This is a genomic window from Sinorhizobium kostiense (assembly GCF_017874595.1).
Lineage (GTDB): Bacteria > Pseudomonadota > Alphaproteobacteria > Rhizobiales > Rhizobiaceae > Sinorhizobium > Sinorhizobium kostiense.
In genome coordinates this window covers 114,195-170,734 of sequence record NZ_JAGILA010000011.1, presented here as the reverse complement: position 1 = coordinate 170,734, position 56,540 = coordinate 114,195, and the positions used below count along the sequence as shown (strand labels likewise).

Here is a 56,540-nt window from a genome sequence, read left to right as displayed (position 1 = left end):
CACCGGCTTCGCCTTTGTCGCCATCGTGCTTTTCATGGCCTATTGCGTGCTGCGTTTTCGCCATCGGCCCGGCAACACCGCGGACTATGAGCCCGAAAATCGAAGGCTGGAAAGCTGGCTCGCGACGGGCACCACGCTCGGCGTAGCGGCGATGCTGACCCCTGGCCTGTTCGTCTGGAACCAGTTCATCACCGTTCCCGACGGGGCTGCCGAAGTGGAGGTTGTGGGGCAGCAATGGCTGTGGAACTTCCGGCTTCCCGGCGCCGATGGGAAATTGGGCACGACGGATGCGCGCGATGTCAAGCCGGAAAACCCGCTAGGCCTCAACCGAAACGATGCCGCCAGCCTCGACGATCTCATTATCGAGGGCGGCGAGCTGCACCTGCCAATCGGCAAGCCGGTCAAGGTTCTGCTCAGATCCGTCGACGTGCTGCATGACTTCTACGTGCCGGAATTCCGCGCCAAGATGGACATGGTCCCCGGCATGGTCACCTATTTGTGGCTGACCCCGACACGGACCGGCACTTTCGAGATCCTCTGCGCAGAGCTCTGTGGTGTCGGCCACCCGCAAATGCGCGGCACCGTCGTGGTCGACACCGAAGAAGACTATCAGGCCTGGCTGGCCGAGCAGCAGACCTTTTCGCAATTGAGCGCATCATCCGAGACGCGATCGCCGGTTACGGCGATGGCCGCGGCGACGGCGCAACACAAGGCGCCGTGAATTAGCACCTGGGAGGAGACACGATGGTCGACGTCCGGTCTGGTATTGGCGAGGCGCTTCCGCCTCCCGAAGTCGAGGATGTTGAGCTCTACCATCCGCACAGCTGGTGGACGCGCTATGTCTTCAGCCAGGACGCGAAGATCATCGCGATCCAATACGCGACGACGGCGATCGCCATCGGCATGGTGGCGCTGGTGCTCTCCTGGTTGATGCGTCTGCAGCTTGGCTTTCCCGATACGTTCCAACTGGTGGATGCGGAGGCCTATTACCAGTACATCACGATGCATGGGATGATCATGGTGATCTACCTGCTGACGGCGCTCTTCCTGGGAGGCTTCGGTAACTACCTCATCCCGCTGATGGTCGGCGCGCGCGACATGGTGTTCCCTTATGCCAATATGCTGAGCTACTGGATCTACCTGCTCGCCGTGCTGGTGCTCGTTGCAAGCTTCTTCGCGCCTGGTGGGCCGACCGGCGCCGGCTGGACGCTGTACCCGCCTCAGGCCGTTCTCTCCGGCACCCCGGGAGGCCGGGACTGGGGCATCATCCTGATGCTTTCCTCGCTGATCATCTTCATCATCGGCTTCACAATGGGCGGGCTCAACTATGTCGTTACCGTGCTTCAGGGTCGCGCCCGAGGCATGACGTTGATGCGCATGCCGCTCACCGTCTGGGGCATTTTCACAGCAACCGTGATGGCATTGCTCGCCTTCCCCGCCCTCTTCGTCGCTTGCGTGATGATGCTCTTCGACCGGCTGCTCGGCACCAGCTTCTTCATGCCGGCGATCGTCGAAATGGGCGAGCAGCTGCAACATGGAGGCGGCAGCCCCATCCTGTTCCAGCACTTGTTCTGGTTCTTCGGACACCCGGAGGTCTATATCGTCGCGCTGCCGGCCTTCGGCATCGTCTCCGATCTCATCAGTACGCACGCGCGCAAGAACATCTTCGGCTACCGGATGATGGTCTGGGCGATCGTCATCATCGGCGGCCTCTCCTTCATCGTCTGGGCGCACCATATGTATGTGAGCGGGATGAACCCGTATTTCGGTTTCTTCTTCGCCACGACGACGCTGATTATCGCGGTGCCGACGGCAATCAAGGTCTATAACTGGGTGCTGACGCTCTGGCGCGGCGACATCCACCTGACCTTGCCGATGCTTTTCGCGCTCGCCTTCATCGTCACCTTCGTCAATGGCGGTCTCACGGGGCTCTTCCTCGGCAACGTCGTGGTCGACGTGCCGCTCTCCGACACCATGTTCGTCGTCGCGCATTTCCATATGGTGATGGGAGTTGCGCCGATCCTCGTCATATTCGGCGCGATCTACCACTGGTATCCGAAGATCACCGGGCGCATGCTCAACGAAACGCTTGGCCAGATCCATTTCTGGGTCACCTTCGTTGGCGCTTACGCGATCTTCTTCCCGATGCACTATGTCGGCCTTGCTGGCGTTCCGCGGCGCTATCACGAGCTCGGCGAGGCAGCATTCGTGCCTGAATCGATCAACGATCTCAACGCTTTCATCAGCATCATGGCGCTGATCGTCGGTGCCGCTCAGATCCTGTTCCTCTTCAACCTCGTCTGGAGCCTGCGCCATGGCCGCGAGGCGGGCGGCAATCCCTGGCGGGCAACGACGCTCGAATGGCAGACGCCCGAGACACCGCCGCCGCACGGCAATTGGGGCAAGGAGCTGCCGGTCGTCTATCGCTGGGCCTATGATTACAGCGTCCCCGGAGCGCCCGAGGACTTCATTCCGCAGAACCATCCGACCCCCGGCGGCGCGAGCCACGAGGCCGCCCCATGAGCGTGATGATGGTTTTCCTGGCGGCGATCGCCGCCATCATCATCTGGTGGCTTGCCCAGCAGCGTCTGGCATCGAGGCCCTGGCTCGAGGTCGGGCATGCACACGACCACCGGCGCAGTCAGCCGCTGCCGGCGGAGAAGGTCGGGCTCGGCGTCTTCCTCGCCGTCGTCGGCTCGCTGTTCGCCCTCTCGATCAGCGCCTATTTCATGCGCATGGCCTCGTCCGACTGGGGCGCGCTACCGCTGCCTGGATTGCTCTGGGTCAATACCGGGGTCCTCGCGCTCGCGAGCCTCGCCCTGCACCGGACAAGGATCGAGGCCGAGCGGCAGCACGATGATGCCGCCCGAACCGCTCTCCTGATGGCGCTGGCGGCGGGACTTGCCTTTCTCGTGGGACAGCTCTTTGCCTGGCGGACGCTTGTCGGCTCCGGCTATGTCCTGGCCAACAACCCCGCCAACAGCTTCTTTTACATGCTGACCGGCCTGCATGGCCTACATATTATCGGTGGCCTCGCCGCACTCGGTCGAACGATAGCCCGCGTCCGGCTCGGTGCGCTCGATCGCCGGGCGCGCCTCCTTATCGAACTGTGCGCCATCTACTGGCACTTCATGCTGGTGGTGTGGCTGGTCCTCTTTGTCCTCTTATCCGGCTGGGCGAACGAGGTCATCGATTTCTGCCGCCAGTTGCTGACGTAAGGGACCCACTGACATGTCTGCTCCACTGAAGACCCACCCAGCAGAATCGCTGCCTCGCCCCGCCGGTATGGCGGGTCTTGCGGCAGACTGGGCATCGGACCAGCAAACCTTCAAGAAAGTCTCCTGGGGAAAGGCCATGATGTGGATCTTTCTCTTGAGCGATACCTTCGTCTTCGGCTGTTTCCTGCTTGCTTACATGGTGGCGCGGATGTCGACCACCGTTCCCTGGCCGAATCCCAGCGAGGTCTTTGCGCTGGAGATCGCTGGAACACACATGCCGCTGATCCTTATCGCCATCATGACCTTCGTGCTGATTTCCTCGAGCGGCACCATGGCGATGGCCGTCAACTACGGCTACCGTCGCGACCGGAAGATGACCGCGGTACTGATGCTTGTCACCGCCCTCTTCGGCGCCACCTTCGTCGGTATGCAGGCGTTCGAGTGGTCGAAGCTGATTGCCGAGGGCGTGCGGCCCTGGGGCAATCCCTGGGGCGCGGCCCAGTTCGGCTCCTCCTTCTTCATGATCACCGGTTTTCACGGCACCCACGTTACTTTCGGCGTGATCTTCCTGCTGATCATCGCACGCAAGGTCTGGCGCGGAGATTTCGAGACGGAACGGCGCGGCTTCTTCACCAGCCGCAAGGGTCGATATGAAATCGTCGAGATCACGGGCCTTTACTGGCACTTCGTCGATCTGGTCTGGGTCTTCATCTTCGCATTCTTCTACCTGTGGTGAGGAGGGCATCATGGCGCACACGGAGACACATGCGGAACAGCAACAGCATCCGATCAAGCTCTATCTCCTTGTCTGGGGGCTGCTGTTCGTTCTCAGCTTTTTCTCCTATCTGATCGATTACTTCGGGCTGCAGGGCTTTTTGCGCTGGTCGCTGATCCTGATCTTCATGATGCTCAAGGCCGGCCTTATCGTCGCCGTGTTCATGCATATGGCCTGGGAGCGCCTTGCGCTGACCTATGCGATCCTGCTGCCGCCCCTCCTGGTGTTGGTCTTCGTAGCCTTGATGGTCTCGGAATCGAACTACGTCTTGCTCACCCGCCTCGCCTTTTTCGGATCCAGCCCCTGATCCTAGGTTCTGAGCCTGGACACAGATGGCGAAAAACAAGCGAAGCTCACCCCGGGGCCGCCGACTTCGGCAATCGATGGATGGTGTCGTTTCGAAAAGAGATGCTGGACCGCGGCCGTGGGCTGACGCTCCGGATCGTGATCTATGGCTAGATCCAGCCAAGCCTGGCTCGCAACTGAGACATCAGCCTCAGACCGCTGGTGTTCAGGCTTCGGCGAGCTTGTTTTCCTCGCGCGCGGCTTGCCAGACTTCTCGCGCCGCATCGGCGTTCATCGCGGCAATGCCCAGCCCGACGATGAGATCGGGCCAGACCGAGTGCCACAGGAACGCCGTGACCAGCCCGGCGCAGATGATCGCCACATTGGCCACTACGTCGTTGCGCGCGGAAAGAAAGGCTGCACGAGTGAGACTGCCGCTTTCGTGCCGGAACGCCGCGAGCAGAAAGGCGCAAGTGAGATTTGTCGCGAGCGCCCCGGCTCCAGCGAGCGAAAGGGAGAACGGTTCTGGCGGAACCGGGTTGGCGAAGCGGTCGTAGGCCGTCCACAAAGTTGCCAGTCCCGGGACAAGCAAGACGATGGCGAGGGCCATGCCGACACGTGCACGATTTCTCGGCGAAAAGCCAAGCGCGAGGAGGATCAACAGATTGATAGAGGCGTCCTCGAGGAAATCGATGCTGTCGGCGAAGAGCGCGACCGAGCCGATGGCAAGCGCCACGGCAAATTCCACCCCGAAATAGCCAAGGTTGAGCAGCAGCACGAGCGCGACGATCTTGCGCAGTGGAGTATCTAAATAACGGGCGAGCACGCCTAGCCTTCCTCCATGGCGGTTCGACGGGTGGTTACAATTACAGCGTCGACCCAGCCATTGCCAGAAGCGTGATTGCCTCCAGGACGCCATTTACGGGCGAGACGCACGCAAAAGCAGGGTTCTGGAACAACTCCTTCCTCGGTTGCATTATCCCGGCGGCTCGTATTCGTCGCAAGGCGACGCACTTGGCGCGGTTAGTGTCCGTCGGGAGTGTAGATGGCAACTCGTTTGCGTGGGATTTCGACTGAAAGTGCTAGGCACGACCGCCGACCGCAAGGCAGCGTGGGCGCCGCAGGCAAGCGAATTGCTGGGGCGCCGTGACATGGCGGAAACCTCGTCTCCCCCGAGATCCGCAAAGCCCCAGGCCTTGCACTTCATGAGAAAGCTGCGTGCGGGGCTGGTGACCGGCGCGGCCGATGACGATCCGAGCGGCATTGCCACTTACAGCCAGGTCGGCGCACAATTCGGTTTCACTCTCGGCTGGACGATGCTCCTCACCTACCCGCTGATGGTGGCAGTCCAGGGCTTGAGCGCGGGCATAGGCGCCGTCACCGGCCAGGGCATCGCTCAAAACCTGCGCCGGCACTATCCGCTGTGGGTGGCGAGGGCGGCAGTATCGATGCTGTTCGCCGCAAACTTCATCAACATCGGCGCCAATCTCGCGGCGATGGGGGCCGCCCTTTACCTCCTGATAGACGGCCCGCAGGTCTTCTATGCGGTGCTGTTTGCGATCCTCTGCGCCTGTCTCCAAGTGTTCGTGCCATACCGGCCCTATGCCCGCCTGCTCAAGTGGCTGACGCTTTCGCTTTTTGCCTATGTCGCCGTCGTTCTTGCCGTCGGGGTCCCCTGGTCGGCGGCATTGCGGGGCATCTTCGTTCCGCAGTTCGCCTTCGACGGGCGGCATGCCATGGCCCTGCTAGCAATCTTCGGCACCACCATCAGCCCCTACCTGTTCTTCTGGCAGGCCGGACAGGAGATCGAGGAGCTCCGCCGTCGCCAGCAGGCGAGACTGAAGGCCGAGCCGGAGGCAGCCGCACCGGAACTTGCCCGCATCCGCCTCGACACGCTGGTTGGAATGGGCTTCTCCAATCTCGTCGCATTGTTCATCATCATGGCGACGGCCGCGACGCTTCACGAAAAGGGCGTGACGCATATCGAGACGTCGGCGCAAGCAGCAGAGGCTCTCCGCCCAATCGCCGGCGAGTTCGCTTTCGTCCTGTTTTCCGCCGGAATTATCGGCACGGGAATGTTGGCAGTCCCCGTCCTGGCCGGATCGGCCGCCTATGCCGTCGCCGAACTCTTCCAGTGGCCGCAGGGATTGGACCGCCCGCCCCAAAAAGCCAAGGCATTCTACGGGACCATAGCCGCAGCGACGCTCGGCAGCGTCGCTGTGTTCCTCGCGGGTCTCGACCCCTTCCTGATGCTTTACTGGAGTGCGGTCATCAACGGCATGCTCGCCGCCCCACTGATCGCAGTCATTACTGTAATGGCCGTCAACCCGCGCATCATGGGGCGACTGACTGCACCGTGGTGGATGGCCGCCCTCGGTGGCCTTACCGCGATCGTAATGGCGCTTGGAACAGTCGCAATGTTCCTTCTCTGAGACGTGCCGCATGTCGACCCATTGCGGTCAAATAATGCTCGCTCAAGCAGACTCGACTTTTGAGAGCGGCGTGAAGGCGGGTCCCTGCAGCGCTTCACCATCCACCGAAAAGTGGGATCCATGGCAGGGACAATCCCAGCACCGTTCGAAGCGATTCCAGCGCACGATGCACCCCATGTGGGTACAGCTCGCACTGCATAATTTGAGATCGCCATCGTCGGTGCGATAGGCGGCAGTCATCTTGCCGTTGAGCTTGATCAATGCCCCCTCGCCGGGGCGAATTTCCTCCAGCGAGGATACTTCGCCGCCCCGCAGGTGGGCGGCCCAATGCCTCGCCGCGTCCACATTCTCCTTCACGAACTCGACTGCGCCGCGCAGCATGAGGCGATCGGGATCATAGACGTCGGCCCAGGGGGTGGAACCTTCATTGATCAGGTCACGGATCAGCAATGCTCCCGCCACTCCGGTTGTTAGGCCTTCCCCGCTGTCGCCGGTGGTCAGGTAGACTCGCTCGTATCCCGGGCTCTTCCCGATGAACGGCACGTAGTCCGACGGCTCGAACACCTGGCCCGACCACCTGTGGGCTGTCCGGCCAAGCTCCGGAAAGCGTTCGCGCGCCCACGCCTCCAGCCGCGCGAGGCGCTCGTCCATATCGGCCGCCTCGCCGGTCTTGTGATCTTCACCGCCAACGATGAGCACATCCTCGACATCTCCTGGCTGGAGACGGACATAGTGGTAGCTCGGCTCCAAGGTGTCCCAGATGAGCGCGTCGGGAGCCGCCCCCTTGGGAATTGGACCGGCAATTACATAGGTACGATAGGGAGCCTGTTTGGTGTGAATAGGAATACGCAGGTGAAATGGCGAATTGGTCGCCACCACCACCCGAGCGGCCGTGATCGTGCCGCGCCCGGTTTCGGCATGCACCTGGTCGTTCTTCTCTTCCAGACCGACGATCGGGGTCTCAGCAAAGAGGTTGGCGCCCCGGCGATGCAGGCTGCTGACGAGCCCGTCGAGATACTTCAGCGGGTGAAAGCGGCCCTGTCGCGGAAAGCGCAGCGCCGGCCCGGAGCTCCAGAAGCCCGGGCCGGTGTCGACCCATTCCGCATCCGCGAAGCCTGCGGCCCGCGCTGCGTCCAGCTCCTTGCGCAGATATTCGATGTCCTTCTCTTCCGCCGGAACGAAGTAGCCGTCCACACGCGCAAAATCACAGTCGATCGATTCCTGTCCGCAAATTTCCTCGATGCGGTCGACTGCCGCGCGCTGGCTCTCATAATATTGCCGGCAAGCTTCCTCTCCGCGCAACGAACGCAGCTCCTCGAAAAAATCATCGAGCTCGAAAGCCAGATGAGCGCTGGTGCGTGCGGTCATGCCGCCGCCAAACGCTCCCCGGTCCACCACCGCCACCTTATGGCCCGAGCACACCAGCTCGTAGGCACAGGAAAGGCCGGCAATGCCGGCGCCGATCACCAACACGTCGGTTGTGAAATCTCCTGATAGACCCGGACTGTCGTATGTGATCGGATGCTCCATCCAAAGGGAGCGGCTATGTTCGTTCGCAGCATTCATGGCAACCTCGGCGGCTCTGATCTCTCAACGCGATTCCGCCGCCGGGGTTCCTCGGGACGGCCCCTCGGAACATAGCGTCCTTGCAGCGATTGGGGTGCAAGTCTGGAGATGACAGAAAACGGCACAGCTGGAGGAGCTCATGGTGAACCGCTGGAAGGAAACGGCAGGGGCGGCGATGACCAGCGGCACGATCGCGAGCATCGCCAGGACTGTTGCACTGGCGCTGCTCGCCAGATCAGAAAGAAAGAGCATATTCCAGCCGACCAATGCCACCAGCCACTGGCTTCATGGGGCGGGTGCCGGCCGGGTCAGGGTCGCGGATGTGAGACATACGCTGCTCGGCTATTGCACACATCATCTGTCGGCGATTTTCTGGGCCCTGCCGTTCGAAGCATGGCTGGGAGCCGGGCGCTCCAAGGATGCCGCCACGGCACTGCGGAAGGCGGCGCTCACCGCAGCATTGGCGGCTCTGATCGACTACCGCTGGGTGCCGAAGCGGCTGACGCCCGGCTGGGAGACGGTCCTGTCGAAGCGGTCGGTCGGTGCAACCTTCGCCGTGATGGCGATCGGCCTGGCGATGGGCGGGATGATGTCTGAGAAAAGGCAGCGCCCGGGATTCCGTCGCCAGCGGAGATAGAGCAGATCCATGGAGCCTCCGGTCTCGAAAGCTCCGGATTCCTCGCTGATGCGGCGGCGCTCAAGGGCGTTCGCGATGTTGATCGCCCTGGCAGTCGGAATCGTCGTCTGTTACCTGCTGGCCGCCCCGTTCTTGCCTGCGCTCACCTGGGCGCTGGTGCTCGCCACCCTGTTCCATCCGCTTCACCGGCGGATTTCCAAGGATCTTCGCTACAGGGAAGTCGCCGCCGCCGTGGCCGTGGCAATCGCCGTTCTCATTGTCGCCCTGCCGGTGAGCCTGCTCGCGGAGCGACTGGTCAACGAGGCGGCCAAGGGCGCGCAGATCATCGCCGACGCGCTAAGGACAGGCAGCTGGCGCGAAGCTCTCGCCGACTATCCCCGCGTTGCGCAGGCGTTTCTGTGGATCGAGACGCAGCTGGACATTGCCGGCGTCGCAGGCAACGCGGCGACAATGCTCACCAACTTCAGCGCGTCCTTCGTGCGAGGCTCGCTGACGCAAGTCGTCGACGTCATCCTGACCTTCTATTTCCTGTTCTATTTTCTCCGAGACGGACGCGAAGCGCTGATGGCGCTGAAGCATTTCTCCCCCCTTTCGTCGGAAGAGATGGACAAGCTGTTCGCCCGGGTCAAAGACACCGTACACGCCATTGTCTTCGGAACTTTCGCTGTCGCCGCCCTGCAGGGGACATTGGGTGGTCTCATGTTCTGGTTTCTCGGCTTGCCGTCGCCGCTGCTCTGGGGGGTTGCCATGGGGGTGCTCGCCGTGGTGCCGGTGCTTGGCGCCTTCATCGTCTGGATCCCAGGCGCCTTATGGCTCGCCTTGAGCGGCGAGTGGGTAAAGGCACTGATTCTTATTGGCTGGGGCGCCGGCGTGGTCGCGACAGTCGACAACCTGCTTTATCCGATGCTGGTCGGAGAACGCCTGAAGCTGCACACGTTGCTTGCGTTCATGAGCATGATCGGCGGCATCATCGTTTTCGGCCCGTCGGGCCTGGTCATCGGTCCCGTCGTCTTGACGGTCACCTTGCTGCTCTTCGAATTCTGGCGCGACCACGTCAGGGTGATCGGCCGATAGCTGTTCTTAAATTTATTGCGGCGGGAGAGAAATCCTGATCACCGCCTGAAAATGTGGATCGCACCTCCGGCGTCGTCGGATACGAGGACGGAACCGTCCGGCGCTTCCTTGACGTCAACAGGTCGACCGACGCGCCCGATAAAAGTCGTCGCCGATACCGGGCGATTGCCTCGGAATCGTACCCGCACGACCTGATAGCCGACCGGGACCGACCTGTCCCAACTGCCGTGCTGGGCCACCAGCGCGTCGCCGCCGAGGCTGCGGAAGAAATGGATTCCCAGTGCTGCGACATGGGCCTGGAAGTTGAAGACGGGCGGAATCTGCCGAGCGGGCGGCGGCGCGTCCTCGAAGCCTCTGAGCCGGACCTGGCCTCCGAAATAGGGAAATCCGTAAAAGCCGCCCGGCCGAAGCTGGTTCAGCTCGTCCGGTGGGATATCGTCGCCCATCCGGTCGGCGCCGTTGTCGGTGAAGAACATGGTGCGGCCACGCCAGTCGAAGCCCACCGAATTGCGCACGCCCCACGCGACTCGCCGAAGGTCCGAGCCGTTCTGGTTCATGCTGACAATTGTGCCTTGGAGCCCCCGTGGCAAGCAGATGTTGCAGGGCGACCCAAAGGAGACATAGACCCGGTTATCGGGGCCGATGCCGATATAGCGCAGGCTATGGCCGCCCGAATCCGGCAAGTCCCGGCGAATGTCGCGTCTGCCGCTCACAGCGCCCCCGCGTCCGATATCGAACGCGGTTACTCTGTCTCTCGAGGCGACGAACAAACGACCACGCGAACATGCAACACCATTCGGCGCAGAGAATCCGGAAGCAACCCGCCGGGCCCTCCCGCCGGCCAATGGCACGGCATAAACCGAGGAGCCCTTGGTTCCGACGAACAATATGTCGCCGCAAACCGCCATCTCGCGCGCGGCGGGAACGCGGGCGAGCAACTCGGCCCGGGCCGGCCCAACGGAAAAGCCGAAGGCGAGCGTCGCGGCAAGCCCGAGAAATCCGCTTCGGACGGAGAGGAGTCCGGCTCTGGGAGAAAAGTCGCCCATCGGCATCCTCCGAGCACAAGCTGATATGCAGGAGGGAATTGGAGCGGCTTGTCCTCGTTTCAAGCCTGAGTCCGGATCTCACGGCGAAGTGATCTCCCGTTGCATGTCTCCTTGGATCGACTTCGATTCAAGGGCAAAGACATGCAGCGCTTCAAAGTGCTACAGCGAGCTTTGCGCGTCTGATAAGACGCGCGGTGCTGTAGAGGCTAAATGGAAAGGCGACGCCGAGGCCGCGTCGCCCTCACGAAGTTCAGCGGGGGTCTTACTCCTCCGCTGGCCCGTAGAGACCGAGCTCTTCGAAGAGCGCCCGCTGCCGGTCGGCGCTCTCGACCAGAAGGTCGGTATAGCGATCGATGACTCGGCCGCGATGGTCCGGATCGGAAACGGCGGAGAGCGCGCCCACGATCGCCGCCACCTTTTCCGAGGTCTGCCGCAGTTGCTCCAGAAGCTCCGGCTTGCCGGCCACCCGGGCGACCGCGCGCTTCGTCACTTTGCCGATGCCAACGGGCGTGCGGCTGCCAGCCTCGACGTAACCCTCCGGCAGGTCGCCCTTGAGATTGGTGACCGACTTGAAGCGGATGACGTCGAAGATCTGGTCGACCGCCTGCTTCGCACCGGTCACGCGCGAGGGGTGATCGGTATCGGCGGCTGCATGCGGCAGCAGCTCCAGCTTGCCTTTGTGGCGCTCTTCGAGCGGCAGGTAAGGGAGCATCGGCCCGCTGAGCTTGCCGGTCGCAGCGTCCTTGAAGAGGTCGGCGTCGATTGCCGCATGTGCGATGTTGCCGGACGACAGCGCCTCGTCGAGCGCTCTGGCATCGACAACCTCACCGCGGTCGTAGTTAACCAGCATGGCGCCGTCGTTCATGGCGCCGAGCACTTGTCCATCGACGGTTCCGGCGTTGGAATAGATGCCGGTCGCCGCGTCCAGGCGGCCGAGCCCGATATGCACGGAGAGTACGTCGGCGCCGGTTGCCGCTGCAATCGGAGTTGCGGCATATTCGAAGCCTTCCGCCTCGATCCAGCGCCTGTGATGCTCGCGGGCGTAGATCGCCACCTTCATGCCGAAGGCCTTGGCGAGCTTGGCAAGCTCGCGGCCGATATTGCCGTAGCCGAGAATGGCGATCTTGCGGCCCTCGAGCTTGGCGGTCGGGAAATCCTTGAGTTGGCGGCCGGTGTCGAAGTCGCCTTCGGCGACCATCCGGTGCAACCTGCCAACCGGAAGGTCGGGAACGACCCGAAGAATCGCCTTCATCGCCATTTGGGCGGTCGCCCGGCTATTGATGCCCGGGGTATTCATGAGGGGCGCGGTGCCGCCCTCGCCATTGCCGCCGCCCCAGGATGCCGAGCCCATGTTGCCGGTGCCCGCGCCGATGCGTACACCGCCGAGCGGGAATACGGAAGCCTTCGGAATGAAAGTCGCCGCCGCGATCAGAGCGTCATATTGGCCCTCGTTGGTCTGCGGCAGGATCTCAGCTTCGGTGCTGAGATTTGGCTGGTAGAAGAAGTGGATGCGGCCCTTCTCGAGCGTCGACCGGTCACCGAGCGGCCCGAGATGGAAGACGCCGCCCTTTTCCTCGACATAGGCTTTGACTTCGCTGTGATCCGGCTGGCCGTCGGCGCTGAAGCGTAGGCCAACGAGATCGGCGATCAGCACGGTATAGGCACGCTCGGGATCGTCCTTGCGAATGGCGCCCTCGGCCTTAACCGGAGCATCGAAATTGACCCCCTGCTTGGCGAGTTCCTCTTCGAGGACGACGATCTTGGCGCGCAGATAGGCGTATTGCAGGTTCTCCAGCAGCGCCACGACGTCTTCCGGCTCGCGAATGCCACCGACCCAGGCGCGGTAGTCGCCGGGCGTGCCGGGGAAGGCATTGACGTAGCGGGCCGCGTCGAGGCCGGGCTCGTGCTCGCCGTTCGGATGGGTGATGCCCTCATAGCCGAGCAATTGCTTCGAACGGGCGATGATGCGGGCGTGGATGTCGGGATCAGTGATGCCGTCGTCTTCGACCTTCAGGAGCGTCACCGCCGCACCGCGCCGTTCGGCATCCCTTACGGTTAGCGACAGCAGCGGATGCGACTTGACCCACTCGTCGATTACCTTGCGATTGGCGGCGGACCGGCGGTTGAGCTCGGTGACGGAGCCGACGCGAGCCTCCGACTGCAGGAGGCCGAAGGTTGTCTCGGCGAAGGCGAGCGCGCTGTAGGTGTTGATGACGCCGCCCAGCATTCGGTCTTCCGCGGCATCATAGAACGGCCCGGCGTCGACGGAGCGCTTGGCCGAAAACGGCTGCCTGGGATCGACCGGCGGCGCGATCTTCAGCTGCCGCGGGATCGCCCACGCAGGATCTTGCTGGTTCTTCTCGATCAGAGCCAGTGCGTGCGGCGTGAACGAAGCGACGAAATAGCCCGACACCCCGCCGATCGCCTTCTGGAACGGCATGAACAGGCAGCACTTCGCCATCACGGCGGCCACCAGTTCGGGCTCCCACGGCATGGCGCCGAGCATCGAGGTGGCATCGAACACCGCATGGCGATTTGCCGGATCACCATCTATCCAGCTCAACAGTTCGCGAATTTCGTCGCTTGTATAGGCATTGGCCCCGGTCGTCTCGTGGCCGACACCGACGAAGATCGAAACGCCGAGTTGCGAGAGCTCTGCGGCCGTCGGGATCACGCCTTCCGAGGTGGCGAATTGGATGCGGCTCTCGCAGCCCTTTTCGGCAAAGCGCTGCAGTTCGATGAGCTGCGTGGCCCAGGACTGGCGGAAGAAGCCGGCGGCTCTGGACGGATCGCTCTCCGGCCGCGGCGTGTCGACGTAAACCTGCTGGGACACGTCATTGGCGTTCATCAGGTGCTGGACGCAGACTGTGAAGCCGCTGTGGCCACCACCGAGCCCTACTGCCATGCGGTTCGTCTTCGGAAAGCCGAAATAGCGATGGATCGCCCGCATCATATCGGTAAGGATCTTGTCGGCCGGATAGCCGCGATGCATGCTGCGGGAGATTTCGGCGGTGGTGAAGCCGCCGATGTCATTGCCCTTGTCGTCGAACTTGCGATAGGTCTTCTCGATCCAGGCGTCGAAGGCCATGCGCCGCAGACGGCTGTCCACTTCGTCAGTGGTTGCATCAGTGATAGGGCCGACGCCGAAGAATGGGTTGGACGGCAGCCGCGGCGCGCCATTCTTCGTCAGTTCGATTGCCCTCAGTCGCTGTTCCTGCATATGCGCGATATTCATCAGTGTCTGCCCATTTGTTCGAGGCCGGAAAAGGTGCGCTGATACTGGAGCGAACACGTCAGAAAAAAGACCTCATATGCGGCGAACAGCGCGCCGAATGCGTCATGCTGCGCCCAATATCAGAAATGCGGCTGCGAGCCCGCATGTGCTCCTGACGCGCGCCAATTGCGCTTCGTTGTGCCTGATCAGACGGATTTTCCGGTCGCCGGCAGAGATGCGCGGTAGCTTTGCGGTGTGCTGGCGAACCGTCTGCGGAACATCCGGCTGAGATGGGATGAATCACAGAAGCCGCTTTCCGCTGCGATCATTGCTATCGACTTGTCTGTGTTCTCGAGCATGTGGCGCGCAAGCATGAGCCGCATTTCGATGAAAGCGCTCAAGGGCGAGATCGCGAGTGCATCCCTGAAGTGCCGTTCCAGGCACCGCTTGCCGACCTCCAGATGTCTTGCAATGTCTGCGACCGACAGCGGCGTATCCAGACTTTGCTGCATCAGCAGGAGCGCTTTCCTGACAATTGGATCCTTGGTCGCGAAATCGAGTGTCAAGCCCGGCTGCGGTGTTGCGCCATCCTCCGCCCCGCTGATCATCATGATATTCAAACTCTTCGTCGATTGAGCCTTGCCGATGTGCCTGTCGACCAGGAATGCCGCAAGGTGAGCCGTGCTCGTGCCGCCCGAGCAGGTCAGTCGGTCGCGGTCGACAACGAAGATCTGGTCGGATACCGGCTTGAAGCCGCCGAACCGGGAGAGGAAATCCTGGTGGTGGAACCAGCTCACACACCCGCGGTAGCCCTTCATCAAACCGGCACGATGGAGGATGAACGTGCCGGTACAAAGGCCTACGAGTGGGACTCCAGTCTCGGCGGCCTGACGCAGGAAAGCTTCCATCCTCTCGTCGCGCCGATCCATCTCGTCGATGAGACCGCCGACCACGACGACATAGTCGAAGCGTTTCGGGTTGCCGAACACCTCCTGAGGCTGCACGGAAACGCCGCAGCTCGCGGTAATCGGCCTCAAATCAGGGGCAATAACCGTCCATCGGCATTGAATTGGTCGGCTACGATCGCCTTCATCGGCGGCGAGGCGCAACACGTCCACGAAGTTGGCGAAGGCGCAGAGCGTAAATCGATGCACCAGGACAAATCCCACCGTCAGGCGCGCATTCTGTTGGCGCCGCATGCTGCCTGGGGAAAGCTTGGGTGCTGCCATCCGCATCGTGTCTCATTTCTACTGACGATATGACGCAATCATCCTTTTCAGATTTCTAATACAGATCAATACTCCGCAAAAGGGTTGGCGGTCGGTTGCCATGCGACGCTGTATGTCGCCGGGCTGTCCGTCCAGGGGAGGTTTCGCATGAAAGTGGTAAGCGCTGAACAGCGTCTGTTCGCATTCTACCTTGTGCCGGATTTCACCATGCTGGCGTTCTCGTCCGCGGTCGAGGCCCTGCGGTTGGCAAACGCGGTCCTCGGTTACGAGGCCTACTCCTGGCGCGTCGTCTCTTCCGATGGTCAGAAGATCCGCGCGAGCTGCGGCCTCACGCTCGAAGCCGACAATTCGGTCCTCATCGAGCGCCAGCATCTCAACACTCGGCTGCGCCCGGCCGTGTCCGTCATATGCGGAGGAAAACACATCGAGCGCTGTGCCGATCGTGCGGCCGATGCATGGCTTCGAGAGTGTCGTAACCGAGGGGTCGCCGTGGCGGGCCTCTGCACCGGCGCCCATATCCTTGCGCGAGCTGGGCTGCTCGACGACAGAAAATGCGCGATCCATTGGGAGAACCAACCCGCCTTTATCGAGCGCTTTTCCGGGGCAAACGTCAGCACTGGAATCTACGAAGTCGACGCAAACATCTATACCTGCGCCGGCGGGTCCGCTTCCTTCGACATGATGCTCCATATGATTGGGCGCGATTTCGGCGAGGGCGTCGTCAGCGGCATATGCGAAATCGCTCTCGTCGACCGCGTGCGTGATCCCGGGGAAAGGCAGCGTCTTCCGTTCGCCAAACGCGTTGGCGTTCAGGATCCAACCGTGATGAAGCTCGTCGAAAAAATGGAGAAGAGCCTGACCGACCCGATGCAGGTGGAAGAGCTCACCGCTTCAATCGGCCTCTCGCGGCGCCAGATCGAGCGGCTCTTCCGGAACGAACTGCGCTGCTCCCCTGCACGCTACTATCTCAAGCTTCGTCTCGAGCGTGCCCGACTGCTGCTGGTCCAGACGACATTACCTGTCGTGGAGGTTGCAATTGCCTGTGGCTTCGTATCGGCTTCGCACTTCTCCAAGTGCTACCGCGAGACGTTCGGGTGTTCGCCGCAGGAAATGCGGGGCCGGAGCATGAAAACGCCAGCGTCGCGCCCGGCGGCTTGTGCGTCGGCTGCATGACACCTTTAGCGTCGTCTCTCCTTCAGGACGCACAAAGTACGCTGTTAAGTCTTTACATCTGCGCACGGTTATCTGCGGCCGGCGGAAGTCCTCGACCGCACGGGTAGTCCAAACCTACCCACCCTGCCGAAACGCTACCCGCTCGGACGCACCGATGCCGCCCGTCCGGCACTCTTTTCTGCCAAGGCGAGTGTTGCGCGAAGACTGCCTGAAAGGCAGCGTGGCAGCGGCAATGGTCGCCCGCGAGGGCGACAACCATCCGGCGGAAACACCGGATGACAGCCACTCAAAATCAACCAACCAGAAAGGGGAAACCGATGCAACAAACGAGATCAAGTCACGTTGATCCGGCCGTGTTTCTGCCAGCCATGATTTTCATACTGGGATTCGTCGGCTGGGGAACCCTATCTCCGCAGAGTCTCGCAGCTACCGCCAAGGTGGTGCTCGATACGATCATCGCCGATTTTGGCTGGGGCTTCGTTGTATCCTCGGTCGGATTCCTGGCTTTCGCCCTGTTCCTGGCGGCAAGCCGCTTCGGAAAGATCCGCCTTGGGCAGGACGACGAGCGCCCCGAGTTTCGCACGGCCTCGTGGATCTGCATGATGTTCAGCGTTGGCATGGGAATAGGCCTCATGTTCTGGGGCGTCGCCGAACCGACTTATCACTTTGCGAGCCCGCCTCATGGTGAAGCCGAGCCGAGAACTCTGGAAGCGGCCCTTATCGCCATGAAATACTCCTACTTCCACTGGGCGCTGCATCCTTGGGCGATCTACGCCGTGGTAGGTCTGACGATCGCCTATTTTACGTTTCGAAAGGGAAAATCGAACCTGATCTCCGCCGCCTTCACCCCGCTGCTGGGCGAAGCGGCCAGCGGACCGATCGGCAAGGCGATCGACATCCTGGCGATCATCGCCACCCTGTTCGGCACCGCCACCTCGCTTGGTCTCGGAGCTCAGCAGATAAACAGCGGCATGAACTTCCTCTGGTCTACGGGCGAGTCCAATTCGATCGCGCTTGCGATCATTGGAGTCATGACCATCTTTTTCATTCTCTCGGCGGTTTCGGGCGTGGGCAAGGGGATCCAGTTCCTCTCGAACATGAACATGGTCATCGCCCTTCTCCTGTTGCTGTTCCTCGTCTGCATCGGGCCCACTATCTTCATCTTCAACACGTTCACGGAGTCGCTTGGATTCTACCTCAGCGACATCGTAACCATGTCGTTCCGCACCGCCGCCTTCAGTGACGGCAAATGGCTCGGCAGCTGGACCATCTTCTATTGGGCCTGGTGGGTCTCATGGGCACCCTTCGTAGGCGTATTCATCGCGCGCATCTCGCGTGGCCGAACAATCCGGGAGTTCATCATCGGCGTCCTTCTTATTCCGAGTGGCGTCACCTTTGTCTGGTTCACGATCATGGGCGGCACCGCGCTCCATTCGGAACTGTATGGTCCCGGTGGAATCGTCGACGCGGTCAACAACCAAGGCGCCGCCGTCTCGCTCTTCGCCCTGCTTGCTCAATATCCATTCGCCTGGATGACCTCCTTGACCGCCATGTTCCTGGTCGCGATCTTCTTCATCTCGGGGGCCGACGCAGGCGCGGTCGTCATGGGAATGCTATCCTCGCGAGGCACGCTCGAACCACGCCCCGGCGTCGTTGTCCTTTGGGGTGTGCTGGCGGGAGCCTCGGCCTCGGTGCTGCTCGTCATGGGCGGATTGCAGGGGCTTCAGACAGCTTCGATCATCGCGGCCGCCCCTTTCCTGCTGGTCATGGTTGGCCTTTGCCTCTCCTTCTGGCACTCGCTTCTCGATGAGCTCCAAGAAGGAAGCTCGCAAAGGGCGGTGCTTGGATCAGCCGTCACGGACGCCGAAGCAATCGCAATCGCTCCTGAAGCGGCTTCGTGACGTAAGGGACGGCACCCTTCGCTGCTGCTTGTTTTCTCCTAAGCAGCAACTTGCAGGGACCGAAAGTGCCAAAGCGGCCGTGCGTTTGAATGACGCGCGGCCTTTTCGCATTCAACGATGCGCTCGAACTGGCGGCAGCCGATACTGCAGCGTGCCGCAGTGTCCCGCTCGCCCCGGCATGCCCCGCGGATTGAGCGGGGCATTGACGCGTGCGGCGCCCACATTCGAATTCATGTGACGCGCTTCAGACCCTTGTTCTTCGCAGGTCCTTGTCCCAAACCGCCGCACACTTTTGGGCGATATGCACTAGCGCGGTTCGTTCGCCAATCCCTTGAGGATGGCAAAGCAGGCAAGCAACAGCACGAGGGTAAAGGGGAAGCCGGTCGAAACCGCCATCGCCTGCAGCGCTCCAAGTCCGCCACCCAGAAGAAGCGCAATCGCGACCAGTCCCTCAAAAGTCGCCCAGAAAACGCGCTGCGGCGTCGGTGCATCCACCTTTCCGCCGGCGGTAATCGTATCTATCACCAGCGAGCCCGAATCCGATGAGGTGACGAAGAACACGATCACCAGAACGATCCCGATGAAGGACGTGATCGTCTGTAGAGGCAGTGCCTCCAGCATCGAAAACAGTTTCAGTTCCAGTGGCGCATCGGCAATGACCTGATACCCGTCGTTGACGATCTGGCTGATCGCCGTTCCGCCGAACGCCGTCATCCAGAAGACCGACACGAGCGACGGAATGATGAGGACGCAGGTGACGAATTCGCGCACTGTGCGACCGCGGGAAATGCGCGCGATGAACATGCCAACAAAGGGCGACCACGAAATCCACCAGGCCCAGTAAAAGGCTGTCCAACCTTCACGGAAGTTGTCGTCGGCGCGCCCAAACGGGTTCGACAACGCCGGCAGGTATCGCACGTATTCAAAAAGATTGGTGAAGAAGCCGGTGAGGATCGCCCAGGTCGGCCCCACCGCGAGCACGAAGAACAGAAGCAGCGCGGCCAGGATCATGTTGATTTCCGACAGGCGCTTCACCCCTGCCTCAAGTCCTGCCACCACGGATCCAAGAGCAATGGCGGTGATCCCGACGACCAGCACGACCTTCGAGACGTTGTTGACCGGCAGTCCGAAAAGATGGTTGAGTCCAGCGTTGGCCTGTTCCGCGCCGAAGCCGAGCGACGTTGCAAGCCCGAACAGCGTGGCGAACACCGCCACCACATCGATGACGTGGCCGGGCCAACCCCATGTGCGCTCCCCAAAAACCGGATAGAACACGGAACGGATCGTCAGCGGCAGGCCCTTGTTATAGGCGAAAAGAGCCAGAGCAAGCGCCACCACGGCATAGATGGCCCACGGATGCAGGCCCCAATGAAATATGGTCGCAGCCATGGCAAGATGACGAGCCGTGACCGTGTCGCCCGGGGCACCGCCAAGTGGTGCCCAACTGTCTGGCACCGCCGCATCCTGTGCTACCGAAGAGGAGTAATGGGAGATCGGCTCGGCAACGCCATAGAACATCAGCCCAATGCCCATGCCTGCGGCGAACAGCATCGCAAACCAGCCGCCATAGGAATAGTCCGGTGTGGCCTCCTTTCCGCCGATCCGTACCTTGCCGTAAGGGGAAACAATCAGGAACAAACAAAGGAGGACGAAAATATTGGCCGAGAGAAGGAAGAACCAATCAAATGTCGAAGTCAGCCATTCACGCAGGCTGTTGAAGATAGGACCTGCCTCGCTCTGAAAGGCCAGGGTCAGCATCACGAATGCAACAGCCGTTAGGCCGGATATAGCGAAAACCGGATTGTGAACGTCAAGGCCGAAGGGCCCGATCTGTGCGGTGATATTGTCCTGACCGACCTCGTAGTCGGTATCGATCAGCGTCGAAAGGCCGTCGGGGGCCGGGATTCCAGCATCGCTCATGGAGTGCGCTCCTCAAATTGCCGGGCTTTACGGTGTCTGGTCCGGGCTGCAATCTGCAGCCGTGACACCCATGCAAATAACAGGGGGTTGTAAAGTCTTTGAAAGATTTGCCTCCGTCAATGGTGCACTCTCTAAATATTCGAAATGCACCGGATCTACGGAAACCCCTATATTATCTTGTCCAATTCCCCTCTCAGTTCCGATTTACGGAATCTTTATGCTTTTTTCTTTTTCTCTTCTCCTCCTAATTAATAGCAGTCGTCATTCGCTGGTCAGCGTGCAACTGAAAAACAGTGTTCGGACCCGGCGGGGCCGGGTCCTTCCAGGTGACGAGCGCATGCCGCTCGCAATCAGGCCGCCTTCATGACGGACAGCACCTCTGCCACCGTCTCGCCGAACGAGGACGGGGTTGGCACGATCGTGACGCCCGCGCTTTTCAGGATCTCGACTTTTTCCTGTGCCGATTCGCCGAAGGCGGAGATGATCGCGCCGGCATGACCCATGCGGCGTCCCTTCGGCGCCGAAAGCCCGGCGATATAGGCGATCAGCGGCTTCTTCATGTGATCCCGCGCCCAAAGCGCTGCCTCCGCTTCCTGGGGTCCGCCGATCTCGCCGATCATCAGGACGGCATCGGTGGCGGGATCGTTCTCGAAAAGTTCGAGCATGTCCTTGAAGGACGAGCCGTTGACCGGGTCGCCGCCGATGCCGACCGAGGTCGACACGCCGATGCCCAGCGCCTTCATCTGACTTGCGGCCTCATAGCCGAGCGTGCCGGACCTGCCGACAATGCCGATGCGGCCCGGCAGGTAAATCGAACCTGGCATGATGCCCATCATCGCTTCGCCGGGCGTGATCATGCCGGCGCAGTTCGGCCCGATCAGGGTCATGCGATCCTCGAAGCGGTAGCGCCGCATGTATCGCTTGACCCTGATCATGTCCTGGGAGGGGATGCCGTCGGTGATGCAGACGCAGAGCCTGATCCCGGCATCCGCCGCTTCCATGATCGAGTCGGCCGCGAAAGGTGGCGGCACGAAGATGATAGAGGCATCGGCACCGGTTTCCTGCACGGCGCCCTTCACCGTGTTGAAGACCGGCATGCCGAGATGGGTCTGGCCGCCCTTGCCCGGCGTGACGCCACCGACCACATTAGTGCCGTAGCGCTTCATGTCCTCGGCGTGGAAGCTGCCGATCTTGCCGGTGAAGCCCTGAACGATGACGCGTGTGTTTTTGTCGAGAAGAATGGACATGTCCTGCCTCCTTAGGCTGCCTTGCCGGCATTAAACGACCGCCAAGCGGCGACTGCCTTATCGGCAGCTTCGGCCAGCGTTTCCGCGACGATGACGTTCTCGCCGGATTCGGCGAGGATCCGTCGGCCCTCTTCCATGTTGGTCCCGGAAAGGCGGACGACGAGCGGAACCGGCACGCCGACTTCCCTCAGCGCCTTGATCACGCCCTCGGCCACCCAGTCGCAGCGGTTGATGCCGGCGAAGATGTTGACGAGGATCGTCTCAACGTTCTTGTCCGTAAGTACGGCACGGAATGATTTCGCCACGCGCTCAGGCGAGGCGCCGCCACCGATGTCGAGGAAGTTCGCGGGCTCGCCGCCGGCGATCTTGATCATGTCCATGGTTGCCATGGCCAGCCCTGCGCCGTTGATGATGCAACCGATGTTGCCGTCGAGCCCGACATAGGAGAGGCCGCGATCGGAAGCGTATGTCTCGCGCGGATCCTCCTGGCTCTTGTCGCGCATCTCGGAGATATGCGGCCGGCGGAAAAGCGCGTTCTCGTCGAAGCTCATCTTGGCGTCGAGGGCTACGAGGTCACCCCGGCGGGTCACCACCAGCGGGTTGATTTCCAGCATCGAGGCGTCGTAGTCGACGAAGGCGCGGTAGCAGCCGAGCAGCGTCTGGGTGGCGCGGCCGACCAGCGCATTGTCAATGCCCAGCCCGAATGCGATCTCGCGGGCCTGGAAGTCCTGCATGCCGACGCCCGGATCGACGGTCGCACGGATGATCGAGTCCGGCTCCGCCTCGGCGATCTCCTCGATCTCCATGCCGCCGGAAGACGAGGCGACGATCATGATGCGCTCGGATTTCCGGTCGAGCACGAAGCCGAGATAGATCTCGCGTTCGATATCCATCGCCTCCTCGATATAGAGGCGGCTGACCAGCTTTCCTTGCGGCCCGGTCTGGTGCGTCACGAGCGTACGACCGAGCATGGAATCGGCAGCCTCGACGATCTCGTGGTCGGACGAGCAGATTTTGATACCGCCCGCCTTGCCCCGTGCACCGGAATGGATCTGCGCCTTGACGACCCATCGGTCGCCACCGATCTCCCGGGCGCGATAGGCCGCCTGCTCGGGGCTATAGGCAAGGCCGCCGCGCGGGATATCGATGTGATAACGGGAGAGAAGTTCCTTGGCCTGATATTCGTGAATGTCCATGGGATCCTCCTTCAGCGGCGGCCGGCGGTAATTGCTTCGTGGGTGGCAAGCACGTTGCGCGCCATGCGCTCCGAGGCGGCATCGATCATCTTGCCGTCGAGCGAAGCCGCACCCTTGCCCTGGCTCTCGGCGAGCTTCAGCGCATCGATAATGCGGCGGGCGCGCTCAACTTCCTTCTCGGGCGGCGAAAAGATGTCGTTGGCCAAGGCGATCTGGCTCGGGTGGATCGCCCACTTGCCTTCGATGCCGAGGGCTGCGGCTCGGCGCGCAGCCGCGATATAGCCTTCCGGGTCGGAGAAATCGCCGAAGGGGCCGTCTATGGCCCGCAGACCATAGGCGCGGCAGGCAACCGTCATCCGCGACAGTCCGAAGTGCCACTGGTCGCCGGGATAGTCGGGATTGAGGCCGCCGATGTTTACGGTGCGGGCCTTCAGGCTCGCGGCATAGTCGGCGACGCCGAAATGCAGCGCTTCGAGCCGGCCGCCAAAGGAGGCGATGGCCTCGACATTGGCCATGCCGAGCGCCGTCTCGATCAGCGCCTCGAGGCCGACGCGGGTCCTGAAGCCCTTGGCAATCTCGATCTGGTTGACCATCGCCTCGACCATGTAGAGGTCCGCCGGCACGCCGACCTTCGGTACGAGCAGCGTGTCGATACGGTCGCCCGCCTGCTCCATCAGGTCGACGACGTCGCGGTACATGTAATGGGTGTCGAGGCCGTTGATGCGGACGGAGATGGTCTTGCCGCGACCGCGCCAGTCGATTTGATTGAGCGCGGCGACGATATTGGCACGGGCGCGCTCCTTGTCCGGCGGCGCCACGGCGTCCTCGATATCGAGGAAGATGTAGTCGGCCTCCGAATTGGCAGCCTTCTCGATCATCTCCGGATTCGAGCCCGGAACGGCGAGTTCGCTGCGCTGCAGGCGGAGCCGGCGGAGATGGTTTATGGTATGGCTCATGAATGCCTCTCCCCCTGTTCAGGCTGCCTTGGCGGTCGTTGCCGTAGCGGTCGAGCGGAATTGCCTGATTGCAGCACCGACGCCGGAACCGGGCTCGACGGCCACCCCGCAATCGAGCAGCGTCAATTCGGCGGCCGAGAGCGCGCCGAGCACCATCACCTCGTTCAGCGATCCCAGATGGCCGATGCGGAAGACCTTGCCCGCCACTTTGCTGAGCCCGCTGCCCAGCGAGGTTTTGTAGGTGTGAAAGGCATGGCGGATCACTTCGGCGCCATCGATCCCTTCGGGCAACCGGATCGCCGACACCGTGTCGGAATGCCACTTCGGCTCGGTCGCGCAGAGCCTGAGGCCCCAGGCGGAGACGGCGGCGCGGACGCCGTTGGCAAGGTGGTGGTGACGCGCGAAGATATTTTCGAGACCTTCATCGAAGATCAGGTCGAGCGCGGCGCGCAGACCGCGCAGGAGCTGCGTCGGCGGCGTGTAAGGAAAATAGCCGATGTCGTTGGTCTTGATCATGTCATCAAAGGAGAAGTAGCAGCGCATGTGACGCGCGGTTTTCGCCGTTTCGAGGGCCTTCTGGCTGACCGAAAGGAAACCGAGGCCGGCCGGCAGCATGAAGCCCTTCTGCGAGCCTGAGACGGCGCAGTCGATGCGCCATTCGTCCTGACGAAAATCGATCGAGCCGATCGAAGAAACGCCGTCGACGAAGAGCAGCGCCGGATGGCCGCAAGCATCGAGCGCCGTGCGGACGGCCGCGACGTCCGAGGTGACGCCGGTGGCTGTTTCGTTGTGCGTCACGAAGACGGCCTTGATCCGGTGCGCCTTGTCGGCGGCGAGGCGCTCGGCATAGAGCTCGACCGGAACGCCCGTGCCCCATTCCATGTCGAGGCAATCGACCTCGAATCCGAGGCGCTCGGCCATGTCGACCCAGAGATGCGAGAACTGGCCGAAGCGGCTCATCAGTACCCGGTCGCCTGGGGAGAGCACATTCGTCATCGCCGCTTCCCACGCGCCGGTGCCCGACGAGGGATAGATGAAGACGCGACCGTTCTCGTTCTTGAAAATCTTCTTCAAGTCCGCGAAGAGCGGCAGCGTCAACTCTGGAAAGCGCGGAGAGCGCATGTCTTCCATCGGCAGGTTCATGGCCTGGCGAACCTGTTCGGGGATATTGGTGGGGCCGGGAATGAATAGATGAGTATAGCCTGACATGGTTCCTCCGATTGCCAGCGGTGACCGCGGGCGTACTTGATTGCCACGCATAGGCTGCCTTTCGGGCGATTGCCGCACAACACTCGCTCAGGCAGAAAGGATTGCCGGACGGGCAGCTCAGTTTCGCCCCGGATGGGTGGTGGTCAGGAGGATGGGTAGGCAATCCCCTACCCGGAAAGCCAATCGCCGGCACAGAGGCTTTACGTCGCCGAACCCCATGATGGGGACGCGCTCGGCGAGCTTTTGCCGACGACGTGAGGTTTGAGATACGGCTTTGTCGAGCGTCGCGCTTCGGCTGAAATCGCGCTTATGATTGGACGCGTCGCCGCTCCTTGGCGTAGATCGCGACCGCCATCGCCCGGTTTCGGACCTGGAGCTTGTCATAAAGATTCTTGAGGTGATATTTCACCGTATTTTCAGATATGCCGGTTCGCGCTGCGATCTGGGTATTGCTCCAGCCGTCGGCCAGCATGGACAGGAGTTCGTTCTCACGGGAAGTGAGTTGCGAAAACGGCGAGTGGGGCACCTTCGCGAGTACCGTGTAAGGGATGCAAATGCGTCCCTTCATCACGGCCGTCAGAGTGGCGAAAAGGATCTCCGGATCTTCCGACTGGTAACAAAGTCCGTTGACGCCGAGCCGAATTGTTTCGCTCACGACGGCCGGGTTGTGGGTTTCGGCGAAGAGCACGACCCGCGGGTCGAATCCCAGCCGCTCCAGATCGGCGAGGACGTCCGGCGCTTCCGCGTCCGTCAGCTGCCAGCTAAGCAATACGCAATCGGCCTCGATCGCCCCGAGCATCTCGCACAACTCCGCGGACGAGCCGGCTGTGCCAACGATCGAGAACTTGGTCTGTTCCGAAAAAAGCCCGCGCAGTGCGGCAACGACAAGTGGATTGCGTTCGGCAATCAGCACGCGCCCTCCCGCATCCTGCGGTGTCAATATTGCCATGCGCCATATCCTCAGTTGACGCTGATTGACCCGATCTCAGCGGCCGAAACCTAACACTCCCCTCCGCCTTGGCTTTTGCGACAAACGACGAAACTTGGCTTATTCGCTCACGATAGCGCCAGACCTTCAGCGCGCAATGGACGCCGTAAGGCTTGGTTTCAGCTTCGTGCCTTCAAAAAACAGAACCGATTTTCGAGCCGATGCACTAGGCCACGGCCTGAGCGCCCGTTATTTCAACAAGCGCGCCGCACATGAAGGCAGCTTCGTCGGACGCGAGAAAAGCGACCAAAGCTGCAACTTCCTCCGGCTTTCCGATCCGCCCGAACGGAACGCGCTTGTCGAGATCGGCAATGGTTCGGCCCGAACGCTTCACGCCGGCTTCGAGCATGGGCGTGTGGATTTCGCCGGGGCAGACGGCGTTCACGCGGATTTTGTGCGGCGCATAGTCGCGAGCGAGATTCTGCGTGAAGGCGGCGACCGCAGCTTTGGTGGTGTTGTAGGCGATGTGGTTCGGCGCCGGATAAAGACCCCATTGCGAAGCGGTGTTGACGATCGCGCCCCCGCCTGCCTCGATCATGTGGGGGATGGCGGCGCGGCAAAGGTGGAACATCGAGTCGAGATTGACGGCGAAGCTCGTGTGCCAGTCGTCGTCGGTCAGCGACAGAAGGTTGCCACGCCGGTTGATACCGGCATTGTTGACGAGAATGTCGACGCGCTTCTGCTGATCGAAGGCCTCGGCAATCAGTGAAAAGCACGACTCCTTTCGGGATATATCGGCGGCGATGGCAATTGCAGAACCGCCCGCCGCCTCGATTTCGCCGGCCACAGCGCCTGCCGCTTCGCGGTTCGCATCCGAGACCACCACCAGTGCCCCCTCCTCCGCCAGCCGGCGCGAGATCGCCGAACCGATGCCGCCGCCCCCGCCCGTGACGACGGCAACCTTGCCCTTGAATCGTTGCATGCTCCGCTCCCTAACATCCTATCGAATATAGCTGCCGCCATTGACGTCGAGGGTCGCGCCGCTCAGCGAACGCTGCGAAGGCTTGAGCGCAAAGGCGACGAGTTCGGCGATTTCGGAGATTTCGGCCATCTCGCCGATCGGTATGTCGCCGACGGCGGCTTGTTTGCCGAATTTTGCCACGAAGTCGTCGGCCATCTGCGTCTGGACCCAGCCGGGCGCGATCGCTAGCGCCACGACGCCATCCGCGCCGAAGCTGCGCGCGATCGACTTGGTGAGATTGATCAACGCCGCCTTCGTCGCACCATAGGGCATGGCATCGGCCGCGTAGCCGCGCTGGCCCGCGCGGCTCGCCATGTTGATGATCCGGCCGCCGCCATGGGCCTTGAAGTGCCTGAGTGCCTCCTTGCAGAGATCGGCCGCGGCGAAGAAGTTCACCTGGAACTCCTTCCGCCATGCCTCCCTCCAGGCGTCCGCATCGGCCGCGATCGAAATCTCGGTGCGGATACCGGCATTGTTGACCAGTGCATGGACGCGACCCACCGCCTCTTCCGCCTCACGCCAGAGCCGGAACGGCCCCTCGCCAGCGAAAAGATCGGCCTGGACGAGGAAAGCCTCACCCGAAACGCGGGCGAGAAGCGCCTCGGCTCCCGCTCGGTCGCGGCCGTAGTGGATGATCGGGCGTGCACCCTCCTCCGCCAACCGCTCGACGATAGCAGCGCCGATGCCGCCCGAGGCGCCGGTGACGAGGATATTTTGACCCGACAAGGGTTTTGGCGTCATCGCTCTTCCCTCAGCCCAGCATGTCGACTTGCGGCCCCCAACTGTCGGAGAGCGCAAAGCCGTTTTTGAACGGATCCTCGTCTGAAAGGCGAAGCTGCTCGCGGCCGTAGATCCAGCCGCGGCCGGTGATCCGCGGCAGCACGGCGGGACGGCCGCCCACCTCGGCGACGCCGATCGCTTCGGCAACGAACTCGCCGCCGATGATCGAGCGCGACGTTCGCCGATCACCCACCGCGATTTTACCGCGCGCGAAAAGTGTCGCCAGGTTTGCCGAGCTGCCGGTCCCGCAGGGCGACCGGTCGACCCGGCCGGGCTTCAGCGTCGTGCAGGTGCGCACCGCACCGTCCGGTTCCTCTCCGCGAAACATCACATAGGCGATCTCGTCGACGCCGGGGAGCTCCGGATGCTTCACCTGCACCTGTTCGGCGAGAAGCGTCTTCAGTTCGATTCCGGCTTCCGCCAGGTAGCGCGCACGGGCCGGCGCGATATCGACGCCGATCTGGTCGACGTCGACGATCGCATAGTAAACGCCGCCGAAGGCGATATCGGCCTCGATGCGCCCCCAGCGCGGCGTCTCGATCTCCCGGTCCAGCGCCTCGGCGAAACTCGGAACATTGTCGAGGCTGACCGACAGGCACAGCCCATCCCGGCACGTGGCGCGCGCGACGATCAGCCCGGCGGGCGTGTCGAGTCGGACGATCGTCTCCGGCTCCTGCATCGCAACCCGCCCGCTTTCAAGCAGTGCGGTGACGACACAGATGCAATTGCTGCCGGACATCGGATGGGCGCGATCGGCCTGCAGCACGATGAAGCCCGCATCGGCATCCTGCCGCGTTGGCGCGACGAGGAGGTTGACCGACATGGCGACGCTGGCGCGCGGCTCGAAGGTCACGAAGCGGCGAAGACTGTCATCGACCGCGTTGATGTGGTTCATCTTGTCGAGCATGGTCGCGCCGGGGATTTCCGGCGCGCCGCCAATGATCACCTTGCCGATCTCGCCCTGGCAATGAACCAACAACAGGTCGAGCGAATGGCCCCAATTCATCATGCCGGCTCCTACCTGATGTACCAGCCCCAGGAATCTTCGCTCACATATTTGGTGATCTGCTTGGTCTCGAGATAATTTTCGAGACCCCAGCGGCCGAGTTCGCGGCCGAGGCCCGACTCCTTGTAGCCGCCCCAGGGCGCCTCGGTGAAAGTCGGCTGCGAGCAATTGATCCAGACGATACCGGCGCGGAAGGCGCTCGCGACCCGCTCGGCGCGGAGGTCATCCTTCGACATGACCGCCGCGGCGAGACCGAAGCGGGAATCATTGGCAAGCTCGATCGCTTCCTCTTCGGTCGCGAACGGCCGGATGCAAAGAACGGGTCCGAAGATTTCTTCGCGCCAGGCGTCGCTGTCCAATGGAGCATTGGTCAGCACCGTGGGCTCGAGATAATAGCCCTTTTCGAAGCCTTCCGGCCGCTTGCCACCGCAGGCAACCATCGCACCGGCGTCTTTCGCCGCCTCGATGGCCGCCAGAACCTGCTCGTATTGGCGCCTGGAAACCAGCGGCCCGAGTAGAACGCCCTCTTGCAGGCCGTCGCCAATCTTTATCTTCTTCGTCTCCTCGACAAGCCGCGCCAAGAGGCGCTCGTAGATACCCTCCTGGACAAGGACCCGCGAGGTGGCCGAGCAGACCTGACCCTGATTCCAGAAGATACCGAACATGATCCATTCGACGGCGTCGTCGATATCCGCATCGTCGAAGACGACGAAGGGCGACTTCCCGCCGAGTTCGAGGCTGACGCGCTTGATGTCGCGGGCGGCCGCCGCCATGATCTTGGCGCCGACCGGACCGGAGCCGGTGAAGGCCAGCTTGTCCACGCCCTTGTGATCGATGATCGCCTGCCCGGCGACCGATCCGGCACCGGTGACGATGTTGAGGACGCCCGGCGGCAGGCCCGCTTCATCGGCGATCGCGGCGAGTTCAAGCGCGGTCAGCGACGTGACTTCAGCCGGTTTCAGGACGACCGTGCAGCCGGCGGCGAGAGCCGGCGCGACCTTCCAGGCGGCCATCAACAGCGGATAGTTCCAGGGGATGATCGCGCCTGCGACGCCGATCGGCTCCTTGACCGCCTTGGAGGTGAAGCGAGCATCGGCGAGCGCGATCGGCTCTTCCGGATTGTTGTCGAGTTGCTCGGCAAGTCCGGCATAGAAGTCGAAGCAGCCGGCCGCATCGGCGATATCCCAATCCGCTTCCGGCAACGGCTTGCCGTTGTCGATCACCTCAAGACGGGCGACCTCGGCCTGCCGGGCGCGAATGCCATCGGCAATAGCCCGGAGATAGCGGGCGCGCTTGCGGCCAGCGAGCTTCGGCCAGCCGTCCTTGTCGAAGGCGCGGCGTGCCGCCTTGACCGCAATGTCCACATCCTCGGCGCTTGCCGCAGCGGCCCTGTGGATCACTTCTTCCGTCGCCGGATTGACGACATCGAAGGTCCTGCCATCAGAGGACGGTCTCCACGTTCCGTCGATATAGAGTTCGCTTCGCATGGTGTTCTCCCTTCTTGCCCTCGCCTCAGAAACGGTCGACGCGATAGGGTTTGAGATCGATTGGCGGTGTCTGGTCGGTCATGAGATCGCCGATCAGCCGGGCAGTCGTCGCGGCATAAGTCAGGCCCAGATGACCGTGCCCGGTGGCGTAATAGACGCCGCGATGCTTCACGGAAGGACCGATGATCGGCACCGTGTCGGGAAGCGCTGGACGATGGCCCATCCACTCGGTGGCTCCGTCCGCCCGAAGGTCAGGCAGGGCCTCCCGCGCACGTTTCACGAGGACTTTGGCGCGCCGGTAATCCGGCGCGGCATCGAGACCCGCCATCTCCACCGTGCCGCCGACGCGGATGCCACCGGCCGTGGGCGTGACCATGAAGGCGCGCGCCGGCCAGATGATCGAATGGCGCATCGAAATGCCCGGAGCCATGATTTGCGTATGGTAGCCGCGTTCGGTTTCGAGCGGAATCAGCTCACCGAGAAGTCGCGACAGCCGGGCGGTGAAAGCTCCTGCCGCCAGCACCACGCGATCCGCCGAAAGCCTGCGGCCATCGGCGAGCCTGACTGCCGAAACGTTCCCATCGCCTTGCTCGAAGCCGACGACCTCGCCGGTCCCGATGGTGCCGCCGAGCGCCTGGAACCGTTCTGCAAGCGCCGTCACCAGCCGGTAGGGATCTGAAACAGAGCGGTTGTCGGGGAACAACACAGCCTTGGCGATCTTCGACGCCAGGGCCGGTTCGAGATCGCGGATGGCATCGCCGCGGAGGATTTGGTGGCGGAAGCCGAATCGTTCGAGGATCTCGATATGATCGCGGTCGGCTCGAAATTCCGCCTCATCGGTATAAAGGCTGAGGCAGCCTTCGCCGCTCAGCATGTAAGTGAGCCCCGTCTCCTTCAGCAGCGCCTCGAAATCCTCCAGCGCGCGGCTGCACAGGTTCGCGCCTGCCGCCTCCAGTTCGCGCAGCTTCGAGGGCCGGCTGGCGGCGAGGAAGCGCAGGAACCAAGGAATGAGTTTCGGCATGTAAGCGGGCCGGATGCGCACCGGCCCCTCCGGGTCGAGCAACCATTTCGGCATCTGCGCCCAGACGCCGGGACGCGAGGCCGGCATGAACTCGGTGACTGCAATGCTCGCCATATTGCCGTAGGAAGCACCCTTGCCCGGCGCGTCGCGGTCTACCAATTCCACAGACAGGCCGCGGCGCTGGAGCTCGTAGGCAATGGCGACGCCGATGACGCCGGCACCGACAACAACGGTTTTGTCTCTGCTGTTTGTCATGTCGTTGTCAAAGTGCCTGCATCCAAGTGTAAAGCACCATCTTGCGGATGTCGTCCATGTGCGTCTCGAGATGAACCCGCTTTTCGAACATGGTCTCGCCGGGAACCTGGCCGACCCCGCCAACAACAACCTTGCCGCTTTCCCCTTCGGCGTGGCAGTCGACGACAGACAGGACCTTCTTGAAACGCATTGAAATGGCTCCAGAATAGTGAGGATCGGTAGGCCAGGATTTATCGGGGCGGTGCCCCGTTTGCCGCTCCGTCCCGCGTTTGCTTACCAGTTCAGGATCGGCTCCATTGCCGCGCGGAACTCAGCCTTTTCCTCATCCGCCAGCGGTCCGAGCGGCGCGCGGCATTCCCCGACCGGCAGGCCCTGCAGCTCGCACCCGTACTTGATCTTCTGAACGAACTTGCCGGACTCAAGGATGTTCATCGCGCGGTAAAGCGTCTTCATCATCTCGCGAGCTTTGCCGATGTCGCCGGCCTTGTAGGTGCGGTCGAGGTCGCAGCAGGCCTTCGCCATGCAGTTCGACGGCCCGCAGATCCAGGACTCGGCGCCCCAGAACATGAAGTCCAGCGCTATGTCGTCGGAGCCGCTGACAAGCTGGATCTTTCCCTCGTAACGGCTGGCGATGTCGATGGCGCGTTGCAGTACGCCCGAGCTTTCCTTAATGCCGATTACGCGCGGATTGTCGGCAAAATGATCCATCAGCTCGAAACTGATGTCCGATCCGTCCTTGGCCGGATAGCTGTAGAGCACCAGATTGACGTCAACCGCTGCAAGCACGGTTTCATAGTGCTTGATGAGTTCTGCTTGTGTCGGGCGGGTGTAGAAGGGCGGCGCCAGCAGGACGGTGTCGTAGCCGATTTCCTTGGCCATGGCAGTCTGCTCGATCACCTCGCGCGTGGCGGGGGCGTTGGTACCGGCGATCAGAGCTTCGCCGGGCTTGACGAAATCCTTCACGAACTGCAGCACCTCGCGGCGCTCTTCCGTCGACTGGCTGAAGTACTCACCGGTCGAACCGTTCGGCACCCAGCCGGTGACGCCGGCCTCACGCAGATGTGCCAGAAGCTTTTCAAAAGCCTTGAAGTCGACCCTGTCGTTCGCGTCGAACGGGGTGACGAGGGCGGGCATGACGCCGGAAAGTTTCATGGAATATCTCCTTTCGAAAGAATTCGGTTCAGATCGCGAGCTTGGCGAGCACCCGCCGCTCGACCAGCGTAACGGCACGGGTCAGCGGGAACGCGATGACGAAGTAGATGAGGGCGACGACGGTCAGCACCTCGACGGGGCGCGCCGTGTTGTTGGAAATGTTCTGGCCGACGAACATAAGATCGGCCATGCCGACGGCGGAGACGAGCGCGCTTTCCTTGAACAGGCTGACGCAGTTCGACAGCAACGTCGGAACGGCCCGCAGCACCGCCTGGGGCAAGATAACGCTCGTCACCTGAACGCGGCGCGGAAGGTCAAGCGCCACGCAGGCGTCGAGTTGTTCGGGTCCGATGGACTTGAGCGACGCCCGGAACGTCTCGCTGCTGATCGCGCCCATGTAGAGGGTGAGTGCGATGACCCCGGAGGTAAGATTTGAGAGCTCGACGCCGAGGATCAGCGGCAGGCAGAAGAATATCCAGAAGAGCTGGACGAGCACCGGCGTGCCGCGGAAGAACTCGACATAAATACTGGAGGCCGCTCGCAACAGGGCGCTACGCGATGTCCGGGCGAGGCCGATGGAAAATCCGAGGCTGCAGCCAAGCACGACGCAGATCAGCGTCAGCTTGATCGTCATCCATAGACCGAGCGCCAGCGCTTCCTGGAAGCGAAGAACGATGGAGAAGTCGAGTGTCATGGGTCTTCTCCTCAGCTCATAATCAGTTGCCGGCGGCGTTCGAGGTAGCCGACGATCTGCGAGACGGGAAACGAAACGGCGAAGTAGACGAGCGCGACAACGGTAAACGTCTCGATCGGCCGATAGGTCTCCGTCGCGAGCGTCTTTGCCTGATACATGAGGTCCTGTACGGCGACGATGGCGACCAGCGCGCTCTGCTGGAAAATGCCGATGCCGTTGGTGAGCAGAACAGGTATCGAGGCACGAACCGCTGTCGGCAGCACGATGTAGAGGGTGCGCTGGAGCGGATTGAGGCCAAGGGCGATACTGGCATCGAGCTGTTCGCGCGGGACCGCCTGGATAGCGGCGCGATAGGCCTCGGCGTTGAAGGCCATCAGGTTGAGGCCGAGCGCCATGATGCCCATCGTCATCGAACCGAGAAAGACGTTAAACAGCATCGGCACGCAGTAGAAGAACCAGACGATCTGGACGATCGCCGGCGTGCAGCGGAAGAATTCGACGAAGAGCATCGCCGGCAACCGAGCCGGTGCGAAGCGGCTCATGATCAACAGCGCTAGCGGAAAGCCGAACACGATGCCGATCAGATTGGCGGCGATCGTCAATTGAAGGGTGACGATCAGGCCTTCCCAGAGCGGTCCGAAGGAGACGGACTGGAAGTCGAAGGAATAATCCATCTTCCCCTCCTAGTGTCGAATATGGAAGACGCGATCGATGAATTCGCGGGTGCGCTCTTCCTTGGGCGAGCCGAGCACCTGCTCCGGCGGCCCATCCTCGACGACCACGCCGCCGGCGCAGAAGATGACGCGCGAGGCGATGTTCTTCGCAAACCACATGTCATGGGTGACGATCATCATCGGCATGTCCTGGCCGGCAAGCTGCAGGATCACCTGCTCGACCTCGGCGACAAGTTCGGGATCGAGCGCCGATGTCACCTCGTCGAACAGCATCAGCTTCGGATCGAGCATCAGCGCGCGGGCGATCGCCACGCGCTGCTTCTGCCCTCCGGAAAGCTGGGCCGGATAGGCACTGGCCTTGGCGCCAAGACCAAACCGTTCGAGCAACGCCTGGGCGCGCTTGGTGGCACTCGCCTTGTTTTCGCCCCTGACCTTGCAGGGTGCCAGGATCAGATTCTGTATGACGCTCAGATGCGGGAACAGCGTGTAGTGCTGGAACACCATCCCGATCGAGCGCCGCACCTCGGTATCGATGACGGTTTTCCTGTCGGCTCCCTCGGAGAATATGTAGGGCTTGCCGCCGAAGCTGATCGAGCCGCTGTCGATCTTCTCGAGGCCCATCATCACGCGCAGCAGGGTGCTCTTGCCGCCGCCGCTCGGGCCGATGACCACGACCCTTTCGCCGGGCTTCATCTCGACGTCGAGTCCCTTGAGCACCTGGATGTGCGGTCCGTAGCTCTTGTGAAGGGACTGGATTTTGACAAGGGGGGCACTGAAGGACATGGTCATCGCCGATCTCGCTGGTCAAAAGAAGGGATGACGGGCCGGGCAAGCCTTGGTCGCGCTCGGCCCGGCTGACGTCACTGTGCGCTTTTCAGCACCTCATCGACGGCCTTGCGGATCAGCTCGTCCACGTGGCCGGTCGCAACCTTCTCTTCGAGGAAGATATTCACCACCTCGACGTCGGCGGCCGAGAGCTGATGCGGTAGACCGAAGGCCACGCCCTGCTTCGCCAGCGCCGGCTCGGGGTTCAGGGCGACCGCCCAATCGGGATTCGACTGAAGGAAGAGCTGGTTGGTGTCGGAAGCATCGACGAGAATATCTGCGCGCCTGGAGACGACCGCGAGGCGCGTTTCGTCATTGCCCGGCAGACGCAGGATGGTGGCATTCTTCACCGCGGCGGAGATTGCCTTGTCCTGGGCGGTTCCCGACATGACTGCGAGGGTCACGTCCTTCTTGTCGATGTCCGCAACCGAGGTCGCGCCGCTCGGAATTTTCGGGTTCTCCTTATTGTAGGCAAGCGAGATCTGGTACTCCATCGCCGGAACGGAGAACTGCACCGCCATGGCTCGGGCCGGCGTCCTGTTCAGCGCCAGCGAAAGATCCCATTTACCCGCCTGCAGGCCGGCGACGATGTTGTCCCAGGTCGTATCGACGAATTCCGGCTTGACCTTCAGGACATCGGCGAACTCGCGGCAAAGATCGGCGAAGAAGCCGGTATAGTCGCCCGAGGCCGGATCGCGCATGACGTAGGGTGGAGCGACGGCCGCGCCGCAACGAAGAACGCCCGCCTTCTGTACGCCTTGCCAATAGCCTTCGGCGGTTTGGGCAGAAGCGGCGGCAGTTGAAAGGCCTGTGATCAGTGCGAGCGCAGGCAGCGCCCGCAGAACGGGCGAAAGCATCTTCGAAAGCATCATCATTTCCTCTGTTTGGCGTGCGCGGGACGCGCGGTTCCTCTCGTCGGCTTGAGCCGATCTTGTGTCGTCTTCGTGTCGACATTGAAATTTATGTCGTCTTCATGTCGACATTGTCAAGCGGAAAAATTACATTGTCTGGAGACGTGCATTCTGGCCTTATGCATGTGGATCGTGGGAAAGGGACGTAAGTGTCTGACGAGACAGAAACCAAGCGCGCCAAGGGCACCGGCTGGAGAAGCGTTTACGAGACGCTCAGGAACGAGATCTTGGCGCTCACGCTTCCCCCTGGTCAGCTTCTCGATGAGAACACGCTTGCCGAGCGCTTCGATATGTCCCGATCGCCGGTTCGCGAGGCGCTGATCCGGCTTGCCGGCGAGGACCTGGTCGTCACGCTCTCAAACCGCAGCACCATCGTCGCGCCCATCGAAGTCGCGACCTTCCCGAAGTATGTCGAGGCGCTGGATATCGCGCAGCGCATGAACACCCGGCTTGCGGCGGAACTGCGCACGGAGGCGGACTTGAAGGCGATCGCCAAGCGGCAGAAGGAATTCGAAGCGGCCGTGAAGACCGGCAACCACCTGCAGATGTCGGAGGCCAACAAGCAGTTCCACATGGCGATTGCTCATGCGGGCAAGAATCCCTATCTCGCCTCGTTTTACGAGCGGCTGTTGAACCAGGGCCAGCGCATGCTGCATCTCCACTTCGAGTACTTGGAGCGAACCCATGAGGGTTATCTCCTGACCGATGAGCACAACCAGATGCTGGAAGCGATACGATTGCAGAATGTCGATCTCGCCGACGAGCTGGCCCATGCCCATACGCGCCAGTTCCAGCAGAACTTCATCAACTTCATGCGCGAGAATTACACGACCGATGTCTCGCTCGGACGGCGAAAGGCAGCGGAATAGGATGCGCATCGGCTTCGTCGGCACAGGTGCGATCACCGAGGCGATGGTGACGGGCATCGTCGGCTCCGGGCTCGAGGTCGCGGAGATCGTCATTTCGCCGCGGAATGCTGAAATCGCGGCGCGGCTCGCAAGCTGGTTCCCTGCCGTGCGGATCGCGGCGGACAATCAGGAAGTGCTCGATGCAGCAGACGTCCTGCTTCTTGCCGTCCGGCCGCAGGTCGCGGAAGAGGTGATCACTGCGCTGTCGTTCCGCGAAGGCCAGACGATCGTCAGCGTTATCGCCGCGACAGACCGCTCCAAGCTCCTGACCTGGATCGGCGAAGACGTACAACTCACGCAGGCAATCCCGCTGCCCTTCGTTGCCGACCGCCAAGGCGTTACCGCCATCTTCCCCCCCAATGCCGAAATCGCGGCTATATTTGATGCCCTTGGCAGCGCCGTCGAATGCGAAACGAAAGACGAATATGACCTGCTCGCGGTGGCCAGCGCACTGATGGGGACCTATTTCGGCATTCTTGACCGGGCGGCCGGCTGGCTAGCCGAGAAGGGCATGGCGAAAGCCAAGGCGCGCGCCTACCTGGCGCCGCTCTTCGCCAGTTTGGCGCAGAGGGCGGCTAAGGCCGATCAAACCGCGCTCGACGCCCTGCGGCGCGAGTTTTCGACGCCGGGCGGCTTGAACGAGCAGGTATTCGAGGATTTTGACCGTGGCGGCGGGAGCCGGGCGCTGACGGACGCGCTGGAGCGCGTGCTCGCCCGTGTGAAGGGATAACGGCGGCAAGTCGCTGTAGTCCTTGAATTGCTGCATGTCTTTGTCTCGATTTTGGAGGACATGCAGCAGCACGCCACTAAAGTCGCCGTCGAACTTTTGATGCTTGGCTTGATGAAAGCGAAGACAATTATAGATTCCGGTGAGATGTTTGGTCAGCAGCATCGAGTTCTCTCCTCAGCTTGGGGAGATAAGATGACCGGGAGCAAGTCATGTGCCGAAACATAAAGCCCCTGTTCAATTTCGATCCGCCAGCAACGGACGAGGAGATCCACGACGCCGCGCTTCAGTTCGTGCGCAAGCTGAGCGGAACGACCAAGCCGTCGAAGCGCAATGAGGCGGCGTTCGACCTCGCGGTCCATTCGATCGCGGCATGCGCCCGCGACTTGCTCCAGTCTCTCGAGACTTCGCAACCTCCACGCAACCGCGAGGAAGAGGCCGCAAAGGCGCGTGCAAAAATGGCAATCCGGTTCAGCTGATCTTTTCTGCCAATCATCCTCGTCCCGGACTGCGCCTTCTCAGGACGCGGGAGCGTGCATTCAGTGCGGAGGACATGTGCAGAACACCCAGCTCAGGGCTGGTAAGTACTGGCACCGATGTCTCTTTCATCTCACTTAAAGCATTTGCCATTGATGCCTGAGCGAGAACAACCACGTCGACACTGCCCACGAGCGAAGCGAGGCCTTCACGTATCATCGCATCATGCGCCGCCCTGTCACCGCTACGCAATTTGTCAAAGGCTCCTTCACAAAGACGACTGGTGACGGAAACGTTACGACCCATCCGATGAGCATGGCGTTCAATCAAGTGGGTTGTAGGGATCATTGTTGTAGCCAGAGTTGCAAGGACGCCAATTCGATTCCCGCGCTGGATCGCCTCAATCGCCATTCCGTCATCGATACGGAAGAGGGGCACGGGGCACAGCGGGATTGCCGCATCCACTGCAGGGCCGAGCGAGGAACAGGTGACGAGGACAGCCGAAGCACCCGCATCCACCGCCGACCAAATGTGAGTCGCAAGGCGCCGCATGGTCTGGCGTGACAGCGTGCCTTCGCGGATCGTGTTCCCCAGCAGGCTCTCATCCAACATGTTGAACGGCCGCCAGCCGGGCAGATGGAGGCCAACGAGTTCGCCAAACGCGGGGATGATGCCGGGGACCGTATGGATCATGGCAAGCGCGGGGGACTCGTGAACGTCTGTAGTCATGGCTTCATCTCTGTTTTTGATTGTGCACGCTCTTCAATTTGAGCCTGTAGCAGCAGGGGTGATATGACCCGATCGCGCATGCTCGACCGGAAGCCGCTTCAAATCCACCGTCGTCAGGCAATGCTCTGAAATTTACCCACTCGACCGTGATATTCGTGACTGTCGCTCGGGCAAAAACGGAACTTTCTGCCTTCCCTGCATTTGCATTCGACGCGTGCTGCTCGCCTTCCTTCCGTAAAGTCACAAGAGCTCACTTCGAGGGCGCCAGGTGCCGGAACTCCACTACGGCTATTTCGGCGAAGTCGATGCGATAGCCATCATTGCCTTAGGTGCTCCTGCCGGAGGGGCAGGAAACAGTGCCGTATAGTTCGGCCGCCAAATCAGTTCAGGTCAGCCCCCATGTCTCCAATCGTCAAACGCATACAGAACGATCAAGAGCTTCCCGCAACGGCGGATGTCGTCGTCATCGGCGGCGGCATCATTGGTGCAACGGCAGCTTTCTTTCTCGCCGAGCGGGGGCTGTCCGTTGCCCTGGTCGAAAAGGGCCATGTCGGCTGCGAGCAGTCGAGCCGCAACTGGGGTTGGTGCCGCCAACAGAACCGGGATGAGCGCGAGCTGCCGCTCTCGGGTGTCGCCCTGCGGCTATGGGGTGAGTTCGAGTCCAAGATCGGAGAGGACGTCGGCTTCCGCCGATGCGGTCTGCTTTACGCTACGGACAATCGAAAGCAATTGGCGGAATGGGAAGCATGGCGTGACATAGCGCGCCAGTTCAACGTCAATACGAAGATGCTGAGCGCCAAGGAAGCGGCCGCCGCAATTCCGGCAAACGGCCGCCGATGGCTCGGCGGGGTCCATTCGATCGATGACGGCAAGGGCGAGCCTGCCATCGCCGCGCCGACGATCGCGAACGGCGCTCGCAAATTTGGGGCGACGATCCATCAGGAGTGCGCTGCGCGAGGTCTCGATCTGGTCAATGGCGCGGTGGCGGGGGTGATCACCGAAAAGGGGACCATCCGGACACAAGCCGTTCTCTGCGCCGGCGGTGCCTGGACATCCATGTTTTGTCGCCAGCACGGAGTTCTGTTTCCGCAGGCGAGCGTGCGCCAGACGGCGCTTCGGACGCGGCCCACAGCGAATCTGGGCGAGGCGATCTATACGCCGGAATGTGCGTTGACCCGCCGGTTGGATGGCAGCTACACGCTTGCGATCAGCGGCAGGGCGATGCTCGACATCACCCCACAAGGCATTCGCTACGCCCGCTGGTTCATGCCTATGTTCATGAAGCGCCTGAAAGCGGTGCAGTTCGGCATCGGCAAATCCTTCCTCCAGGGTCCGGAAGCATTCGGAAGCTTGAACAAGAGTAAACCGTCGGCCTTCGAGCGGATGCGCGTTCTTGACCCGCCGCCGAGCCGCCGCACCATAGCCGCTATTTTGAAACGGGTCACGGAGCAGTTTCCTGCGTTGGCGGGGGTCGAAATTGCCGACAGCTGGGGAGCCTATGTGGATTTCACGCCGGACGCGGTGCCGGTCATCTCGCCAGCCGATGGTGTGAAAGGTCTCTATTTAGCCGCGGGCTGCTCCGGCCATGGCTTCGGCCTTGGCCCGGGCATCGGCCGCCTGGCGGCCGACCTGGTTGCCAATGATACACCCTGTGTCGATCCCACCCCCTTCCGCCTGTCCCGCCTCCTTGATGGTTCGAAAGTCAAAGTCGGCGCAATCTGATCGTGAGACCAGATCCGGAGCAAGCCGTGGGGGATACGCGTCGAGGGAAGCTAGCAGAATGGATTACGACGTAATCGTCATCGGCGGCGGGCTGGTAGGCGTATCGATAGCCTGGGGTCTGTCGAAATGCGGACAAAGGGTTGCAATCGTCGACGAAGGCGATCTGGCAAACCGGGCCGCCCGGGCGAATTTCGGTCTCGTATGGAGCTCAAGCAAGGGCCTCGGCAACGCCGCCTATTCGCGATGGTCGCGAACCTCGACCGCGAACTGGCACCAGCTGGCTGCCGAACTCAAGGCCGAGACCGGCCTCGACACTGGCTTTGTCCAGTCGGGCGGCTTCTCAATTCGGCTCACGCCTACGGAGCTGGAGCGCGGGATCGCATCGATGGCGAAGCTCGCCGGCCAACCAGGAATGGACGCGGAAGGAACGCCGCCGCTCGAATATGAGGTACTCGATCAGGCGGAGACGCGCCGCCGCTTACCCCTGGTCGGCGAGACGGTGGCAGGCACGATTTTCAGCCCGCTCGATGGACACGCAAACCCGCTGCGGCTGTTCGCCGGCTTTCACAAGGCGCTTAAGCAGCGTGGCGTTCATTATTTTCCGCATCAGAAGACGACTTCGATACGCCATCGCGGCGGCGCGTTCGAAGTGGCTGGAGAAGGATGGAGGCTCGGTGGCGGCAAGGTCGTACTTGCGGCCGGCATCGGCAACACTACGCTCGCCCCGATGGTTGGGCTGAGCGTTCCGCTCACGCCCAGCCGCGGCCAGATCATCGTCACCGAGCGGCTGAAGCCCTTCCTCAGCCATGCTACCGGCTATCTGCGACAGACAGACGAAGGCTCTGTACTGATCGGGGAGAGCAAGGAGGCGACGATCGATCACCAGCGGCCGCGAGGACCAATCACCGCAGTTCTGGCTGAGCGCGCCCTACGCACCTTCCCACTGCTCAGGGACGCCAAGGCGGTGCGGATCTGGGCCGCATTCCGTGTGGTGACGCCGGACGGCTACCCCATTTACGAGCAATCGGAGAGGTTTCCAGGCGCGTTCGCATTTGCCTGCCATTCCGGCGTGACGCTGGCGGCGAACCATGCGCTTGTTCTGCCGCGACAAATCTCGGCCGGGGCGCTTTCTGAGGATCTTTCAGTGTTTCATTCCCGGAGGTTCCATGTTCCGGCGGCTGCCTGACAGAAAAGAGAGTTCGGTCTCATTCACATTCGACGGCGTGCCGACGATGGCCTGCCAAGGCGACAGCGTTGCCTCTGCACTGTTGGCCGCTGGACATTGCAGCACGCGGCGCACCCCGGTGTCCGGCGCCGTCCGTGGTCCTTACTGCATGATGGGTGTCTGCTTCGAGTGCCTCGTCAAAATCGATGGCCGGCCGAACCGGCAGGGTTGCATGACCACCGTGGTGGAGGGAATGCGGGTCGAAACACAGGATGGCGCGGCCATGCCGGGGCAGGAAGAATGATTAAAGACATTCAGTCTGCCGCCAATCTCGCGCCTGCCTATGACCTCGTCGTCGTTGGCGCCGGGCCCGCCGGCCTCTCGGCAGCCATCGAAGCCTCGACCCACGGCCTCGCCGTATTGCTGGCTGACGAAAATGAATCGCCCGGCGGCCAGATCTATCGGTCGGTCGACCGTGCTTCGGATGCCGATCTCACGCGCATGGGGCCGGACTACGCTGCCGGTCGGCGGCTGATCGAGCGGTTCCGGGGCGCAGACTTGAGCTATGCCCGCCGTGCGACGGTGTGGAGCGTCGGGCCTGCTGACGAGGAAACCGGCGACGGCGCGCATGCGCTCGAGGTCGGGATCTCGCTCGGCGGCATTGCTCGGCCGATCGCCGCCGATCGAGTGATCCTCGCAACCGGCGCGCTCGAGCGTCCGTTCCCATTCCCGGGTTGGACCATGCCCGGCGTCATGGCGGCGGGAGCGGCGCAGATCTTGATGAAGTCGTCAGGCCTCGTGCCCTCCGGGCGGACGATCCTCGCCGGAACCGGACCGCTGCTGTACTTGCTGGCAAGCCAGCTCCTCAGGGCCGGCGTCTCCGTGATAGCGGTCGTCGACACCACGCCGGTCGAGAACTGGCGCTTGGCCCTGCCTCACGTGCTTAGCTTTGCCACGTCGCCCTATGCCCTCAAGGGCCTGAAGCTTCTCTTGGAGGTTCACCGTCATACTCGTGTCATCCGCGGGGCGACCGCGATCGAGGCTGTCGGTTCCGGACAATTCAGCGCCTTGCGGGTCCATCGCAGCAACAAGTCCCTGCACATCGAAGGCGACCTGCTCCTTCTGCACCAGGGGATTGCACCGAACCTCAATCTCACGCTCGCAGCCGGGTGCGACTACGTCTGGGACGAGCGCCTCGCAGCCTTCCGCCCGAACGTCGACGGTCGCGGCGCGAGTTCGGTTTCGGGGGTCTCGATCGCCGGCGATGCGGCGGGGATTGTCGGAGCGGTTGCCTCGGCTCACCAAGGAGAACTCGCGGGCCTAGCTGCGGCGCTCGACCTAAATCGCATTGGCCAGAGTGTCTACGAACAGCGCCGGGCGCAACACGCGCAAAAGCTCGCGCGAGCCCTGAGGGGCAGGACTTTCATCGACGATCGGTTCCGGCCCGGCAAAACGTTTCGCGTGCCCGAGGACGACGGCACCATCATTTGCCGCTGTGAAGAAATTACGGCCGGCAAGCTGCGTGAAGTTGCGGCGCTCGGCGTGCCGGGGCCCAACCAGATGAAGGCGTTCACACGATGCGGAATGGGACCATGCCAGGGCCGGCTGTGCGGTCTGACCGCGGTTGAACTGCTGGCTCAATGTCGTGGCGTTCCGCCCGGCGAGGTCGGTTACTATCGGCTACGCCCGCCCATCAAACCCGTGACACTGAGCGAGCTCGCCGCTTTGCCCCACACGGAGGCAGCCACCATCGCTGTCGCCGGATTCGTGGAACGCGCCCACGATGGGGCGCAGGACGCCACATATGGGAGCCACCGATGAGACATACCCACAAGTTCTATATCGATGGTGAGTGGATCGAGCCCTCGGTGTCGAAGACACTTGAGGTAATCGATCCCTCGACGGCGCAGCCGATGGGTACGATCGCACTCGGCAGTGCCACCGACGCGAAAAAAGCGATCGCGGCCGCGCGGCGGGCCTTTGCCTCCTTCTCGCAGACGTCCAAGGAAGAGCGCATCGAACTGCTGAAGCGCATCGTGACGATCCTGAAGCGACGCAATGACGAGCTCGGCGACATCATCTCGCGGGAAATGGGCGCGCCGCTCGTTATGGCCCGGGCCGAGCAGGCCGGCATCGGCGCTGCCCATTTCGAGCAGACGATCAAGGCTCTTGAGACCTTTGCCTTCGACTACATGCAGGGCTCGACCCGCATCGTGCACGAACCGGTCGGGGTCGTCGGCATGATCACGCCGTGGAACTGGCCGATCAACCAGATCGCCTGCAAGGTCGCTCCGGCGCTCGCCACGGGATGCACCATGGTGCTGAAGCCTTCGGAGATCGCTCCCTTCAACGCCGTCGTCTTTGCCGAGATCATGGATGAGGCCGGCGTGCCGAAGGGCGTCTTCAACCTCGTTCAGGGCGACGGCCCGACGGTTGGCACGATGCTGGCCAGCCATCCGGACGTCGACATGGTGTCCTTCACCGGGTCGACCCGCGCCGGCATTGCCGTGGCGCAGGCCGCGGCACCGACGGTCAAGCGGGTGCATCAGGAGCTCGGCGGCAAGTCGCCGAACATCATCCTGCGCAGCGCCGACTTCCAAGCGGCGATCGCCGCCGGGGTGCGCCGGTGCTTCGGCAATTCCGGCCAGACTTGTACTGCGCCAACTCGGATGCTGGTCCCTGCGGAGCGAATGGACGAAGCGGGCTCGATCGCCGCGAAGGAAGCAGCTGCACTCGTTGTCGGTCCGCCTTCGGACCCGCGTACAGACCTCGGACCCGTCGCCAGCGCCGCCCAGTTCGAAAAGATCCAGGCGCTGATCAAGCGGGGCATCGCGGAAGGAGCGGAGCTCGTCGCCGGTGGCCCTGGCCGCCCTTCGCATCTCAATGCGGGCTATTACGTGCGCCCGACCGTGTTTGCCCGCGTCTCCAATCAGATGACGATTGCGCGGGAGGAAATCTTCGGCCCGGTGCTGTCAATCATCGGCTATGACAGCGAGGATGAAGCGATCGCGATCGCCAATGACACGCCCTATGGCCTCGCAGCCTACATTCAGGGCGATCCGAAGGAAGCGCGGGCGCTCGCAGCCAGGCTGCGCGCCGGCACCGTTCGCCTCAACAGCTCCGCCTGGGACAGCGCCGCCCCCTTCGGCGGCTACAAGCAATCCGGCAACGGTCGGGAATACGGGAAGTTCGGACTGCACGAGTTTACCGAGATCAAGGGCATCGTCGGCTTCTCGAACGAGTGAAATGTGCAAAATAGGTGTGCCCGCTCCGGGTGCCTGGCGCACGTCGCGCCTGGTACGGCCCCCTCGCGCATAAGCGGGAGATGCTGGCGAGCCGGGGGCTACACAGTCGGACAGCACCGGGAAAGCCGTCTTTCGGGCACTCACTGCGCGCCGAACCGCGTCGAGATTTGTTAAGTCGCCTCATCTGGAAGCCTCAGGTGCGCCTATAGTCGTCGCGCACCTGAGTTTTGCTTTCACTCGTAAACGCAGACGTAGATCTTGCGTACAGTCTCGATCGTGCGCCAAACACCGACGAAACCCGGCTTCATGACGAAGCTGTCACCAGCGCGATAGGTCTTCGTCTCGCCGCCCTTCTCCTCGATTTCCACGAGGCCTGAAATGATGTGGCAGAATTCGTAGGTGGTCCCCTTGATCGAATGATGCTCGCCAGGCGTAGCCTCCCAGACGCCGGTCAGCACCTTCTCTCCTTTCGAAGCGTCCTGTGCCCAGGTCTTGAAGAACGGATTCCCCGAAATGAGCCGGTCCGGTCCGGGAACCGCGTCCTTTGGCGTGAAGTTCGGATCGGTGTCGATAGTAATCAACAGTGACATGTCATGTTCCTTTTTTGCTTCGCAGATCGATGGGGCCGATCAATTCTTTTTCGGCGCGGGCCGGATATCCCTGCGCGGTTGAGCTGCCGATGGGCGGTAGTTTCAGCACCTTCATATGAACTCAGCCCGCATGTCCTTCGGCAGCAGCCGGCAACCGTTATATTGAACATATCGCCGTGTGCCTCTGAGCTGGGCCAAGCGTCACCCAGAATAGGTCGATGCAGGAGTTGGTTTTGCCAAACAGAGCGGCGGTTCAGGAGATGATTTCAAAAATTCGCCGCGAACCAGCGACACCTGCTCGCCCCTGCGACGGATGTCGCCGAGTTTACGGCATACACGCTGACGTCTATGCGGATGTTCACGCTGTCCCAGCCTGATGCGGGGCGCGGGCACGGGGTTCTGCTGAAACGTTCGGAGCGCCGGCCCCGGCGCGCGACCAACTTGCGACGATCTACGACGCCGCTCGATAAAGTAGCAAATTGGATCTCAGTTGAATTTGTGCTTATTTGATCCTGCCGGGTGCCGGACAGCGCTTGCAATTCTCACGCGAAACCGTCTGGGTAAGACGCGGGCGACGCCCGCTGAACCACCCCCTCTAGTTTCGCAACAAGGTTGGTCTCGCGGTCAGCTGAGGCTGCGGGTCTGGTGTAAATGTGGCAAGCGAGCATGTCACGAAGGCGGATCCCGCCTGACTGAGAAACCGAATCATGCAGGAGGATGGAGCCCGTACGCGGCTTTGAACGAAGAGGAGGAGAAGACCATGCCAGGCAAGAAGATACTCATGCTTACCGGTGACTTCACCGAAGAATACGAAATCTTCGTGTTCCAGCAGGCCATGGAGGCCGTCGGTCATACGGTCCATGTCGTCTGCCCGGACAAGAAGGCGGGCGACATACTGCGCACGTCCCTGCACGACTTCGAAGGTGACCAGACCTACACCGAGAAACTCGGCCACAACGTCGTCATCAACAAGACGTTCTCGGAAGCAGAAACTCAACTCGACGAGTATCACGCCGTTTACTGCGCCGGCGGCCGTGGCCCGGAATACATCCGCACCGACAGGCGCGTGCAGGCGATCGTGCGCCACTTTCACGAAGAGCAGAAGCCGATCTTCACGATCTGCCACGGCGTACAAATCCTGGTCGCCGTCGACGGTGTCGTTCGCGGCAAGAAGGTCGGCGCTCTCGGCGCCTGCGAGCCGGAAGTCAGGCTGGCCGGCGGCACCTATATCGACCTTTCCCCTACCGAGGCCTATGTCGACGGCACGATGGTATCGGCAAAGGGCTGGACGGCGCTTGCCGCCTTCATGCGGGAGTGCCTCAAGGTCCTCGGCACCGAGATCTACCACAATTGATGGACTATGAGCCCGGCGCGTGACCCCGCGCGCCGGGCTGCGTTTTCGCTAGAGCCTTTCCTGGTCAGGTGGAGAGGCTCTATGACGCCCCCCGGTTCCAGCCGCGCCCTCTGTTGCCGAACATCTCGTATCCGTCATTCGTGACGGCGAGCGTATCCTCGAGCTTGATGAAGCCGCGCTTCGGGTGAAGCATCGTCGTCTCGACGGAAATGACCATGCCTGCCTCCAGGGGTCGATCCGCGTCCACGCCTTCATAGGCAACCGGGTGGTTGGTCATCAGGAAGGGTGCTTCGTGGGTGATGAGCCCCATGCCGTGGCAGAAGAAGTCGGTAAAGGCGGCCGAAGGCAAGCTTTTCAAGACACCTTCCGCCGCAGCGATCATCTCGCGGCCGGAAGCGCCGGCCCTGATCCTGGCGAAGGCCGCCTGCTGGATCGACTCGACTTCGGCTAACAGATCCTCGAGCTCCGCATCGGGCTCGCCGAGCACGCCCATGCGGCAAAGGTCACCGATATAGCCCTGGTAGTTGCCACCGGAATCGATCGAAAGCACCTCGCCTTTCGCCCACGCCTGCGGCGAGGCCGCGCGATTGTGACTGGCGCCGAGGGTCAGCAGGCAATACTCGAAATGGAGCCCGCGATTGGTCTCTTCCCGCCTCAGCCATTCGATGATCTCGCCCTTCGTGGATCCCTCCCTTGCCGCCGCGATTGTCGCCAGCATGGAGTCCGTGATGAGCTCCGAGGCAAGCTTGAGTTTTTGAAGCTCCTGCGGCGTCTTGATCGCGCGCAGTCGCTCAAGCGTGTGCGTCGCGTCCACGAAACCCGCCCCTTCGAGGCGAGAAGCCAACAGATCCCGCGCATCGGAAGGCAGAAACGGCGGCTCGATGCCGATGCGAGCACCCGCCTTGCCGATCTTCTTCAGGTGCTCGACGGCAAGCGCTGCCGCATCGAGCGTGCCCCAGGTCGCCGTATGGACCGCGGGTGTCCAGAAGGGTTTGTTCTGGTGTTCTCCCCCTTCCATGCGGTTGCCGACATAGGCCGCGTGATCGGGCGAGCCCTTCTCATAAACGACGATCGGAAGATAGCGGCTGTGGCCGATCGCATCCATTGCGGCGAAGAAGATGAACTTGTAGCCGCCGAGCAGGTACTGCGTATTGTGCTTGGAGGTGGCGAGCAGCACGTCGATACCCGCCTCCTCCATCAGCCTGTCGAGTTTGGCCGCATCGAAAGGCGGCTCCATCAGCGCTTCGCTTTGATTGATGTTCACGGACCTTCTCCCAAAAGCCGTTGCCGCGCGTCTTCAGGCGCCAGGCGGGATCAATCGGAAATCCGGCAGATCCCGAAGCGTACGCTCGGGGCCGGCTGGCGAATAGACGACAAACAGCTGCATCGGGGCGGATCCGGTGTTCTTCGTCGAGTGGAACCGGCTTTCCGGCACATAGATTGTGCAACCGGGCCCCACCTTCCGCGTCACCGGATTGCCGTTCTCGTCCTCCACCATTTGTTCGCCCTCGCCCGAGATCACGAAGATGATCTCTTCCGCACCGGGATGATTGTGACGGGCGTGCCCCTCGCCGCTCGGCAAGTCCACCACACCGCCCGAGAAGCGCTCGGCCCCGTTCACCTCGGGCGCGACCGTCAGTGCGAGGCGGCCCCAGTCGAAGCCGAAGCTGGCGACATCCTTCGGGTAGAGAAAATACTTGTCTGTTGCCATTCCGCGGCCTCCTCCCGCATCCTGCTTGCTTCAGACCACCGTGCTGATGGCAAGCGCCTTGAAGTCTTCCGTCTGCTTGCGGATCGCCACCTCGGCGGGCAGGCGTTCCATGGAGCTTGCGCCATAAAAACCGTTGCAGCTAGGGCAACGATCCAGGATGTAGCGTGCATCCTCCGGCATCGAAATCGGTCCGCCGTGGCAGAGCACGATGACATCCTTGCGTACCGAGCGTGCGGCGTTCGCGATTGCGTCGATTTCCCTCACGCAGTCGTCGAGCGACATCGCGGAAGTGGCGCCGATCGCGCCGCCCGTGGTAACGCCCATATGAGCGACGATGATGTCTGCACCGGCCCTAGCCATCGCGATCGCCTCTTCCTCGTTGAAGACATAGGGCGTCGTCAGCAGGTCGAGCCGGTGGGCCTCGGCAATCATGTCCACCTCAAGACCGTAGCCCATACCGGTCTCCTCGAAGCTCTGCCGCATTCTTCCGTCGAAGAGGCCGATGGTCGGGAAGTTCTGTACGCCGGCAAAGCCCATGGCTTTCAGCTCCGCGAGAAACTGCGGCATCAATACGAATGGGTCGGTGCCATTGACGCCGGCGAGTACCGGCGTCTTCTTGACGACCGGCAGCACCTCCAGGGCCATTTCCTTGACGATCTCGTTGGCGTTTCCATAGGCGAGCAGACCGGCCGCCGAGCCGCGGCCGGCCATGCGGTAACGGCCGGAATTATAGATGATGATGAGGTCGATGCCGCCCGCCTCCTCGGCCTTGGCCGAAATCCCCGTGCCGGCCCCGCCGCCGATGATCGGCTTGCCGGCGGCGATCATGCCGTGGAACTTTTCAAGAATGGTCTTGCGGGGGAATGCTGGCATCGGCGTCACCTTCAGGGGTTGGCGATAGCTCGGTAGGCGGCGACTGCCGCCTCGGCGAACTGCGGATCGTTGATGTGGAGCGGAAGCCGTTCTATGCGGCGCGTGTCGGTCGTTTCGACGGCGGCTTCCAGGGCCCCGAAAAGCGCCGCATCCGCCTGAGGATCGAAGAATGCGCCGCCTTCGATATCGAGCGCCGACACGCCTCTCTCGGGGATCAGGAACCGGAGCGGGCCTTTGCAGAGGTTCAGCTTCGCGCCGATCCACCTCCCGATCGCGGCGCACTCCTCCGCGGTCGTGCGCATGAGCGTGACGTTCGGGTTGTGGCGGTAAAAGAGCCGGCCGGCATAACGCTCCGGTACCGTCTCGGGTGCCCAGAAATTCACCATGTCCAATGCGCCGACCGAGCCGACATAGGGCAGTTCGGTGCGTGCAATTGCGCCGAAGCGATCCTCCGTCGCCGCCAGCACGCCGCCGAAGAGAAGATCGCAGACCTCCGTCGTCGTTATGTCGAGCACGCCCGAAAGAAGCCCGCTGTCCGCAAGCTTTTCCATCGCGCGTCCGCCGGTGCCAGTCGCGTGAAAGACAACACAATCATGGTCGGCCTTCAGTCGTTCGACCATGGCAGCCACACAGGGCGTCGTCACGCCGAACATGGTAAGGCCGAGAGCGGGCTTCGAGGCCGTTTCCTTCGCCGGCCGGTTCGCCATGGCGGTAATCGCTTCGGCCGCATTGTGCAGGATCGTGCGGCTCACACGGTTGAGCCCAGCCATATCCGTAACCGACGGCATCATGATGATGTCGGAGACGTCGACATAAGGGGCCACGTTGCCGGAAGCGAGCGTCGAAACCATGACCTTCGGCAGCCCGAGCGGCAGCCTGCGCATGCCGGCGGTGATGATCGACGTACCGCCGCCGCCACCGATGCCCACCACGCCGTCGACGTCGTCCCGCGCGGCAAGAAAACGCGCGAACGCCTCGCCCATCGCGGCGACCGCAGTCCCGCGGTCGTCCCCCGAAAGAACCGCGGCGGGACCTTCCGAATGCATGGAAGCTACGGTTTCGGCGGAGATATCGACCGCAATGGTGGGGCTACGCGTGCCGACATCGACCAGAACAGGCCGCCCGCCCGCCGCCTCGATGCGGGAGGCAAGATAAGCGAGTTCCTCCCCTTTCGTGTCGGCGGTGCCGACGACGTAGATGTGCTTCATCTCTCCTCCCTGGCGGCGGGGCCCTCCTTAGCCCTTGCCGCCCCATGCCGGCCGGTTCGCCGGCTCTTGCAAATTTATGAGATGCGCGTATCATAAAGACATGGATGTCTCACGTCAACAGAACGAATCCGCCTTGCGCAACGAACGTGGTCCCCGGGCCCGCACACGCAAACTCATGCTGGAAACGGCCACACGGCTGATGCAGTCCGGTATCACGCCATCGGTGAGTGAGGTCGCGGAAGCCGCCGAAGTTTCACGCGCGACCGCGTATCGCTATTTTCCGAGCCAGGCGGCGCTGGTGCATGCGGTGGTGGACGAGGCGCTTGGGCCGATCCTCGACTGGCGTTCCGAAGCGCCCGACGCGCGCACTCGCGTTGCCGATCTTCTCGCGACCGCCATGCCGCGCATCGACGAGTTCGAGGCGACCTTCAAGGCGGCGCTGAAGCTTACGCTGGACCAATGGGCGCAGCGTCAGGCCGGCACGCTGGGTAACGAACCGCAACTGACGCGCGGCCACCGCGTCGAACTCCTGCGACAGGTCACCGCCCCCCTCGACGGCAAGGTGTCCCCCGAGGCCTGCGAGCAGCTCGCTCAGGCGCTCTCGCTGGTGTTCGGTGTCGAGGTGCTGGTCGTGCTCAAGGACATCTGGGGGCTCTCGGCCGAACGCGCGCAAGCCGTTGCAGAGTGGGCGGCGGCAGCTTTGGTCGAGGCGGCGATCCGGGAGGCGCGAACCGCGGCATGACACCGCGCACCCTGCCCCAAACGGAAAACTGGTTTAACCAATTTAGCTGATACGCATGTATGACTGCTGATGGAGAGCGTGGGTAAGATTGAACTGCTGGCGAGCATACCAAGCTGCGCACCGTCCGGTTCGCCCGGTTTAAGCGATAATCTGCAGCAAGAGACAACGAGACAGGGACCTTGACGCTCGCCAGCTTTGGTAATACCAGATTGGTACTGCGGCCGTTTGGCTTGAAAACTGACACGAGGCACGAGGGTCGAGGAGGACCCGCCGCAGAAGCGCCAATCAGGAGGATTTAACAGACGGACCGCCGCGGTAAGGCGGCGGCGTGTACAAAAGGGGAGGAAATATCATGCGCAAGTCAGTGGCCGGCTTGTTGGCCGGTATCAGTTTTATGTTTGCCAGCGGGACATCCGCGCAATCGCAAGAATTGACGATTTTCTGGGCCGAATGGGACCCGGCCAATTATCTCCAGGAGCTCGTCAACGAATACGAGGCCGAGACCGGCGTGAAGGTCACGGTCGAAACGACCCCTTGGGCGGATTTCCAGACGAAGGCGTTCACCGAATTCAACGCCAAGGGCTCGGCCTATGACATGGTCGTCGGCGACTCGCAGTGGATCGGCGCCGCATCGGAGGCCGGCCACTACGTCGACCTCACCGAGTTCTTCAACAAGCACAAGCTGAACGAGGTGATGGCTCCTGCCACAGTGAAGTACTACTCGGAATATCCTGCGAATTCCGGCAAGTACTGGTCGATCCCGGCCGAGGGCGACGCGGTCGGCTGGTCCTATCGCAAGGATTGGTTCGAAGACCCGAAGGAGATGGAAGCCTTCAAGGCGAAATATGGCTACGACCTCGCCCCGCCGAAGGACTGGAAGCAGTTGCGCGACATCGCCGAGTTCTTCCATCGTCCGGACCAGAAGCGCTACGGCATCGCGATCTATACCGACAACTCCTATGACGGTCTCGTAATGGGTGTAGAGAACGCCATCTTCTCGTTCGGTGGAGAACTCGGCGACTACAGCACCTATAAGGTCGACGGGATCATCAACTCGGAGCAGAACGTCAAGGCTCTGGAAACCTACCGCGAGCTTTACGGTTTCACCCCTCCCGGCTGGGCCAAGGCCTTCTTCGTGGAGAACAACCAGGCGATCACCGAGAACCTGGCAGCGATGAGCATGAACTACTTCGCCTTCTTCCCGGCACTGGTCAATGAAGCATCGAACCCGAACGCGAAGGTCACCGGCTTCTTCGCCAACCCGGCCGGCCCGAATGGCGACCAGTATGCCGCTCTCGGCGGCCAGGGCATCTCCATCGTCTCCTATTCCGAGAACAAGGAAGAGGCGATGAAATTCCTCGAGTGGTTCATCAAGGACGAGACGCAGAAGCGTTGGGCCGAACTCGGCGGTTACACGGCAAGCGCCAAGGTACTGGAGTCCGAAGAATTCCAGAACGCGACGCCCTACAACAAGGCCTTCTACGAGACGATGTTCAAGGTGAAGGACTTCTGGGCGACGCCGGAATATGCCGAATTGCTGATCCAGATGAACCAACGCATCTACCCATATGTGACGGCCGGCCAGGGCACGGCAAAGGAGGCGCTCGACGCTCTCGCCAAAGACTGGAACGCAACCTTCAAGAAGTACGGCCGCCAGTAACAGTCAAGACATCGCGGGAGGGAGCCGGCTCCCTCCCGTTTCTTCGACTTGGTACCGAACGGTACCCGCGCGGACGCGGCTTCGCGCTCAGGATAGGCGCAACAGATGGCGCGAGTGCGCCCGTCACTGAGCTCTCGGAGGAGGAGCACATTGGCCACCGTGGTTATGACATCGCTGGATTCGAAGTCGCGGGCTGCTTCGCGGGGTATGAGCGACATCAAGATTCGCAATCTCTTCATTATTCCGACGATCCTGTTCCTGATCGTCTTCAACATCTTCCCGTTGATCTATTCTCTCGGGTATTCTTTTACCGACTTTCGTGCTTCGACGAATGCTCCGGCCGCCTTCGTCGGCCTGCAGAACTACCGGGAACTGCTGAACGACCCCTTCATCTGGGCGAATTTCGCCATTACGGCGAAATACGTGATCGTGTCGGTCACCGGTCAGGTTGTCGTCGGTTTCGGCACGGCAATGCTGCTTAACCGTGAGATTCCGTTCAAGGGTCTGATCACGACACTGCTTCTGCTGCCGATGATGCTGTCGATGGCAGTGGTCGGGCTCTTCTGGAAGCTGCTCTATGATCCGTCCTTCGGCATCATCAACTACGCTCTCGGCCTCGGCTCTTTCGAGTGGCTGGCGAATCCCGACATGGCACTCTACGCTGTCGCCATCACCGACATCTGGATGTGGTCACCCTTCGTGATGCTGCTCTCGCTCGCCGGTCTCTCGGCCGTACCGCGGCACCTTTACGAGGCGGCGGCGATTGATCGGGCGGGACCGTTCTACACCTTCTTCCGCATCACCCTGCCGCTCGTGGCACCGATCCTCATGATCGCGATCATCTTCCGCACCATGGAGGCTTTCAAGACTTTCGACCTCGCCTATATCCTCACGAGCCAGCCGACGACGGAAGTGATCTCGATCCGCCTCTACAAGATGGCGTTTCAGGAGTGGCAGACCGGCCGGTCCTGCGCACTCGCCTACATAGTGCTGATCATGGTGCTCGCGATCACCAATATTTACGTCAAGTATCTCAACAGGGTGAAGGAGCGCTGAGATGGCGGCCGTCCAAACTCGCTCCGAGCGCGCGCTGAACCGGCTGGCGATCGCCGCCGTACTCGTCATCACGCTGCTGTTCCTCGCACCGATCTACTGGATCACGTCTACGGCCTTCAAACCGCGCAATCTCGCGACGACCATCCCGCCGACGGTCGTTTTCGAGCCGGAGATCTCACCCTTCGTCAAGCTCTTCACCAAGCGCTCGCAGCTGCGCACAGCACCGGAGCCCGAAGACTATGCAGCCGCACCATGGTGGGAGCGGCTGGTCTTCGACGGCGGTGAAAAGGTGGTGCGCTCGGGACGCGGAGAGGTGCAGCTGTCCGGTTACCCGAACCGCTTCATGAACTCGCTGATCGTCGCGATCACCTCTACGGTGCTCGCCGTCAGCATGGGTACCTTCACGGCCTATGGTTTCTCGCGGTTCAAGATGAAGGGCGAGGCGGACCTGTTGTTCTTCATCTTGTCGACCCGCATGCTGCCGCCCGTGGTCGTGGCAATCCCCATGTTCCTGATGTACCGGGCTGTCGGGCTGAACGACACCCACTGGGGTCTGATCATCCTCTATACCGCCTTCAATCTCTCCTTCTCGGTCTGGCTGATGAAAGGCTTCATCGACGAGATTCCGAAGGAATACGAGGAAGCGGCGCTCGTCGACGGCTACACGCGTCTGCAAGCCTTCTTCAAGATCGTGCTGCCGGAGGCCGCCACGGGCATCGCCGCGACCGCCGTCTTTTGCTTCATCACAGCGTGGAACGAGTATGCTTTCGCGCTGATCATGACGAACCGGCGCGCACAAACGGCACCGCCCTTCATTCCGAGCCAGGTCGGCTCTGGCCTGCCGGATTGGACCGTCATTGCCGCGGGTACCTTCCTGTTCCTGCTGCCGGTCGCCATCTTCACCTTCCTGCTCAGGAACCATCTCCTGCGCGGCATGAGTTTCGGAGCGATCCGCAAATGACCTTTCGTGCCATAAACCAGAAGTATCTCGAGCCAGGCTCACAGTTCCTGATGATCTTCGGCATCATCGCGCTGTGCCAGCCTTGGAACCTGTTCCTCCATCGCTACGGGCTGACGATGACGTTGGTCGGGCTGGTTGCCTTCATGATCACGTCCAAGGTCCCGCCGGAACAGAAAACTGACGAGAGCAGGAATCCATGACGCAGATTGAATTACGCGGCATCGAGAAGAACTTTGGTGCCGTTCAGGTCATCAAGAACCTCAATCTCGCCATCGCCGATAACGAGTTCATCGTCCTGCTCGGCCAGTCCGGCTGCGGCAAGACGACGACGCTGCGCGCGATCGCCGGGCTTGAAACTGTCGATGAAGGCGACATTCTCATCGACGGTCAGCCAGTGCAGCACTTGAAGGCATCGCACCGGGACATTGCCTTTGTGTTCCAGTCCTTCTCGCTCTACCCGCATATGACGGTCTTCGAGAATATCGCCTTCCCGCTCCGCGCCACGCGCGGCAACCGTACGGATATAGAGCGCGAGGTCCAGGCGGTTGCCAAAACGCTGCAGATCACCCACCTGCTCGCGAAAAGGCCCTCCGCGCTTTCAGGCGGCGACATGCAGCGCGTGGCGATCGGCCGGGCGCTCGTCCGGCGTCCCAAGGCGATGCTCATGGATGAGCCGATCGGCGCTCTCGACGCGAAGCTCCGCGAGGAGATGCGCGCCGAAATCAAGCGGCTCCACATCAAGCAGGGCTCGACTACGATCTACGTAACCCATGACCAGGTCGAAGCGATGTCGCTCGCCGATCGTATTGTCGTCATGCACGAAGGAGTGCTGCAGCAAGTCGGCACCCCCCACGAGGTTTACGCTCGTCCCGCCAACATGTTTGTCGCGCAATTCGTCGGGAGTCCGGTCATGAACATGGCTGAGGTGACTGTTTCGGCGGATACCGGGCATGCGCGCGTCCAGGTCTGGGATGCTTCAACCGCCTTCGATTTTCCCTCCAGTGTCACGGCTCAACTCGCTGCCGCCGGGGCCGAAAACGGCAATGTCACCCTTGGCGTGCGACCTGAAGGGGTTCTCGTCTCACGGGAAGCACGCGAGGGCTTCGTGCCCGTGGAGGCCCATATCATCGAACCGCTCGGCTCGCATGACATCGTAGACCTGCAGGTTGGCGCTCAGATGCTGCGGGCAAGGACGAAAAGCGGCTTCGTAGCCAGACCCGGCGAGGCCGTCTGGGCTCGGATAAATCCCGCTCAGGCGCATTTCTTCGACAGCTCGACCGGCACATCTTTTGGGATCAGGCTCTGATGGCGCATATCGAACTCAAGGGCATCACCAAGACCTTCGGAGACCACGTCGCCCTGAAGGATCTCAGCTTCGAAATTGCCGACGGAGAGTTTTTCGTGCTGCTCGGCGAGACGGGCGCCGGCAAGACGACGACCCTCAGGCTGATTGCCGGGCTCGAAAAGCCGACAGGTGGACAGATCTTTATCGATGGCGAGGATGTCGCCGACTGGGGCGCCGCCGAACGCGACGTGGCACTGGTGCTGCAGCAGTATTCGCTTTATCCTCGCTACACGGT

54 protein-coding genes (2 of these 54 cut by a window edge) are annotated in these 56,540 nt (G+C 61.9%); 26 read left to right on the top strand and 28 right to left on the bottom strand.

The features are described from left to right. The 5 genes in view from J2Z31_RS27985 to J2Z31_RS27965 are tightly spaced (at most 23 nt apart) and all read left to right on the top strand, a layout consistent with a single transcriptional unit that may run on beyond the window. Positions 1 to 721, top strand: the 3' portion of a protein-coding gene (locus J2Z31_RS27985) for a cytochrome c oxidase subunit II (RefSeq protein WP_209606858.1). Its footprint begins 134 nt before the window's first position; the window shows 721 of its 855 coding nt (coding positions 135-855); its start codon lies off the left edge, out of view; it ends in the stop codon at positions 719 to 721. Positions 722 to 744: 23 nt separating this feature from the next. Further along, positions 745 to 2,523 carry a cytochrome c oxidase subunit I gene (gene ctaD, locus J2Z31_RS27980; protein ID WP_209606856.1) on the top strand — a complete coding sequence of 593 codons (1,779 nt, stop codon included), beginning with the start codon at positions 745 to 747 and terminating at the stop codon, positions 2,521 to 2,523. Beyond that, the gene (locus tag J2Z31_RS27975) at positions 2,520 to 3,218 is read left to right on the top strand and encodes a cytochrome c oxidase subunit 3 (protein WP_209606854.1); all 699 of its coding nucleotides are present in this window, start codon (positions 2,520 to 2,522) and stop codon (positions 3,216 to 3,218) included. Before ctaD ends, J2Z31_RS27975 begins: the two co-directional genes overlap by 4 nt. A gap of 13 nt (positions 3,219 to 3,231) precedes the next feature. Beyond that, entirely contained in the window at positions 3,232 to 3,954 is a 723-nt protein-coding gene (locus J2Z31_RS27970; RefSeq protein WP_209606852.1) for a heme-copper oxidase subunit III family protein, read from the top strand. 10 nt (positions 3,955 to 3,964) lie between these two features. Continuing rightward, entirely contained in the window at positions 3,965 to 4,300 is a 336-nt protein-coding gene (locus tag J2Z31_RS27965; protein ID WP_209606851.1) for a cytochrome C oxidase subunit IV family protein, read from the top strand. 204 nt (positions 4,301 to 4,504) lie between these two features. On the opposite strand, the gene J2Z31_RS27960 is transcribed toward J2Z31_RS27965, so the two are convergent. Continuing rightward, positions 4,505 to 5,104, bottom strand: a complete 600-nt coding sequence (locus tag J2Z31_RS27960) for a cation diffusion facilitator family transporter (protein WP_328243670.1) — start codon at positions 5,102 to 5,104, stop codon at positions 4,505 to 4,507. A 379-nt stretch (positions 5,105 to 5,483) separates the two neighbouring features. Between J2Z31_RS27960 and J2Z31_RS27955 the strand changes: the two genes are divergently transcribed. Then, complete coding sequence (locus J2Z31_RS27955) at positions 5,484 to 6,710, top strand: NRAMP family divalent metal transporter (protein WP_234939723.1); 1,227 nt, start codon at positions 5,484 to 5,486, stop codon at positions 6,708 to 6,710. Between the two features lie 42 nt (positions 6,711 to 6,752). On the opposite strand, the gene J2Z31_RS27950 is transcribed toward J2Z31_RS27955, so the two are convergent. Beyond that, the gene (locus J2Z31_RS27950; protein WP_209606845.1) at positions 6,753 to 8,276 is read right to left on the bottom strand and encodes an FAD-dependent oxidoreductase; all 1,524 of its coding nucleotides are present in this window, start codon (positions 8,274 to 8,276) and stop codon (positions 6,753 to 6,755) included. Between the two features lie 139 nt (positions 8,277 to 8,415). Here J2Z31_RS27950 and J2Z31_RS27945 point away from each other — a divergent pair, with 139 nt between their 5' ends. Continuing rightward, positions 8,416 to 8,913, top strand: coding sequence for a hypothetical protein (locus tag J2Z31_RS27945; protein WP_234939722.1), 498 nt, complete (start codon positions 8,416 to 8,418; stop codon positions 8,911 to 8,913). A gap of 9 nt (positions 8,914 to 8,922) precedes the next feature. Then, positions 8,923 to 9,987: an AI-2E family transporter gene (locus J2Z31_RS27940; protein ID WP_209606843.1), complete on the top strand. Its 1,065-nt coding sequence runs from the start codon at positions 8,923 to 8,925 to the stop codon at positions 9,985 to 9,987. 38 nt (positions 9,988 to 10,025) lie between these two features. Here J2Z31_RS27940 and J2Z31_RS27935 read toward each other — a convergent pair whose 3' ends face one another. The 3 genes from J2Z31_RS27935 to J2Z31_RS27925 form a co-directional block, all read right to left on the bottom strand. Further along, complete coding sequence (locus tag J2Z31_RS27935) at positions 10,026 to 11,033, bottom strand: PQQ-dependent sugar dehydrogenase (RefSeq protein WP_209606841.1); 1,008 nt, start codon at positions 11,031 to 11,033, stop codon at positions 10,026 to 10,028. A gap of 262 nt (positions 11,034 to 11,295) precedes the next feature. Then, entirely contained in the window at positions 11,296 to 14,271 is a 2,976-nt protein-coding gene (locus tag J2Z31_RS27930) for an NAD(P)-dependent oxidoreductase (RefSeq protein ID WP_209606916.1), read from the bottom strand. Positions 14,272 to 14,453: 182 nt separating this feature from the next. Further along, positions 14,454 to 15,476 (bottom strand): GlxA family transcriptional regulator, encoded by a 1,023-nt coding sequence (locus J2Z31_RS27925; RefSeq protein WP_209606839.1) that lies wholly within the window; start codon positions 15,474 to 15,476, stop codon positions 14,454 to 14,456. A 147-nt stretch (positions 15,477 to 15,623) separates the two neighbouring features. Between J2Z31_RS27925 and J2Z31_RS27920 the strand changes: the two genes are divergently transcribed. Continuing rightward, positions 15,624 to 16,649, top strand: a complete 1,026-nt coding sequence (locus tag J2Z31_RS27920; protein ID WP_209606837.1) for a GlxA family transcriptional regulator — start codon at positions 15,624 to 15,626, stop codon at positions 16,647 to 16,649. A gap of 317 nt (positions 16,650 to 16,966) precedes the next feature. After that, positions 16,967 to 18,550, top strand: coding sequence for a BCCT family transporter (locus J2Z31_RS27915; RefSeq protein WP_209606835.1), 1,584 nt, complete (start codon positions 16,967 to 16,969; stop codon positions 18,548 to 18,550). Between the two features lie 306 nt (positions 18,551 to 18,856). Here J2Z31_RS27915 and J2Z31_RS27910 read toward each other — a convergent pair whose 3' ends face one another. The 17 genes from J2Z31_RS27910 to J2Z31_RS27830 form a co-directional block, all read right to left on the bottom strand. Beyond that, complete coding sequence (locus J2Z31_RS27910; RefSeq protein WP_209606833.1) at positions 18,857 to 20,470, bottom strand: BCCT family transporter; 1,614 nt, start codon at positions 20,468 to 20,470, stop codon at positions 18,857 to 18,859. A 350-nt stretch (positions 20,471 to 20,820) separates the two neighbouring features. Then, positions 20,821 to 21,717 (bottom strand): succinate--CoA ligase subunit alpha, encoded by an 897-nt coding sequence (sucD, locus tag J2Z31_RS27905; protein ID WP_209606829.1) that lies wholly within the window; start codon positions 21,715 to 21,717, stop codon positions 20,821 to 20,823. Positions 21,718 to 21,728: 11 nt separating this feature from the next. After that, positions 21,729 to 22,913 (bottom strand): malate--CoA ligase subunit beta, encoded by a 1,185-nt coding sequence (locus J2Z31_RS27900; RefSeq protein WP_209606827.1) that lies wholly within the window; start codon positions 22,911 to 22,913, stop codon positions 21,729 to 21,731. Between the two features lie 11 nt (positions 22,914 to 22,924). Next, complete coding sequence (locus tag J2Z31_RS27895; protein WP_209606825.1) at positions 22,925 to 23,869, bottom strand: HpcH/HpaI aldolase/citrate lyase family protein; 945 nt, start codon at positions 23,867 to 23,869, stop codon at positions 22,925 to 22,927. A gap of 18 nt (positions 23,870 to 23,887) precedes the next feature. Next, on the bottom strand, positions 23,888 to 25,078 hold the full coding sequence (locus J2Z31_RS27890; RefSeq protein WP_209606823.1) for an aminotransferase class V-fold PLP-dependent enzyme: 1,191 nt from the start codon (positions 25,076 to 25,078) through the stop codon (positions 23,888 to 23,890). Between the two features lie 307 nt (positions 25,079 to 25,385). After that, complete coding sequence (locus J2Z31_RS27885) at positions 25,386 to 26,027, bottom strand: response regulator transcription factor (RefSeq protein WP_209606821.1); 642 nt, start codon at positions 26,025 to 26,027, stop codon at positions 25,386 to 25,388. Positions 26,028 to 26,232: 205 nt separating this feature from the next. Further along, positions 26,233 to 26,988 (bottom strand): SDR family NAD(P)-dependent oxidoreductase, encoded by a 756-nt coding sequence (locus J2Z31_RS27880; RefSeq protein WP_209606819.1) that lies wholly within the window; start codon positions 26,986 to 26,988, stop codon positions 26,233 to 26,235. A gap of 18 nt (positions 26,989 to 27,006) precedes the next feature. Further along, complete coding sequence (locus tag J2Z31_RS27875; RefSeq protein ID WP_209606817.1) at positions 27,007 to 27,768, bottom strand: SDR family NAD(P)-dependent oxidoreductase; 762 nt, start codon at positions 27,766 to 27,768, stop codon at positions 27,007 to 27,009. 10 nt (positions 27,769 to 27,778) lie between these two features. Continuing rightward, a complete protein-coding gene (locus J2Z31_RS27870; RefSeq protein ID WP_209606914.1) occupies positions 27,779 to 28,813 on the bottom strand; it encodes a proline racemase family protein in 1,035 nt (344 codons plus the stop codon). An 11-nt stretch (positions 28,814 to 28,824) separates the two neighbouring features. Continuing rightward, positions 28,825 to 30,300, bottom strand: a complete 1,476-nt coding sequence (locus J2Z31_RS27865; protein ID WP_209606816.1) for an aldehyde dehydrogenase family protein — start codon at positions 30,298 to 30,300, stop codon at positions 28,825 to 28,827. A gap of 25 nt (positions 30,301 to 30,325) precedes the next feature. Further along, entirely contained in the window at positions 30,326 to 31,576 is a 1,251-nt protein-coding gene (locus J2Z31_RS27860; protein ID WP_209606814.1) for an NAD(P)/FAD-dependent oxidoreductase, read from the bottom strand. Positions 31,577 to 31,583: 7 nt separating this feature from the next. Next, positions 31,584 to 31,766, bottom strand: a complete 183-nt coding sequence (locus J2Z31_RS27855; RefSeq protein WP_209606812.1) for a proline racemase family protein — start codon at positions 31,764 to 31,766, stop codon at positions 31,584 to 31,586. An 83-nt stretch (positions 31,767 to 31,849) separates the two neighbouring features. Beyond that, a complete protein-coding gene (dapA, locus tag J2Z31_RS27850) occupies positions 31,850 to 32,728 on the bottom strand; it encodes a 4-hydroxy-tetrahydrodipicolinate synthase (RefSeq protein ID WP_209606810.1) in 879 nt (292 codons plus the stop codon). Positions 32,729 to 32,756: 28 nt separating this feature from the next. Then, on the bottom strand, positions 32,757 to 33,422 hold the full coding sequence (locus J2Z31_RS27845) for an amino acid ABC transporter permease (RefSeq protein WP_209606808.1): 666 nt from the start codon (positions 33,420 to 33,422) through the stop codon (positions 32,757 to 32,759). An 11-nt stretch (positions 33,423 to 33,433) separates the two neighbouring features. Further along, entirely contained in the window at positions 33,434 to 34,096 is a 663-nt protein-coding gene (locus tag J2Z31_RS27840; RefSeq protein ID WP_209606805.1) for an amino acid ABC transporter permease, read from the bottom strand. 9 nt (positions 34,097 to 34,105) lie between these two features. Continuing rightward, positions 34,106 to 34,885 carry an amino acid ABC transporter ATP-binding protein gene (locus J2Z31_RS27835; protein ID WP_209606803.1) on the bottom strand — a complete coding sequence of 260 codons (780 nt, stop codon included), beginning with the start codon at positions 34,883 to 34,885 and terminating at the stop codon, positions 34,106 to 34,108. Positions 34,886 to 34,956: 71 nt separating this feature from the next. Beyond that, positions 34,957 to 35,790, bottom strand: a complete 834-nt coding sequence (locus tag J2Z31_RS27830; RefSeq protein ID WP_209606801.1) for a substrate-binding periplasmic protein — start codon at positions 35,788 to 35,790, stop codon at positions 34,957 to 34,959. A gap of 191 nt (positions 35,791 to 35,981) precedes the next feature. On the opposite strand from J2Z31_RS27830, the gene J2Z31_RS27825 reads away from it, so the two are divergent. The 3 genes from J2Z31_RS27825 to J2Z31_RS27815 all read left to right on the top strand — a co-directional run bounded on the left by J2Z31_RS27825 (position 35,982) and on the right by J2Z31_RS27815 (position 37,946). After that, positions 35,982 to 36,701, top strand: a complete 720-nt coding sequence (locus J2Z31_RS27825) for a GntR family transcriptional regulator (RefSeq protein ID WP_209606799.1) — start codon at positions 35,982 to 35,984, stop codon at positions 36,699 to 36,701. 1 nt (position 36,702) lies between these two features. Beyond that, a complete protein-coding gene (locus J2Z31_RS27820) occupies positions 36,703 to 37,470 on the top strand; it encodes a pyrroline-5-carboxylate reductase (protein ID WP_209606797.1) in 768 nt (255 codons plus the stop codon). A gap of 209 nt (positions 37,471 to 37,679) precedes the next feature. Further along, a complete protein-coding gene (locus J2Z31_RS27815) occupies positions 37,680 to 37,946 on the top strand; it encodes a DUF2277 domain-containing protein (protein WP_209606795.1) in 267 nt (88 codons plus the stop codon). 13 nt (positions 37,947 to 37,959) lie between these two features. Here the strand turns inward: J2Z31_RS27815 and J2Z31_RS27810 are convergent, their stop codons facing one another. Beyond that, positions 37,960 to 38,673: an aspartate/glutamate racemase family protein gene (locus J2Z31_RS27810; protein WP_209606793.1), complete on the bottom strand. Its 714-nt coding sequence runs from the start codon at positions 38,671 to 38,673 to the stop codon at positions 37,960 to 37,962. 399 nt (positions 38,674 to 39,072) lie between these two features. Between J2Z31_RS27810 and J2Z31_RS27805 the strand changes: the two genes are divergently transcribed. The 5 genes from J2Z31_RS27805 to J2Z31_RS27785 are packed head-to-tail and all read left to right on the top strand — an operon-like array spanning position 39,073 to position 44,805. Further along, complete coding sequence (locus tag J2Z31_RS27805) at positions 39,073 to 40,395, top strand: NAD(P)/FAD-dependent oxidoreductase (RefSeq protein ID WP_209606792.1); 1,323 nt, start codon at positions 39,073 to 39,075, stop codon at positions 40,393 to 40,395. Between the two features lie 58 nt (positions 40,396 to 40,453). Then, positions 40,454 to 41,581, top strand: coding sequence for an NAD(P)/FAD-dependent oxidoreductase (locus tag J2Z31_RS27800; RefSeq protein WP_209606790.1), 1,128 nt, complete (start codon positions 40,454 to 40,456; stop codon positions 41,579 to 41,581). Continuing rightward, entirely contained in the window at positions 41,562 to 41,864 is a 303-nt protein-coding gene (locus J2Z31_RS27795) for a (2Fe-2S)-binding protein (protein WP_209606788.1), read from the top strand. The genes J2Z31_RS27800 and J2Z31_RS27795 overlap by 20 nt, the downstream gene beginning before the upstream one ends. Next, positions 41,861 to 43,381, top strand: coding sequence for an NAD(P)/FAD-dependent oxidoreductase (locus tag J2Z31_RS27790; protein WP_209606786.1), 1,521 nt, complete (start codon positions 41,861 to 41,863; stop codon positions 43,379 to 43,381). Before J2Z31_RS27795 ends, J2Z31_RS27790 begins: the two co-directional genes overlap by 4 nt. Beyond that, positions 43,378 to 44,805 carry an aldehyde dehydrogenase family protein gene (locus tag J2Z31_RS27785; protein WP_209606784.1) on the top strand — a complete coding sequence of 476 codons (1,428 nt, stop codon included), beginning with the start codon at positions 43,378 to 43,380 and terminating at the stop codon, positions 44,803 to 44,805. The genes J2Z31_RS27790 and J2Z31_RS27785 overlap by 4 nt, the downstream gene beginning before the upstream one ends. A gap of 233 nt (positions 44,806 to 45,038) precedes the next feature. On the opposite strand, the gene J2Z31_RS27780 is transcribed toward J2Z31_RS27785, so the two are convergent. Then, positions 45,039 to 45,395 (bottom strand): cupin domain-containing protein, encoded by a 357-nt coding sequence (locus J2Z31_RS27780; RefSeq protein ID WP_209606782.1) that lies wholly within the window; start codon positions 45,393 to 45,395, stop codon positions 45,039 to 45,041. Between the two features lie 760 nt (positions 45,396 to 46,155). On the opposite strand from J2Z31_RS27780, the gene J2Z31_RS27775 reads away from it, so the two are divergent. Next, entirely contained in the window at positions 46,156 to 46,749 is a 594-nt protein-coding gene (locus J2Z31_RS27775) for a DJ-1/PfpI family protein (protein WP_209606780.1), read from the top strand. A gap of 79 nt (positions 46,750 to 46,828) precedes the next feature. Here the strand turns inward: J2Z31_RS27775 and J2Z31_RS27770 are convergent, their stop codons facing one another. Genes J2Z31_RS27770 through J2Z31_RS27755 form a run of 4 tightly spaced genes read right to left on the bottom strand, consistent with a single transcriptional unit; the run spans position 46,829 to position 50,541 of the window. Beyond that, on the bottom strand, positions 46,829 to 47,986 hold the full coding sequence (locus tag J2Z31_RS27770) for a M24 family metallopeptidase (protein WP_234939727.1): 1,158 nt from the start codon (positions 47,984 to 47,986) through the stop codon (positions 46,829 to 46,831). 60 nt (positions 47,987 to 48,046) lie between these two features. Then, positions 48,047 to 48,460, bottom strand: a complete 414-nt coding sequence (locus J2Z31_RS27765; RefSeq protein ID WP_209606776.1) for a cupin domain-containing protein — start codon at positions 48,458 to 48,460, stop codon at positions 48,047 to 48,049. Positions 48,461 to 48,490: 30 nt separating this feature from the next. Continuing rightward, complete coding sequence (locus tag J2Z31_RS27760) at positions 48,491 to 49,333, bottom strand: phosphoenolpyruvate hydrolase family protein (protein WP_209606774.1); 843 nt, start codon at positions 49,331 to 49,333, stop codon at positions 48,491 to 48,493. 11 nt (positions 49,334 to 49,344) lie between these two features. Then, entirely contained in the window at positions 49,345 to 50,541 is a 1,197-nt protein-coding gene (locus tag J2Z31_RS27755) for a Tm-1-like ATP-binding domain-containing protein (RefSeq protein WP_209606772.1), read from the bottom strand. A 100-nt stretch (positions 50,542 to 50,641) separates the two neighbouring features. Between J2Z31_RS27755 and J2Z31_RS27750 the strand changes: the two genes are divergently transcribed. The 7 genes from J2Z31_RS27750 to J2Z31_RS27720 all read left to right on the top strand — a co-directional run. Next, a complete protein-coding gene (locus J2Z31_RS27750) occupies positions 50,642 to 51,283 on the top strand; it encodes a TetR/AcrR family transcriptional regulator (RefSeq protein WP_209606770.1) in 642 nt (213 codons plus the stop codon). Between the two features lie 352 nt (positions 51,284 to 51,635). Then, positions 51,636 to 52,943 carry an ABC transporter substrate-binding protein gene (locus tag J2Z31_RS27745; RefSeq protein ID WP_209606768.1) on the top strand — a complete coding sequence of 436 codons (1,308 nt, stop codon included), beginning with the start codon at positions 51,636 to 51,638 and terminating at the stop codon, positions 52,941 to 52,943. Positions 52,944 to 53,093: 150 nt separating this feature from the next. Next, positions 53,094 to 53,999 (top strand): carbohydrate ABC transporter permease, encoded by a 906-nt coding sequence (locus J2Z31_RS27740; RefSeq protein ID WP_209606766.1) that lies wholly within the window; start codon positions 53,094 to 53,096, stop codon positions 53,997 to 53,999. 1 nt (position 54,000) lies between these two features. Beyond that, the gene (locus J2Z31_RS27735; protein ID WP_209606764.1) at positions 54,001 to 54,960 is read left to right on the top strand and encodes a carbohydrate ABC transporter permease; all 960 of its coding nucleotides are present in this window, start codon (positions 54,001 to 54,003) and stop codon (positions 54,958 to 54,960) included. Further along, a complete protein-coding gene (locus J2Z31_RS27730) occupies positions 54,957 to 55,160 on the top strand; it encodes a hypothetical protein (protein ID WP_209606762.1) in 204 nt (67 codons plus the stop codon). Before J2Z31_RS27735 ends, J2Z31_RS27730 begins: the two co-directional genes overlap by 4 nt. Next, positions 55,157 to 56,266, top strand: coding sequence for an ABC transporter ATP-binding protein (locus J2Z31_RS27725; RefSeq protein WP_209606760.1), 1,110 nt, complete (start codon positions 55,157 to 55,159; stop codon positions 56,264 to 56,266). The genes J2Z31_RS27730 and J2Z31_RS27725 overlap by 4 nt, the downstream gene beginning before the upstream one ends. Beyond that, positions 56,266 to 56,540 carry the 5' portion of an ABC transporter ATP-binding protein gene (locus J2Z31_RS27720; protein ID WP_209606758.1) on the top strand. 802 nt of this gene lie beyond the right edge of the window, so 275 of the gene's 1,077 nt are visible here — the first part of the coding sequence; the start codon lies at positions 56,266 to 56,268; its stop codon lies off the right edge, out of view. The genes J2Z31_RS27725 and J2Z31_RS27720 overlap by 1 nt, the downstream gene beginning before the upstream one ends.

Coding starts and splice junctions, on each gene's coding strand:
- J2Z31_RS27880 (WP_209606819.1), bottom strand. CDS start 26,988: ATGCAACGATTCAAGGGCAAGGTTGCCGTCGTCACGGGCGGGGGCGGC.
- J2Z31_RS27935 (WP_209606841.1), bottom strand. CDS start 11,033: ATGGGCGACTTTTCTCCCAGAGCCGGACTCCTCTCCGTCCGAAGCGGA.
- J2Z31_RS27895 (WP_209606825.1), bottom strand. CDS start 23,869: ATGAGCCATACCATAAACCATCTCCGCCGGCTCCGCCTGCAGCGCAGC.
- J2Z31_RS27910 (WP_209606833.1), bottom strand. CDS start 20,470: ATGAGCGATGCTGGAATCCCGGCCCCCGACGGCCTTTCGACGCTGATC.
- J2Z31_RS27815 (WP_209606795.1), top strand. CDS start 37,680: ATGTGCCGAAACATAAAGCCCCTGTTCAATTTCGATCCGCCAGCAACG.
- sucD (WP_209606829.1), bottom strand. CDS start 21,717: ATGTCCATTCTTCTCGACAAAAACACACGCGTCATCGTTCAGGGCTTC.
- J2Z31_RS27790 (WP_209606786.1), top strand. CDS start 41,861: ATGATTAAAGACATTCAGTCTGCCGCCAATCTCGCGCCTGCCTATGAC.
- J2Z31_RS27875 (WP_209606817.1), bottom strand. CDS start 27,768: ATGACGCCAAAACCCTTGTCGGGTCAAAATATCCTCGTCACCGGCGCC.
- dapA (WP_209606810.1), bottom strand. CDS start 32,728: ATGAAACTTTCCGGCGTCATGCCCGCCCTCGTCACCCCGTTCGACGCG.
- J2Z31_RS27750 (WP_209606770.1), top strand. CDS start 50,642: ATGGATGTCTCACGTCAACAGAACGAATCCGCCTTGCGCAACGAACGT.
- ctaD (WP_209606856.1), top strand. CDS start 745: ATGGTCGACGTCCGGTCTGGTATTGGCGAGGCGCTTCCGCCTCCCGAA.
- J2Z31_RS27920 (WP_209606837.1), top strand. CDS start 15,624: ATGAAAGTGGTAAGCGCTGAACAGCGTCTGTTCGCATTCTACCTTGTG.
- J2Z31_RS27725 (WP_209606760.1), top strand. CDS start 55,157: ATGACGCAGATTGAATTACGCGGCATCGAGAAGAACTTTGGTGCCGTT.
- J2Z31_RS27965 (WP_209606851.1), top strand. CDS start 3,965: ATGGCGCACACGGAGACACATGCGGAACAGCAACAGCATCCGATCAAG.
- J2Z31_RS27865 (WP_209606816.1), bottom strand. CDS start 30,300: ATGCGAAGCGAACTCTATATCGACGGAACGTGGAGACCGTCCTCTGAT.
- J2Z31_RS27940 (WP_209606843.1), top strand. CDS start 8,923: ATGGAGCCTCCGGTCTCGAAAGCTCCGGATTCCTCGCTGATGCGGCGG.
- J2Z31_RS27945 (WP_234939722.1), top strand. CDS start 8,416: ATGGTGAACCGCTGGAAGGAAACGGCAGGGGCGGCGATGACCAGCGGC.
- J2Z31_RS27925 (WP_209606839.1), bottom strand. CDS start 15,476: ATGGCAGCACCCAAGCTTTCCCCAGGCAGCATGCGGCGCCAACAGAAT.
- J2Z31_RS27970 (WP_209606852.1), top strand. CDS start 3,232: ATGTCTGCTCCACTGAAGACCCACCCAGCAGAATCGCTGCCTCGCCCC.
- J2Z31_RS27785 (WP_209606784.1), top strand. CDS start 43,378: ATGAGACATACCCACAAGTTCTATATCGATGGTGAGTGGATCGAGCCC.
- J2Z31_RS27765 (WP_209606776.1), bottom strand. CDS start 48,460: ATGGCAACAGACAAGTATTTTCTCTACCCGAAGGATGTCGCCAGCTTC.
- J2Z31_RS27975 (WP_209606854.1), top strand. CDS start 2,520: ATGAGCGTGATGATGGTTTTCCTGGCGGCGATCGCCGCCATCATCATC.
- J2Z31_RS27810 (WP_209606793.1), bottom strand. CDS start 38,673: ATGACTACAGACGTTCACGAGTCCCCCGCGCTTGCCATGATCCATACG.
- J2Z31_RS27745 (WP_209606768.1), top strand. CDS start 51,636: ATGCGCAAGTCAGTGGCCGGCTTGTTGGCCGGTATCAGTTTTATGTTT.
- J2Z31_RS27890 (WP_209606823.1), bottom strand. CDS start 25,078: ATGTCAGGCTATACTCATCTATTCATTCCCGGCCCCACCAATATCCCC.
- J2Z31_RS27780 (WP_209606782.1), bottom strand. CDS start 45,395: ATGTCACTGTTGATTACTATCGACACCGATCCGAACTTCACGCCAAAG.
- J2Z31_RS27805 (WP_209606792.1), top strand. CDS start 39,073: ATGTCTCCAATCGTCAAACGCATACAGAACGATCAAGAGCTTCCCGCA.
- J2Z31_RS27755 (WP_209606772.1), bottom strand. CDS start 50,541: ATGAAGCACATCTACGTCGTCGGCACCGCCGACACGAAAGGGGAGGAA.
- J2Z31_RS27915 (WP_209606835.1), top strand. CDS start 16,967: ATGCAACAAACGAGATCAAGTCACGTTGATCCGGCCGTGTTTCTGCCA.
- J2Z31_RS27860 (WP_209606814.1), bottom strand. CDS start 31,576: ATGACAAACAGCAGAGACAAAACCGTTGTTGTCGGTGCCGGCGTCATC.
- J2Z31_RS27870 (WP_209606914.1), bottom strand. CDS start 28,813: ATGAATTGGGGCCATTCGCTCGACCTGTTGTTGGTTCATTGCCAGGGC.
- J2Z31_RS27830 (WP_209606801.1), bottom strand. CDS start 35,790: ATGCTTTCGAAGATGCTTTCGCCCGTTCTGCGGGCGCTGCCTGCGCTC.
- J2Z31_RS27770 (WP_234939727.1), bottom strand. CDS start 47,986: ATGGAGCCGCCTTTCGATGCGGCCAAACTCGACAGGCTGATGGAGGAG.
- J2Z31_RS27730 (WP_209606762.1), top strand. CDS start 54,957: ATGACCTTTCGTGCCATAAACCAGAAGTATCTCGAGCCAGGCTCACAG.
- J2Z31_RS27855 (WP_209606812.1), bottom strand. CDS start 31,766: ATGCGTTTCAAGAAGGTCCTGTCTGTCGTCGACTGCCACGCCGAAGGG.
- J2Z31_RS27760 (WP_209606774.1), bottom strand. CDS start 49,333: ATGCCAGCATTCCCCCGCAAGACCATTCTTGAAAAGTTCCACGGCATG.
- J2Z31_RS27955 (WP_234939723.1), top strand. CDS start 5,484: ATGAGAAAGCTGCGTGCGGGGCTGGTGACCGGCGCGGCCGATGACGAT.
- J2Z31_RS27840 (WP_209606805.1), bottom strand. CDS start 34,096: ATGGATTATTCCTTCGACTTCCAGTCCGTCTCCTTCGGACCGCTCTGG.
- J2Z31_RS27795 (WP_209606788.1), top strand. CDS start 41,562: ATGTTCCGGCGGCTGCCTGACAGAAAAGAGAGTTCGGTCTCATTCACA.
- J2Z31_RS27735 (WP_209606764.1), top strand. CDS start 54,001: ATGGCGGCCGTCCAAACTCGCTCCGAGCGCGCGCTGAACCGGCTGGCG.
- J2Z31_RS27775 (WP_209606780.1), top strand. CDS start 46,156: ATGCCAGGCAAGAAGATACTCATGCTTACCGGTGACTTCACCGAAGAA.
- J2Z31_RS27885 (WP_209606821.1), bottom strand. CDS start 26,027: ATGGCAATATTGACACCGCAGGATGCGGGAGGGCGCGTGCTGATTGCC.
- J2Z31_RS27950 (WP_209606845.1), bottom strand. CDS start 8,276: ATGAATGCTGCGAACGAACATAGCCGCTCCCTTTGGATGGAGCATCCG.
- J2Z31_RS27835 (WP_209606803.1), bottom strand. CDS start 34,885: ATGACCATGTCCTTCAGTGCCCCCCTTGTCAAAATCCAGTCCCTTCAC.
- J2Z31_RS27800 (WP_209606790.1), top strand. CDS start 40,454: ATGGATTACGACGTAATCGTCATCGGCGGCGGGCTGGTAGGCGTATCG.
- J2Z31_RS27900 (WP_209606827.1), bottom strand. CDS start 22,913: ATGGACATTCACGAATATCAGGCCAAGGAACTTCTCTCCCGTTATCAC.
- J2Z31_RS27820 (WP_209606797.1), top strand. CDS start 36,703: ATGCGCATCGGCTTCGTCGGCACAGGTGCGATCACCGAGGCGATGGTG.
- J2Z31_RS27845 (WP_209606808.1), bottom strand. CDS start 33,422: ATGACACTCGACTTCTCCATCGTTCTTCGCTTCCAGGAAGCGCTGGCG.